Origin of the sequence: Pseudomonas sp. RIT-PI-a, from assembly GCF_001187875.1 — a bacterium.
Classification (GTDB): domain Bacteria; phylum Pseudomonadota; class Gammaproteobacteria; order Pseudomonadales; family Pseudomonadaceae; genus Aquipseudomonas; species Aquipseudomonas coleopterorum.
Window position 1 is genome coordinate 167,164 of record NZ_LGIR01000019.1, and the last position, 46,023, is coordinate 213,186.

General features: G+C 63.5%; 41 protein-coding genes and 1 pseudogene (1 of these 42 only partly in view). 24 read left to right on the forward strand and 18 right to left on the reverse strand.

Annotation, left to right across the window (positions count from 1 at the left end):
- The 12 genes from AC788_RS14485 to AC788_RS14545 all read left to right on the forward strand — a co-directional run.
- Nucleotides 1-965: the 3' portion of a methyl-accepting chemotaxis protein gene (locus AC788_RS14485; RefSeq protein WP_049861332.1), read on the forward strand. It extends 658 nt beyond the left edge of the window; only the last 965 of its 1,623 coding nucleotides appear in the window; the start codon falls outside the window, past its left edge; it ends in the stop codon at nucleotides 963-965.
- Between the two features lie 8 nt (nucleotides 966-973).
- A complete protein-coding gene (locus AC788_RS14490) occupies nucleotides 974-1,483 on the forward strand; it encodes a chemotaxis protein CheW (protein ID WP_236690529.1) in 510 nt (169 codons plus the stop codon).
- Nucleotides 1,480-2,754 carry a CheR family methyltransferase gene (locus AC788_RS14495; RefSeq protein ID WP_049861288.1) on the forward strand — a complete coding sequence of 425 codons (1,275 nt, stop codon included), beginning with the start codon at nucleotides 1,480-1,482 and terminating at the stop codon, nucleotides 2,752-2,754. The genes AC788_RS14490 and AC788_RS14495 overlap by 4 nt, the downstream gene beginning before the upstream one ends.
- Nucleotides 2,751-3,434 carry a chemotaxis protein CheW gene (locus tag AC788_RS14500; protein ID WP_049861289.1) on the forward strand — a complete coding sequence of 228 codons (684 nt, stop codon included), beginning with the start codon at nucleotides 2,751-2,753 and terminating at the stop codon, nucleotides 3,432-3,434. Before AC788_RS14495 ends, AC788_RS14500 begins: the two co-directional genes overlap by 4 nt.
- Entirely contained in the window at nucleotides 3,431-5,773 is a 2,343-nt protein-coding gene (locus AC788_RS14505; protein WP_049861290.1) for a hybrid sensor histidine kinase/response regulator, read from the forward strand. Before AC788_RS14500 ends, AC788_RS14505 begins: the two co-directional genes overlap by 4 nt.
- Nucleotides 5,770-6,780: a chemotaxis response regulator protein-glutamate methylesterase gene (locus tag AC788_RS14510; RefSeq protein WP_049861291.1), complete on the forward strand. Its 1,011-nt coding sequence runs from the start codon at nucleotides 5,770-5,772 to the stop codon at nucleotides 6,778-6,780. The genes AC788_RS14505 and AC788_RS14510 overlap by 4 nt, the downstream gene beginning before the upstream one ends.
- A gap of 39 nt (nucleotides 6,781-6,819) precedes the next feature.
- Nucleotides 6,820-7,833, forward strand: a complete 1,014-nt coding sequence (locus tag AC788_RS14515; RefSeq protein ID WP_049861292.1) for a diguanylate cyclase — start codon at nucleotides 6,820-6,822, stop codon at nucleotides 7,831-7,833.
- Between the two features lie 162 nt (nucleotides 7,834-7,995).
- Nucleotides 7,996-9,091, forward strand: a protein-coding gene (gene prfB / locus AC788_RS14525; RefSeq protein ID WP_122742474.1) for a peptide chain release factor 2 whose coding sequence is annotated in 2 segments (ribosomal slippage) — nucleotides 7,996-8,067 and nucleotides 8,069-9,091 — 1,095 coding nt in all. Because the reading frame shifts where the segments join, the coding sequence is not laid out codon by codon here.
- 111 nt (nucleotides 9,092-9,202) lie between these two features.
- Nucleotides 9,203-10,705, forward strand: coding sequence for a lysine--tRNA ligase (lysS, locus tag AC788_RS14530; RefSeq protein WP_049861293.1), 1,503 nt, complete (start codon nucleotides 9,203-9,205; stop codon nucleotides 10,703-10,705).
- Between the two features lie 299 nt (nucleotides 10,706-11,004).
- The gene (locus AC788_RS14535; protein ID WP_375143179.1) at nucleotides 11,005-11,715 is read left to right on the forward strand and encodes a TetR/AcrR family transcriptional regulator; all 711 of its coding nucleotides are present in this window, start codon (nucleotides 11,005-11,007) and stop codon (nucleotides 11,713-11,715) included.
- Nucleotides 11,716-11,772: 57 nt separating this feature from the next.
- Nucleotides 11,773-13,050: a flavohemoglobin expression-modulating QEGLA motif protein gene (locus AC788_RS14540; protein ID WP_049861294.1), complete on the forward strand. Its 1,278-nt coding sequence runs from the start codon at nucleotides 11,773-11,775 to the stop codon at nucleotides 13,048-13,050.
- Nucleotides 13,022-13,975 carry an alpha/beta hydrolase gene (locus tag AC788_RS14545; RefSeq protein WP_082223675.1) on the forward strand — a complete coding sequence of 318 codons (954 nt, stop codon included), beginning with the start codon at nucleotides 13,022-13,024 and terminating at the stop codon, nucleotides 13,973-13,975. The genes AC788_RS14540 and AC788_RS14545 overlap by 29 nt, the downstream gene beginning before the upstream one ends.
- Nucleotides 13,976-14,023: 48 nt before the next feature.
- Here AC788_RS14545 and AC788_RS14550 read toward each other — a convergent pair whose 3' ends face one another.
- From AC788_RS14550 to AC788_RS14575, 7 genes and pseudogenes are all read right to left on the reverse strand, one after another.
- On the reverse strand, nucleotides 14,024-14,806 hold the full coding sequence (locus tag AC788_RS14550) for an OmpA family protein (RefSeq protein ID WP_049861295.1): 783 nt from the start codon (nucleotides 14,804-14,806) through the stop codon (nucleotides 14,024-14,026).
- 41 nt (nucleotides 14,807-14,847) lie between these two features.
- A complete protein-coding gene (locus AC788_RS14555; RefSeq protein WP_049861296.1) occupies nucleotides 14,848-15,261 on the reverse strand; it encodes a DUF4398 domain-containing protein in 414 nt (137 codons plus the stop codon).
- A gap of 245 nt (nucleotides 15,262-15,506) precedes the next feature.
- Entirely contained in the window at nucleotides 15,507-16,061 is a 555-nt protein-coding gene (locus AC788_RS22235) for a methyl-accepting chemotaxis protein (protein ID WP_375143210.1), read from the reverse strand.
- Nucleotides 16,059-16,883, reverse strand: a pseudogene (locus AC788_RS22240) (PAS domain-containing protein); the annotation flags it as partial. The gene AC788_RS22235 and the pseudogene AC788_RS22240, both read right to left, overlap by 3 nt.
- Before the next feature lie 117 nt (nucleotides 16,884-17,000).
- Nucleotides 17,001-17,813 carry an OmpA family protein gene (locus AC788_RS14565; protein ID WP_049861298.1) on the reverse strand — a complete coding sequence of 271 codons (813 nt, stop codon included), beginning with the start codon at nucleotides 17,811-17,813 and terminating at the stop codon, nucleotides 17,001-17,003.
- Between the two features lie 41 nt (nucleotides 17,814-17,854).
- Nucleotides 17,855-18,259: a DUF4398 domain-containing protein gene (locus AC788_RS14570; protein ID WP_049861299.1), complete on the reverse strand. Its 405-nt coding sequence runs from the start codon at nucleotides 18,257-18,259 to the stop codon at nucleotides 17,855-17,857.
- Between the two features lie 242 nt (nucleotides 18,260-18,501).
- Entirely contained in the window at nucleotides 18,502-18,846 is a 345-nt protein-coding gene (locus AC788_RS14575; protein ID WP_049861300.1) for a hypothetical protein, read from the reverse strand.
- Between the two features lie 242 nt (nucleotides 18,847-19,088).
- Here AC788_RS14575 and ppc point away from each other — a divergent pair, with 242 nt between their 5' ends.
- The 6 genes from ppc (at nucleotide 19,089) to AC788_RS14605 (ending at nucleotide 25,492) form a co-directional block, all read left to right on the forward strand.
- The gene (gene ppc, locus AC788_RS14580; protein ID WP_049861301.1) at nucleotides 19,089-21,734 is read left to right on the forward strand and encodes a phosphoenolpyruvate carboxylase; all 2,646 of its coding nucleotides are present in this window, start codon (nucleotides 19,089-19,091) and stop codon (nucleotides 21,732-21,734) included.
- 273 nt (nucleotides 21,735-22,007) lie between these two features.
- A complete protein-coding gene (gene adk / locus AC788_RS14585; protein ID WP_049861302.1) occupies nucleotides 22,008-22,655 on the forward strand; it encodes an adenylate kinase in 648 nt (215 codons plus the stop codon).
- Nucleotides 22,656-22,766: 111 nt separating this feature from the next.
- Complete coding sequence (tsaB, locus tag AC788_RS14590; RefSeq protein ID WP_049861303.1) at nucleotides 22,767-23,447, forward strand: tRNA (adenosine(37)-N6)-threonylcarbamoyltransferase complex dimerization subunit type 1 TsaB; 681 nt, start codon at nucleotides 22,767-22,769, stop codon at nucleotides 23,445-23,447.
- A gap of 148 nt (nucleotides 23,448-23,595) precedes the next feature.
- Entirely contained in the window at nucleotides 23,596-23,889 is a 294-nt protein-coding gene (locus AC788_RS14595) for a hypothetical protein (protein ID WP_049861304.1), read from the forward strand.
- Nucleotides 23,886-24,755 carry a DUF72 domain-containing protein gene (locus AC788_RS14600; RefSeq protein WP_049861305.1) on the forward strand — a complete coding sequence of 290 codons (870 nt, stop codon included), beginning with the start codon at nucleotides 23,886-23,888 and terminating at the stop codon, nucleotides 24,753-24,755. The genes AC788_RS14595 and AC788_RS14600 overlap by 4 nt, the downstream gene beginning before the upstream one ends.
- A gap of 47 nt (nucleotides 24,756-24,802) precedes the next feature.
- Nucleotides 24,803-25,492, forward strand: coding sequence for an extensin-like domain-containing protein (locus tag AC788_RS14605; RefSeq protein WP_049861306.1), 690 nt, complete (start codon nucleotides 24,803-24,805; stop codon nucleotides 25,490-25,492).
- A 365-nt stretch (nucleotides 25,493-25,857) separates the two neighbouring features.
- On the opposite strand, the gene AC788_RS14610 is transcribed toward AC788_RS14605, so the two are convergent.
- A complete protein-coding gene (locus AC788_RS14610) occupies nucleotides 25,858-26,472 on the reverse strand; it encodes a hypothetical protein (RefSeq protein ID WP_049861307.1) in 615 nt (204 codons plus the stop codon).
- A 95-nt stretch (nucleotides 26,473-26,567) separates the two neighbouring features.
- Here AC788_RS14610 and AC788_RS14615 point away from each other — a divergent pair, with 95 nt between their 5' ends.
- On the forward strand, nucleotides 26,568-27,350 hold the full coding sequence (locus AC788_RS14615; RefSeq protein WP_049861308.1) for a class I SAM-dependent methyltransferase: 783 nt from the start codon (nucleotides 26,568-26,570) through the stop codon (nucleotides 27,348-27,350).
- Between the two features lie 137 nt (nucleotides 27,351-27,487).
- Nucleotides 27,488-29,677, forward strand: coding sequence for a TonB-dependent receptor (locus tag AC788_RS14620; RefSeq protein ID WP_049861309.1), 2,190 nt, complete (start codon nucleotides 27,488-27,490; stop codon nucleotides 29,675-29,677).
- Nucleotides 29,678-29,695: 18 nt separating this feature from the next.
- Here AC788_RS14620 and AC788_RS14625 read toward each other — a convergent pair whose 3' ends face one another.
- Nucleotides 29,696-30,097, reverse strand: a complete 402-nt coding sequence (locus AC788_RS14625; protein ID WP_049861310.1) for a YbaY family lipoprotein — start codon at nucleotides 30,095-30,097, stop codon at nucleotides 29,696-29,698.
- A 330-nt stretch (nucleotides 30,098-30,427) separates the two neighbouring features.
- Between AC788_RS14625 and AC788_RS14630 the strand changes: the two genes are divergently transcribed.
- Nucleotides 30,428-32,569 (forward strand): hypothetical protein, encoded by a 2,142-nt coding sequence (locus tag AC788_RS14630; RefSeq protein WP_049861311.1) that lies wholly within the window; start codon nucleotides 30,428-30,430, stop codon nucleotides 32,567-32,569.
- 21 nt (nucleotides 32,570-32,590) lie between these two features.
- Here AC788_RS14630 and plsB read toward each other — a convergent pair whose 3' ends face one another.
- From plsB to dapE, 4 genes are all read right to left on the reverse strand, one after another.
- Nucleotides 32,591-35,074: a glycerol-3-phosphate 1-O-acyltransferase PlsB gene (gene plsB / locus AC788_RS14635; RefSeq protein WP_049861312.1), complete on the reverse strand. Its 2,484-nt coding sequence runs from the start codon at nucleotides 35,072-35,074 to the stop codon at nucleotides 32,591-32,593.
- 199 nt (nucleotides 35,075-35,273) lie between these two features.
- Nucleotides 35,274-35,651 carry a hypothetical protein gene (locus AC788_RS14640; RefSeq protein WP_049861313.1) on the reverse strand — a complete coding sequence of 126 codons (378 nt, stop codon included), beginning with the start codon at nucleotides 35,649-35,651 and terminating at the stop codon, nucleotides 35,274-35,276.
- A gap of 12 nt (nucleotides 35,652-35,663) precedes the next feature.
- Nucleotides 35,664-36,476: a putative RNA methyltransferase gene (locus AC788_RS14645; protein WP_049861314.1), complete on the reverse strand. Its 813-nt coding sequence runs from the start codon at nucleotides 36,474-36,476 to the stop codon at nucleotides 35,664-35,666.
- A complete protein-coding gene (gene dapE / locus AC788_RS14650; protein ID WP_049861315.1) occupies nucleotides 36,476-37,627 on the reverse strand; it encodes a succinyl-diaminopimelate desuccinylase in 1,152 nt (383 codons plus the stop codon). The genes AC788_RS14645 and dapE overlap by 1 nt, the downstream gene beginning before the upstream one ends.
- A 240-nt stretch (nucleotides 37,628-37,867) precedes the next feature.
- On the opposite strand from dapE, the gene AC788_RS14655 reads away from it, so the two are divergent.
- Nucleotides 37,868-38,524: a DUF1120 domain-containing protein gene (locus AC788_RS14655; protein ID WP_049861316.1), complete on the forward strand. Its 657-nt coding sequence runs from the start codon at nucleotides 37,868-37,870 to the stop codon at nucleotides 38,522-38,524.
- A gap of 127 nt (nucleotides 38,525-38,651) precedes the next feature.
- Nucleotides 38,652-39,341 (forward strand): DUF1120 domain-containing protein, encoded by a 690-nt coding sequence (locus tag AC788_RS14660; RefSeq protein WP_049861317.1) that lies wholly within the window; start codon nucleotides 38,652-38,654, stop codon nucleotides 39,339-39,341.
- A gap of 27 nt (nucleotides 39,342-39,368) precedes the next feature.
- Here the strand turns inward: AC788_RS14660 and AC788_RS14665 are convergent, their stop codons facing one another.
- The 5 genes from AC788_RS14665 to AC788_RS14685 form a co-directional block, all read right to left on the reverse strand.
- Nucleotides 39,369-40,481 carry a DUF1120 domain-containing protein gene (locus AC788_RS14665; RefSeq protein WP_049861318.1) on the reverse strand — a complete coding sequence of 371 codons (1,113 nt, stop codon included), beginning with the start codon at nucleotides 40,479-40,481 and terminating at the stop codon, nucleotides 39,369-39,371.
- Entirely contained in the window at nucleotides 40,478-42,853 is a 2,376-nt protein-coding gene (locus tag AC788_RS14670) for a fimbria/pilus outer membrane usher protein (protein WP_049861319.1), read from the reverse strand. The genes AC788_RS14665 and AC788_RS14670 overlap by 4 nt, the downstream gene beginning before the upstream one ends.
- Nucleotides 42,853-43,587: a fimbria/pilus chaperone family protein gene (locus AC788_RS14675; protein WP_049861320.1), complete on the reverse strand. Its 735-nt coding sequence runs from the start codon at nucleotides 43,585-43,587 to the stop codon at nucleotides 42,853-42,855. Before AC788_RS14675 ends, AC788_RS14670 begins: the two co-directional genes overlap by 1 nt.
- 228 nt (nucleotides 43,588-43,815) lie before the next feature.
- Nucleotides 43,816-44,469 carry a DUF1120 domain-containing protein gene (locus AC788_RS14680; RefSeq protein ID WP_049861321.1) on the reverse strand — a complete coding sequence of 218 codons (654 nt, stop codon included), beginning with the start codon at nucleotides 44,467-44,469 and terminating at the stop codon, nucleotides 43,816-43,818.
- Nucleotides 44,470-44,719: 250 nt separating this feature from the next.
- On the reverse strand, nucleotides 44,720-45,400 hold the full coding sequence (locus tag AC788_RS14685; RefSeq protein WP_049861322.1) for a spermidine synthase: 681 nt from the start codon (nucleotides 45,398-45,400) through the stop codon (nucleotides 44,720-44,722).
- Between the two features lie 84 nt (nucleotides 45,401-45,484).
- Here AC788_RS14685 and AC788_RS21420 point away from each other — a divergent pair, with 84 nt between their 5' ends.
- Entirely contained in the window at nucleotides 45,485-45,763 is a 279-nt protein-coding gene (locus tag AC788_RS21420) for a hypothetical protein (protein ID WP_236690530.1), read from the forward strand.
- Nucleotides 45,764-46,023 lie beyond the last annotated feature (260 nt).

Here is a 46,023-nt window from a genome sequence, read left to right on the forward strand (position 1 = left end):
TCGTGCGGATCCTGGAGGTCATGCGCAACGGCGACCTGAGCACTCGCCTGAGCCTGGCGCGCAAGGACGAATTCAACGAGGTCGAACTGGGCTTCAACGACATGATGACCGAGCTCACCGCGCTGGTGGCCCAGGCGCAGCGATCGTCGGTGCAGGTCACCACCTCGGTGACCGAAATCGCCGCAACGTCCAAGCAGCAGCAGGCCACGGCGACCGAAACCGCTGCGACGACCACCGAAATTGGCGCGACTTCGCGAGAGATCGCAGCCACCTCGCGCGATCTGGTGCGGACCATGGGTGAGGTTACGTCGGCAGCCGACCAGGCGTCTTCCCTGGCCGGCTCCGGTCAGCAGGGGCTGGCGCGCATGGAAGAAACCATGCATCAGGTCATGGGCGCTGCGGAGCTGGTCAACGCCAAGCTGGCGATCCTCAACGAGAAGGCCGGCAACATCAACCAGGTGGTGGTGACCATCGTCAAGGTGGCGGACCAGACCAACCTGCTGTCGCTCAACGCCGCCATCGAGGCCGAGAAGGCCGGCGAGTACGGTCGCGGCTTTGCGGTGGTCGCCACCGAAGTACGCCGTCTCGCCGACCAGACCGCCGTGGCCACCTATGACATCGAACAGATGGTGCGCGAAATCCAGTCGGCCGTCTCGGCCGGGGTCATGGGCATGGACAAGTTTTCCGAGGAGGTGCGCCGCGGCATGTTCGAGGTGCAGCAGGTCGGCGATCAGCTGTCGCAGATCATCGGCCAGGTGCAGGCCTTGGCGCCGCGCGTGCTGATGGTCAACGAGGGCATGCAGGCGCAGGCCACCGGTGCCGAACAGATCAACCATGCGTTGGCGCAGTTGGGCGATGCCAGCAGTCAGACGGTGGAATCGCTGCGTCAGGCCAGCTTCGCCATCGACGAGCTGAGCCAGGTCGCCACCGGACTGCGCGGCGGCGTCTCGCGCTTCAAAGTCTGATGGGCGCGATGCCGATCGCCGCGCGTAACAAGCTGTTCCTGCTGTTCCGCATCGCACAGGAGCGCTTCGCGCTGGATGCGCTGGAAGTGGCGGAGGTTCTGCCGTTGCTGCCGCTCAAGCCGGTCCCGCAGGCGCCGGCGTGGGTGGCCGGTGTATTCGCCCATCGCGGTCGTGTGGTGCCGGTGCTGGACGTCAGCGCGTTGAGCTTCGGCGTCGCGGCGGTGCGCCGTACCAGTACGCGTCTGGTGCTGGTGCACTACCCGAATGACCAGGCCGGTCCTCAGGCTCGTCTGGGGCTGATCGTCGAATTCGCCAGCGAAACGCTGCGCTGCGATCCACGCGACTTCAAACCCAGTGGTGTGCATAACCGTGCCACGCCCTACCTGGGGCCAGTGCGCGAAGACAGTCAGGGTCTGTTGCAATGGTTGCGCGTGCAGGATCTGCTCGAACCGGCCGTGCGCGAACTGCTCTTTGCCCCGCAGTTGGCGGCCTCGGTCGTGGAGGAGGGCGCGCGATGAGCGACGACCAGCGCTTCGTGCGTTTTCTGCGTGACCGCATCGGTCTGGATGTGGCGTCGGTAGGTCCGGCGTTGATCGAACGCGCGGTCGCGCAGCGCAGCCAGGCAGCGCATGCCCCGAACCTGGATGCCTACTGGACGCTGTTGCAGGGCTCGGCAGCAGAGCAGCAGGCGTTGATCGAGGCGGTCATCGTTCCGGAAACCTGGTTCATGCGCTACCCCGAATCCTTCGCCGCGCTGTGCAAGGTCGCCAAGGCGCGCCTCGCCGAACGGCCCGGCGTGCCGCTGCGTATCCTCAGCCTGCCCTGTTCGACGGGCGAGGAGCCTTATTCGATCGCCATGGCCTTGCTCGACGCCGGGCTGGCGCCGGAGCAGTTCAGCGTGGACGGTGTGGACATCAGTCCACTCTCCGTGAGCCGGGCCACACGGGCAGTCTATGGACGCAATTCGTTTCGCGGAGCGCCGCTGACGTTTCGCGATCGACATTTTGCGCCGACGGATGAGGGTTACCTGCTCGCACCGCAAGTTCGCGCGCAGGTGCGCCTGCAGGTGGGCAACATTCTCGATCCGCTGTTGCTCGGCGGCGAGCGCGCCTATGACTTCGTGTTCTGTCGCAACCTGCTGATCTATTTCGACCTGCCGACCCAGCAGCAGGTGTTCGAAGTGCTGAAGAAACTGACTCACGAAGACGGCGCACTGTTCATCGGTCCGGCCGAGGGCAGTCTGCTGGCGCGATTGGGCATGCGCCCGATCGGCATCGCACAATCGTTCGCCTTCGTCCGCGATCGTCAGGTCGCGCCTGTGCCCACGCCCTTGGCTCCTGCGCCGACGCGGTTGCAGATGCCGATCAAGCTGCTGCCCGAACCGGGCCGACAGCCGCAGCGTACCCGAACGCGGGTGCTGGCGCTGCCGGTGGCCAACGCCGCCGAAACGGTGGCGAGCGACGGCGCAGCCTTGCTTGCGCAGATCGCCAGACTCGCCAACGAAGGTAAAAGTACCGAGGCCCAGGCGGCGTGCGATACCTACCTGCGCAGCCATGGGCCCGACCCTCAGGTGTTCTATTGGCTGGGCCTGCTCAGTGACGTCGGCGGCCAGGTGTTGCAGGCCCAAGGTTACTATCGCAAGGCGTTGTACCTCGATCCCCAGCACGCCGAGGCGCTGGCTCACCTGGCCATGCTTCTCACTGCCCAAGGCGACATCGCCGGTGCGCGGCGCCTGCAGGAGCGTGCCGCGCGCAGTGACCGGCCGCAGGCGCAGGAGCATAAACGATGACCGCCCCGGACCTGATCGACATCGACATCGACGCCCAGCAGATCGATGACTGCTGGAACCGCATCGGCATTCATGGCGACAAATCCTGCCCACTGCTGGCCGAGCACATCCATTGCCGCAACTGCGCGGTGTACGCCTCGGCAGCGGTCCGTCTGCTGGACCGCTACGCTTTGGATCGCCAGCATGCGCCTCTGCATTACAGCGAAGCGGTGGGAAGGGTCGAAAGCAAATCTCTGGTTCTGTTTCGCTTGGCCGATGAGTGGCTGGCGCTGGCCACCCGCTGCCTGGTGGAAGTGGCGCCGGTGCAGGCCGTGCATTCGCTGCCGCACCAGCGTTCGCGGGCGTTGCGAGGCGTTGCCAACGTACGCGGCGCGCTGGTGCCGTGTCTGGCGTTGGAGGAGCTGTTGGGCATCGACACCCAACACGCCACCCCAGCCGTCTCCGCGCGGGTCATGCCGCGTATGCTGATCATCGCCATAGACGGCGGCTCGGTGGTGGTGCCGGTGGAGGAAGTGGACGGTATCCATCGCATCGATCTGGTCGAGCTCGAACAAGCTTCCACGGCCACGACCCAGGCGGGCGCACGGTTCACTCAGGGCGTTCTGCCATTTCGCGGGCGCAGCGTGCGCCTGCTCGACGACACGGCGCTGCTGCAGGCCATGAACCGGAGCCTGACATGACCCCGGAGCAGATGCGCGACGCCTCGTTGCTGGAACTGTTCAGCCTGGAAGCCGAGGCCCAGACCCAGGTGCTCAATGCCGGGCTGTTGGCCCTGGAGCGCAACCCGACCCAGGCCGACCAACTGGAAGCGTGCATGCGCGCGGCCCATTCGCTCAAGGGCGCGGCGCGCATCGTCGGCCTGGACGCCGGTGTGCGCGTGGCTCACGTTATGGAAGATTGCCTGGTGGCGGCCCAGGAGAGGCGCGTGTACCTGATGGCCGAGCACATCGATGCGCTGCTGCTGGGCACCGATTTGCTGATGCGTATCGGCACGCCCGGTGCCGGCGCGCCCGGCACGCCCGGTGCCGGCGCGCCCGGCACGCACGATATCGATGCCTACGTGGCGCAGATGGCGGCGGTGATGGATCCGTTGGCCGCCGCCGCAGCGCAGCTCTCGCCCACGGTGCCACCGGCTGCACCTGCGCCGGCCGAGCTACCCATGGAGACCCCGCCCGAGGCGCCCCCCGTCGCCGAACTGGCGGACGCAACGCCCGCCTTGGACGATTTCGTGGCCGAACTCCCGGCGAACCGGGCACGCCGGGTCAGTGACACCGGCGAGCGGGTATTGCGGGTCACGGCGGAACGTTTGAACAGCCTGCTGGACCTGTCGAGCAAGTCGCTGGTGGAAACCCAACGCCTCAAGCCCTATCTGCTGACCATGCAGCGTCTCAAGCGCATGCAGGCGCAGAGCATCCGTGCGCTCGGCGGCCTTGCCGAACAATTGCAGCTCGAAGGGCAGAGCGCCGAGGTGCGCGACGCCTTGGCGCAGGCCCAGTCGCTGCTGGATCAGACCCAGCAGATGCTGCTGCAGCAGACTGCGGAACTGGATGATTTCGGCTGGCAGGCCAGCCAGCGCGCGCAGTTGTTGTACGACACGGCGCTGGCCTGTCGCATGCGCCCGTTCGCCGACATGCTGGGTGGTCAGGAACGCATGGTCCGCGACCTGGGTCGCTCGCTGGGCAAGCAGGTGCGGCTGGACATCGAAGGCGAGAAGACCCAAGTCGACCGTGACGTTCTGGAAAAACTCGAAGCGCCGCTGACCCACCTGCTGCGCAACGCCGTTGATCACGGTATCGAAACCCCCGAGCATCGCCTGCTGGCTGGCAAGCCTGCCGAAGGCCGGGTGGTGCTGCGCGCCTCCCATCAGGCAGGCTTGCTGGTGCTGGACCTGAGCGACGACGGCGGTGGGGTCGATCTGGCTGCGCTGCGCCGCAGCATTGTCCAGCGCGGCTTGTCGGCCGCCGATACGGTGGAGCAGCTCAGTGAAGAGGAGCTGCTAAGCTTTCTGTTCCTGCCTGGTTTCAGCATGCGCGACACGGTCACCGAGGTCTCGGGCCGAGGCGTCGGGCTGGATGCGGTGTTGCACCTGATTCGCCAGCTGCGCGGCTCGGTCGAGCTTATTCAGGTGCCGGGGCAGGGCAGCCGTTTTCACATCGAGGTGCCGCTGACGCTGTCGGTGGTACGCAGTCTGGCGGTGGAAGTGGGCGGCGAGGCGTACGCGTTTCCGCTGGCACACATCGAACACACCATGGACCTGCCGGCCGAGGACATCATCCAGCTCGAAGGCCGCCAGCATTTCTGGTTCCAGGACCGTCATGTCGGACTGGTGGCCGCCAGTCAGCTGTTGCAGCGGCCGCCCAGTCAGGGCAACGAAGCGACCGTCAAGGTCGTGGTGATCCGCGACCGCGAGGCGATCTACGGCGTGGCGGTGGAACGCTTCATCGGCGAGCGCACGCTGGTCGTGCTGCCGTTGGACGCGCGGCTGGGCAAGGTCCAGGATATTTCCGCCGGTGCCTTGCTCGACGACGGTTCGGTGGTGCTGATCATCGATGTCGAAGACATGTTCCGCTCGGTGGAGAAACTGCTCAATACCGGTCGCCTGGAGCGCATCGACAAACGCAGCCAGCAGGCCGAAGCGGCGCGCAAGCGGGTGCTGGTGGTGGATGACTCGCTGACCGTCCGCGAGCTGCAACGCAAGCTGCTCAGCCATCGCGGCTACGATGTGGCTGTGGCCGTCGACGGCATGGATGGCTGGAATGCCTTGCGCAGCGAAGACTTCGACCTGCTGATCACCGACATCGACATGCCGCGCATGGACGGCATCGAACTGGTGACCCTGCTGCGCCGCGACAGCCGCCTGCAGTCGTTGCCGGTCATGGTGGTTTCCTACAAGGACCGCGAAGAGGACCGTCGCCGCGGCCTCGACGCCGGTGCCGATTATTACCTGGCCAAGGCCAGTTTCCACGATGATGCCTTGCTCGATGCGGTGGTTGAGTTGATTGGAGGAGCGCGGGGATGAGGATTGCCATCGTCAATGACATGCCCATGGCCGTGGAAGCGTTGCGCCGGGCGATCGCGCTGGAGCCGTCCCACGAGGTGGTGTGGGTGGCCAGCAACGGTCGCGAAGCGGTCGAGCGCTGCCAGACCGTGACCCCGGACCTGATCCTGATGGATCTGATCATGCCCGTGATGGACGGCGTGGAAGCCACCCGGCAGATCATGGCCAACACCCCGTGCGCCATCGTCATCGTCACGGTGGACCGCCAGCAGAACGTTCACCGTGTCTTCGAGGCCATGGGTCACGGTGCCCTGGATGTGGTCGATACCCCAACCCTGGGGGTGGGCGACGCTCGCGAGGCTGCTGCGCCACTGTTGCGCAAGATCTTCAACATCGGCTGGCTGGTAGGGCAGCGCAGCCCGGCGGTGCGCAGCGAGTTGCCGCTGCCGCGCGCGAGCGGGATGCGACAGAAGCTGGTGGCCATCGGCTCGTCGGCCGGCGGCCCCGCCGCGCTGGAAATCCTGCTCAAGGGATTGCCCCGCGATTACCCGGCGGCCATCGTTCTGGTTCAGCATGTGGACCAGGTGTTCGCCGCCGGAATGGCCGAATGGCTGAGCAGTGCCTCGGGCCTGCCAGTGCGCCTGGCAAGGGACGGCGAGGCCCCTCAGGCTGGCACTGTGCTACTTGCTGGCACCAATCATCATATTCGTCTGCTGAAAAATGGTACCTTAACCTACACGGCAGAACCGGTGGACGAGATCTACCGGCCTTCCATAGATGTTTTTTTCCGTAGTGTGGCGCAATTCTGGAACGGCGACGCCGTGGGCGTGTTGCTCACCGGCATGGGCCGCGACGGCGCGCAGGGCTTGAAGTCGATGCGTCAGCGCGGTTACCTGACAATCGCCCAGGACCAGCTCAGTAGCGCCGTCTATGGAATGCCGAAAGCGGCGGCGGCCATTGATGCAGCTGTTGAAATTCGTCCGCTCGAGCGGATCGCACCCCGACTGATGGACGTATTTTCACGATGAACTCGAGCCACGGCGCAGGCAGTATCCAGGTGACAACCCATGATTGATCTACAGATCGAAGCCTTCAGATCCAACGACAACAACAAGTCGATGGTACTTCTGGTGGACGACCAGGCCATGATTGGTGAAGCCATCCGTCGCAGTCTCAGCGACGAAGCCAATATCGACTTTCACTTTTGTGCCGATCCGCAGCAGGCCATCAATCAGGCCATGCGAATCAAGCCGACCGTCATCCTTCAGGACCTGATCATGCCGGGCCTGGATGGCCTGTCGCTGGTGCGCGACTATCGCAATCATCCGGCGACCCAGGACATCCCGATCATCGTCCTGTCGACTAAAGAGGACCCTCTGATCAAGAGCGCCGCCTTTGCCGCAGGCGCCAATGATTACCTGGTCAAGCTGCCCGACACCATCGAGCTGGTAGCGCGCATTCGCTACCACTCCAAGTCGTACCTGACGCTCCTGCAACGCGACGAGGCCTACCGCGCACTGCGCGTGAGCCAGCAGCAGTTGCTGGACACCAATCTGGTCCTGCAGCGGCTGATGAACTCCGACGGCCTGACCGCGCTGTCGAACCGCCGTCACTTCGACGAGTACCTGGAGCTGGAATGGCGTCGCGCGATGCGCGACAAGACCCAGCTGTCGCTGCTGATGATCGACGTCGACTACTTCAAGTCCTACAACGACAACTTCGGCCATCTGGCGGGCGACGAAGCCCTGCGCCGCGTGGCCGATGCCATCCGCCACTCCAGCAACCGCTCCAGCGACTTGCCGGCGCGCTACGGCGGCGAAGAATTCGCCCTGGTGCTGCCGGGCACCTCGCCTGGCGGTGCCCGGCTGGTCGCCGAGAAGCTGCGCCAGACCATCGCCGCCCTGAACATCCCGCACATCGCGCCCCAGGCCGATGCCTGCCTGACGGTGAGCATCGGCCTGGCGACCATGACGCCGCAGCAGTCCAGCCATTGCCGCGAACTGATCCTGGCTGCGGACAAAGGGCTGTATACCGCCAAGCACAATGGGCGCAATCAGGTGGTGGTGGGCGAGCAGGAGTAGCGCGTCGGTTTCGGTTGGCCTCTTCGCGAGCTCTCTGCCCGCGAATAGGCCGACGGGTCAACCCAAAAAAAACACCCATCCCCAGCTCGACGGGCTGCTGTCCATGGCCGGCTGCGTTATACTCTCCGGCTTTTCACACGTTACGCACGAGAGCTGCCCGCCATGGAAATCAACCCGATCCTTAACAGCATCAAGGACCTGTCCGAGCGCTCCGAAACCATTCGGGGGTATCTTTGACTACGATCAAAAGCATGAGCGTCTGACCGAAGTCAATCGCGAGCTTGAAGATCCTGCTGTCTGGAACAACCCTGCCTACGCCCAGGAACTGGGTCGCGAGCGTTCGCTGCTGGCGCAGATCGTCGACACCCTCGACGAAATGAACGCCGGCCTGAGCGACGCCAAAGACCTGCTGCAAATGGCTGCCGAAGAAGAAGACCAGGGCGCCGTCGACGACGTGTCCGCCGAGGTCGAGCGCCTGCGCGCCCAGCTCGAGAAGCTGGAATTCCGTCGCATGTTCAGCGGTGAAATGGACGCCAACAACGCCTACCTGGACATCCAGGCCGGCTCCGGCGGCACCGAAGCCCAGGACTGGGCCAACATCCTGCTGCGCATGTACCTGCGCTGGGCCGACAAGCGCGGCTTCGACACCACCATCATGGAACTGTCGGCCGGTGAAGTCGCCGGTATCAAGGGTGCGACCCTGCACATCAAGGGCGAGTACGCCTTCGGTTGGCTGCGTACCGAGATCGGCGTGCACCGCCTGGTGCGCAAAAGCCCGTTCGACTCCGGCAACCGTCGCCATACCTCTTTCTCGGCGGTGTTCGTCTCGCCGGAAATCGATGACAACATCGAGATCGACATCAACCCGGCCGATCTGCGCATCGACACCTACCGTTCCTCCGGTGCCGGTGGTCAGCACGTCAACACCACCGATTCGGCGGTGCGTATCACCCACGTGCCGACCAACACCGTGGTCAGCTGCCAGAACGAACGTTCGCAGCATGCCAACAAGGACACGGCGATGAAGATGTTGCGTGCACGCCTGTACGAACAGGAAGTGCAGAAGCGCAACGCCGCCTCGCAGGCGATGGAAGACAGCAAGTCGGACATCGGCTGGGGTCACCAGATTCGCTCCTATGTGCTCGATGCCTCGCGGATCAAGGATCTGCGCACCAACATCGAACGCAGCGACTGTGACAAGGTGCTTGACGGCGACATCGACGAATACCTCGAAGCCAGCTTGAAACAAGGGCTGTAACACCGCCGGGCAGGCCGATGCATCATCCGCATCGGCCTGCCATGGCTGGCCTGCCCGCGATCCCGGCGACGTAGTCGGGAGCAACGAACCCGTGATGGAAAATCTGAAGACATGAGCGACCAACAACTCGACCCGCAAGACCTGCAACAGGAAGAAAACAACCTGATCGCCCTGCGCAAGGAAAAGCTTGCTGCCGTGCGCGCCCAGGGCCAGGCCTTCCCCAACGACTTCCGTCGCGACAACTATGCAGGCGACTTGCAGAAACAGTACGTCGACAAGACCAAGGAAGAGCTCGCCGAGGCAGCGATTCCGGTCAAGGTCGCTGGTCGCATCATGCTCAACCGTGGCTCGTTCATGGTGATCCAGGACATGACCGGACGCATCCAGGTCTACGTCAACCGCAAGACCCTGCCCGAAGAAACCCTGGCTCAGGTGAAGACCTGGGACATGGGCGACATCATTGCCGCCGAAGGCACCCTGGCCCGTTCCGGCAAGGGCGATCTGTACGTCGAAATGACCAGTGTCCGCCTGCTGACCAAGTCGCTGCGTCCGCTGCCCGACAAGCACCACGGCCTGACCGATACCGAGCAGCGCTACCGCCAGCGCTATGTCGACCTGATCGTCAACGAAGACGTGCGCGATACCTTCCGCGTGCGCTCTCAGGTCATTGCCCATATCCGCAGCTTCCTGGCCAAGCGCGACTTCCTCGAAGTCGAGACGCCGATGCTGCAGACCATTCCCGGCGGCGCCGCGGCCAAGCCGTTCGAAACCCACCACAACGCCCTGGACATGGAAATGTTCCTGCGCATCGCTCCTGAGCTGTACCTCAAGCGTCTGGTGGTCGGTGGCTTCGAAAAGGTGTTCGAGATCAACCGCAACTTCCGTAACGAAGGCGTCTCGACTCGGCACAACCCCGAGTTCACCATGCTCGAGTTCTACCAGGCGTACGCCGACTACGAAGACAACATGGACCTCACCGAAGAGCTGTTCCGCGAGTTGGCGCAGCTGGTGCTGGGTAGCACCGATGTGCCCTACGGCGACAAGGTGTTCCATTTCGGCGAGCCGTTCGTGCGCTTGTCGGTCTTCGATTCGATCCTCAAGTACAACCCCGAGTTGACCGCCGATGATCTGAACGACATCGACAAGGCGCGCGCCATCGCCAAGAAGGCCGGCGCCAAGGTGCTGGGCTTCGAAGGTCTGGGCAAGTTGCAGGTGATGATTTTCGAGGAGCTGGTCGAGCACAAGCTGGAGCAGCCGCACTTCATTACCCAGTACCCGTTCGAAGTGTCGCCCCTGGCCCGCCGCAACGACGACAATCCCAACGTCACCGACCGCTTCGAGCTGTTCATCGGCGGCCGCGAGATCGCCAACGCTTACTCCGAGCTCAACGATGCGGAAGATCAGGCCGCACGCTTCATGGCCCAGGTGGCGGACAAGGATGCCGGCGACGACGAGGCCATGCACTACGATGCCGACTTCGTTCGCGCGCTGGAATACGGCATGCCGCCAACGGCCGGCGAAGGGATCGGTATCGATCGCCTGGTCATGTTGCTGACCAACTCGCCCTCGATCCGCGACGTGATCCTGTTTCCGCACATGCGGCCGCAAGCCTGACAGTTGTCGATCAGCCGCCCCATGGGGCGGCTTTTTTATGGGCGCCAATACGGTGTGTCAATGCCGCCCCCGACGCGGCTTGCGCCGCTGCTACAGGGGATCGCGACAACCTGCCGTTGTCCCAAGGGATTACGATATCGTGTAGCAGCGACGCAAGCGCTCAAGGATCCGCGGGCCTGCGCGATCTCTGTAGCAGCGGCGCGAGCCGCGTCACAATCCACGGGCTCTCACGTACCCTGTAGCAGCGGCGCGAGCCGCGTCAGGGCCCGCACCTCCCACTTACTCAAAGGATACGAGCAGTGATTCCAGCAACACCCAGACAAGGAGCCGCCAGCGTCGCCTCGACGCTGGCCCGCAACGTCCAGTACCAAGGACGCAAGGCCAGCCGCCAGGGCAGCGAGCTGCGTCGCCAGGCGATTCTCGACGCGGCCATGCGCATCGTCGTGCGCGATGGCGTACGGGGCGTGCGCCACCGCGCCGTGGCCACCGAAGCCGGGGTGCCGCTGTCGGCGACCACTTATTACTTCAAGGACATCGATGACCTGCTCAACGATGCCTTCGCCCAGTACGTCGAGCGCAGCGCCGTGTTCATGGCCAAGCTGTGGAGCAACACGGAAGAGATGTTGCGCGCCCTGATCGCTCGCGGCGACGGCAGCCCCGAAGCCCGCGCCCAATTGGCGGACGAGATCGCTCGCCTGACCGCCGATTACGTGATGCACCAATTGCAGACCCGTCGCGATCACCTGATCGCGGAGCAGGCCTTTCGCCAGGAGGCATTGCTCAACCCGCGCCTGGCCTCGCTGGTGCTGGCCCACCAGGACATTCTTCTGCAAGGCGGTCGACAAATGCTCGAAGTACTGGGCTCGCGCGATCCCGTGCAGGACGCGCAGGTGTTGACGGCGATTATCGGGCGGATGGAATATCAGGGGCTGCTGGCCAGTACCCAAGCGGACGCCGACCGCGAAATGCTCGGCATCCTGACCCGCTTCATGCAATGGGTACTGGGCTGAGCCCACGCAGTGAAAGGCCCGCGGTTGGTGGGCCTAGCCAGAACGAGGAGCAGTACGGTGGATGAGTATCAGCAGACGATTCGAGGGCTGTCCGACCGGATCGTGCAGGCACAGACGCCGATTCGCGTGCTCGATGCAGTGAAGTGGGACGACTCCATTCGTCATGGCTTTCTGCAGGCAGGTGGCAAGCAGATGCCGGCGGTGGATCGCGACTATTACCAGAACCGAGCCCTGGGCTTCGACTCCAGCGCGGTCAAACTGGAATTCCAGAACATCGAGCGCGATATCACCCGCCAGCTCGGCCAGTTCAATCCGGTCGGGCAGATCATGCGCCGCATGTGCAAGGAGTACCGCATGGTCGTGCGCATGCTCGAAGCGCGCGGCACCGAGGACTTCGGCCTGATCTCACAGGAGCTGTACGGCGCCGCTTCCGATGCCTTCCATGCCGGCGACCCGACCTTGGCCGATCTGGGACTGATGCTTTCGGACTATTTGAACAACATCGCCGGACGCGGAGACCTCAAGGACGAAGCCAAGACCCTGACGGCCAAGGATGCGGTGAACCTGTTGCAGGGGCGCCTGAACCGGGTGTTCGGTGAAACCGAGGGCACCATTCGCGTGTTCGAGTCCGACGGCATCGTTGCCGACGCCGCGGCCGGCGCGGATTACATCAAGATTCGCAGCGATGCGATGTTCAACGAGCGCGACGTGCGCGCCCTCGAAGTCCACGAAGGCCTGGTCCACGTCGCCACGACGCTGAACGGCCAGAACCAGCCGATCTGCACCTTCCTCTCCAAGGGGCCGCCCTCGTCGACGGTCACCCAGGAAGGCCTGGCCATCTTGATGGAAGTGATCACCTTCGCGTCCTATCCCAGCCGTTTGCGCAAGTTGACCAATCGCACCCGTGCGATCCACATGGTCGAGGAGGGTGCCGACTTCCTCCAGGTGTTCGACTTCTTCCGCGACGAAGGCTTCGAGATGCCTGAAGCCTACGGCAATGCCAGTCGGGTGTTCCGCGGCTCGACCCCGACCGGTCTGCCGTTCACCAAGGATTTGTCGTACCTCAAGGGCTTCATCATGGTCTACAACTACATCCAGTTGGCCGTGCGCAAAGGCAAGCTTGAACAGGTGCCGCTGTTGTTCTGCGGCAAGACCACCCTGGAAGACATGCGCACGTTGCGCCAGCTGGTCGACGAAGGGCTGGTGACGCCGCCCAAATACCTGCCCGAACAGTTTCGCGACATGAACGCGCTGTCCGCCTGGATGTGCTTCTCGAACTTCCTCAACCACCTGAGCCTGGACCGAATTGAAGCCGACTACTCGAACATCCTCTGAGCGGCCGCCGCAGCGACGGTGGCGTACTGCCCTGGCCCTGGCAGTGGCGGTCAGCCTGGCCGGCTGCAGTTCGCTGCTGTTCTACCCGGAGCCCGGGCTGCCGTTCACGCCCGCCAAGGCGGGCCTGGCCTACGAAGACGTTACGCTGACGGCCGCCGATGGTACGCGCCTGCACGGCTGGTGGTTGCCGGCCAAGCCCGGTGTCGAGGTCAAGGGCACGGTGCTGCACTTGCATGGCAACGGCGGCAACCTGGCTTGGCACCTGGGCGGCAGTTGGTGGTTACCCGAGCAGGGTTATCAGGTGCTGATGCTCGACTACCGCGGCTATGGATTGTCCGAAGGCTCGCCGCGGCTGCCACAGATCTATCAGGATATCGACAGCGCCTTTGCCTGGCTGCAGGCGCGTACGCAGGTGCGCGACAAACCGTTGGTGCTGCTTGGGCAAAGCCTGGGTGGAGCGATGGCCGTGCATTACCTGGCCGAGCATCCGCAGCAGCGCGAGCGCCTCAAGGCCTTGGTGCTCGACGGTGTCCCGGCCAGCTACCGGGCTGTAGGTCGTTATGCCTTGAGCACCTCCTGGGTAACCTGGCCATTGCAGGTGCCATTGTCCTGGTGGGTGCCTGACGGCGACAGTGCCATCGCCTCCATCGAACAACTGAAAGGTACGCCCATGCTGCTCTTCCAGAGCATCGACGATCCGATCGTACCTCTGGACAACGCGCTGCAATTGTACCGAAAGGCGCCATTGCCGAGGGTGTTGCAACTGACCCGCGGCGGCCATGTGCAAACCTTCGCCGACCCCACATGGCGTCAGGTCATGCTGCGCTACCTGGACGACCCGCAGCATTTCAACGGCCTTCGCCGTCTCGGCGAGATACCTAACTATCCCACGCCTGCCGAATCGGTGACCGCAGCGCACAAATGAAAACGCCCCGGTGATCACTCACCGGGGCGTTTATTTACAGCGGGTGGATCAACGCATGGACGAGCGCGGGGCCACTGGCTGGTTGTCGTTGGAAATGGTCACTTCCACACGACGGTTCTGGGCGCGGCCCGAGTTGCTGGTGTTGTCGGCAACTGGGTATTCCTTGCCATAGCCTTGAGCGACGATGCGCGAAGGCTCGACGCCGGCGCGGACCAGGGCGGCCATCACGGAGTTGGCGCGGCGCTCGGACAGGCTCTGGTTGTAGGCAGCCGAACCGGTGCTGTCGGTGTAGCCTTCGACGATGACCTTGCGATCGGCGTTTTCCTGAAGGAACTGGGCCAGCTTGGCAATGTTGGGGAACGCGGACGACTTCAGCTCAGCCTTGTTAAGGTCGAACAATACATCACCGAAGGTCACCAGGGTACCGCGGTCAGTCTGCTTGGCGTTCAGGCTGTCCTGAAGCTTCTTGATCTGAGCGTCGCGGGCATCCAGGCGAGCCTGAGCGCGCTGGGCAGCAGCACCTTTGAGGGTTTCCTCGGCGCTGCGCAGAGCGATGGTCTGCTTGGCCACTTCAACGCGCTGGTTGGTCAGGTAGGCCAGTTGGTCGACTTTGGCGCGGTCGGCGTCGTCGCGGTAGGCCTTATCAGCCTTGTCCAGCCATTCCGAAGCGTCTTTGGTTTCCAGAGCAGCCAACTGTACCGACTTGGGGTTGGTCTGCAAGGAAGAGAAGTTCGTCCGCGCCTGTTCCAGGTTAGGGTTCGGCGGGGTGGAGCAAGCTGCCAGGCCAACGCTGAGAGCCAACAGGGCAGGAACCATCAATTGTTTACGCATAGTCTTCATCCTTTATTCGAGTTCAAGTCGCGATGGGCAGCTTACTGAGCGCTGCGCATGCCTTCTTCACGCAGGTCCTGTACACCCTGCTTGGCGTCTTGTACGGCCTTGGCCGCTTTGCCAGCCTGCGCCTTGCGCTCGGCCAGACGTGCGTCCCACTCGGCCTGTTCGGCGAGGACCTTGGCTTTCTCGTAGTTCTTGTCGTGCATGGCGATTTCAGCCTGCTTGAACTTGTCCTGCGCAGCTTTCATTTCCACAGCGGCGTATTCGGTACCGCCAGCGCTCACGGCGCTGTTCACGGCCGATTGAGTCACGGCGTACTGCTCGGTTGGAGGCTTGCCGGCGCAGCCAGCCAGGATGAAGGTAGTGCCCAGGGCGAGGGCAGCCAGTTTCAGCCCGCGCAGAGGGTTGGACGAGGTTTTGGCAGTACGGGTATTCATGGCTTTCAACTCCATTGGATAGCTCCTGAAAAACATCAAAATCCATGACAGTCGAACGTTTCACGCGCCTGGGTAAAGCCCGGCGACTAGCACACGCCGCTGGCTGTAATGGTTAAACGTTGGGACACAAGGCAATTTTGAATAGTTCAGAAATTTGTCCGAATGGGCGAGTTTTTTCTGACGCCGCTGGTTTGTCACGCAGATGCGCCGGTCGGCGAGCTGAGAAGGCGCATCAGGTAGCGACTGGTGACACACAGACCCTAGGACTCGGTGGCCAGCTGCGTTGTAAAGCTGGCCACCGCACCTACCACGCGCTTCGCGCCGTCCTGAATCTCGGTGATGACGGTACCTGCCTGATTGGCCAGTTGCAGGCCGGATTCGGCTTTGTGCCTGCCGGCGCCGATGGTTTCCACCGCGTCGGTGGCAAGCTTCTGGTTCTGCCTGACGACGCCCTCGATCTCGGCGGTGGCTTGGGTCGTACGTGAAGCCAGTTGGCGAACCTCATCGGCTACCACAGCAAAACCGCGGCCCTGTTCACCCGCGCGTGCGGCCTCGATGGCGGCGTTCAGCGCCAGCAGATTGGTTTGTGCGGCGATACCGCTGATGGTCTTGATGATGTTGGAAATCACCTGGCTCTGCTCGTCCAGCGCCTCGATGCCTTCGGCCGCACTTTGCATGTGATGGGCGAGGTCCGTCATCACCTTGACCGTGTCTCGCACGACCTCGGCCCCGCGCAGGGCGGTTTCATCGGTGCGCACCGACGTGTCGTACGCCACCGTCGCGGCTTCGGCGATGGCGATCTCGCGTTCCACCATCTCGGTGATGACGGTCGCGACCTTCACGACCTTGTAGACATTGGCGTTGCCATCGCGCACCGGGTTGTAGGAAGCCTCGAGCCACACCGTACGACCGCGGCTGTCCACACGCTCGAAGCGCTCGGCAACGAACTCGCCGCGGCGCAGGCGCTCCCAGAACGCTTGATAATCCCGCGAATTGGCGATTTCGCCGCTGCAGAACATGCGGTGATGCTTGCCCTTGATCTGCTCCAGGCCGTAGCCCATCGCCTGCAGAAACAGGTCGTTGGCGGTCAGCACATGGCCGTCGAGGTCGAACTCGATGACCGCGGTGGAGCGCAACAGCGCTTGGATGAAGTTCTCGTGGGCCCGAGAGGTTTCGATGGTGTTGGTCAGGTCGCTGGCATAGCACGAGAACTTGACCAGCCGGCCATCGGTGGCGTGTACCGGGTGCATGATGACCCGCAGCCAGGTCTCGCCGCCGTCCTTGCGCAACAACCGCCAGGCCCCGCAGAAGTGTTCCCCCTGGCGTATGGCGGTACGCACGCGTGCGTGGTGCTTGTCCTTCTGCACATGCTCGGCGACCAGGCTTTCCAGAGGTTTGCCCACCAGCTCGTCGTTGCGATACTGAAGCACGGCCTCGAAGTTGGCGTTTACCCCCAGAATGCATCCCTGGGGGTCGAGCCTGAGGTGGATGGTTTCCTCGTCCAGGCCTTGGCGGATCTGTCGCACGATCGCCACCTCCTCACGCAGGGCGGCCATTTCGTTTTTCAGGCGTTTGAAGAAGAACATGGCACAGGCCTCGAGAAGGGAAGGGCATGTAAAAGTATCGACAGCCTCCATGGTTACTTAAGGCCGCAACCTCCCAGCGGTAGGTTGAAACGATTAAGCGCAAATAAGCGCAAAAACCCGGCGCGCTGGCCGGGTTTTTTCTGGTTTTTTTTTCCCAGGGTTCGGAAATCAACGCATCGACGCGCGCGACCTGACCGGCTGGTTGTCATTGGAAATGGTCACTTCGACCCGACGGTTCTGGGCACGACCCGAAGCGTCGCCGTTACTGGCTACCGGATAGGACATGCCCAGGCCTTGCGCGACGATGCGCTCGGGGCTCACGCCGGCGCGCACCAATTGCACCAGGACCGCATTGGCGCGGCGGTGCGAGAGGGTCTGGTTGAAGGACGCGGAGCCGGTACTGTCGGTGTGTCCTTCGACGATCACCTTGCGGTCCGGGTTGTCGCGCAGAAATTGCGCCAGACGGGCGATGTTGTCGTAGGCGCCAGGGCGCAGTTCGGCCTGGCCGGTTTCGAACAGTACATCGCCGAAGGTGACGAGGCTGCCGCGCTCGGTCTGTTGCACGGCCATCGCTTGGGCTGCGGGTTGTTTGGCGTTGAGGCTCTCCTGAAGCTTTTTGATCTGCGCATCGCGCGCTTCCAGGCGGGCCTGGGCTCGCAACGCGGCGACACCTTGGATCGCCTGTTCGGCCGTACGCAGTTCGATGGTCTGCCGGGCCAACTCGATACGCTGACGGGCCAGATAAGCCAGGTGATCCACCTGATCATCGGCCTCTTTCGCCCGCGCCGCTTTTTCGGCACGTTCCAGCCACTGTGCGGCGTCCTTGGTTTCCAGGGCAGCCAGCTGGACCGACTTGGGATTGCCTTGCAGGTCGGCAAAACTCGCCTGGGCCTGCACCAGTTGCGGGTTAGGGGCTTTGGAACAGGCAGCCAGCAGCACGACCAGCGCCGACAGCGCGGGGAATTTGAATTTATTGTTCACGGTAATTTCCTGAATCTTGAAAGAAGAACGCGAGGTTTGGCTCAGGAAGCAGCGCGCAAGCCTTCCTCGCGCAGGTCCTGGACACCTTGGCGGGCGTCTTCAACAGCGCGGCGGGCCTTGGCGGCCTGAGCCTTGCGCTCGGCAACCCGGGCGTCCCATTCGGCCTGCTCGGCCAAGCGACGTGCCTGCTCGTAGTGTTTGCCGTGCAAGGCCAGTTCGGCGCTCTTGAGTTTGTCCTGGGCGGACTTCATTTCGACGGCTGCGAACTCGGTACCGCCGGCGCTGACCGCAGCATTGACCGCCGACTGGCTGACGGCATATTGCTCGACCGGCGCGATGCCAGCACAGCCGGTCAGGACGACACCGGTGGCAAGGCCCAGAAGGGCCGTTTTCAGAAGGCCGAAAGACGACCGTACGCGGGATGTGTTCACGCGATAGTGCTCCATTGAACAGCGATTGAATGCTTCGTCCACTGTGCGCGGCACGCCGACTCGGGCCTGCTGCCGCGGCGAACGGCGGACAGATCGGTGGCCATGTCCTGGCTCTTTTTTGCCCGAGTCTACAATCGCCTCTGAGTACTATCCTATTGATTTGTAAGAATTTTATCCGAAGTCACAGGTTTTTTTTCAGGCCATTTGACTGGGTCGGCCCTGCGCGTAGGAGTTTTCCGAAACTCGCTGGTCCAGGGTCAATTTCCGCTGTCATCCGCAGCGCTTTTCAAACGCTGCAGGTGTTCACGTGACAGCGCCAGGAAACGCGGCGTCGGGCCGACGTCTTCATACATAGGGTCGCCTTCTTCGTCAGTGGCGATGACCTTGGGTCCCTTGACGTAGGGAAAGCTGCCTTCGAGTTCTTCGAGAGCGGCCCCGATCAACTCGCCGAGCAGTTCCTGAGCATGGTGCTTGGGGTACATCTGGGTCAGGGCGGCCAAGCGCGCCGCCGACTCCATGTCCAGGTGAATGTTGATACCGGTGTCGGTCAGGCGACCCTTGGCGTTCTGTTCCCAATGCTCGGCCAGCTCGTGAATCTTCATAAACACCTCTCGCGCAGGTTGTTCGAGCCCCGTTTGACCACGCTTGTCAGCGTTGGCTTGGCTGGGGCACTCTCTATCTATAGCAAAGATGCTGTGGCACAGAGGCTATGGCCCAGATCGTTTGCATAGATGAGTTGTAGAGCCATTTTTCCCGTGCTTGTTCAGTAACCCAGGCGATCCAATCACACGCCGCGCCGGGCTGGCTGGACGGGCAAACCGTTTCCAAGCCACGGAGAATGCCGATGTCCGATATCGATCTGCGCCTGCGCGAAGACGTGCACCTGCTCGGTGAATTGCTGGGCAATACCATTCGCGAGCAGTATGGCGATGCCTTCCTGGAAAAGATCGAGCGCATTCGTCGTGGCGCCAAGGCGGACCGTCGACGCGATCCGACCGGTGATGCGGTCAGTGCTGAACTGAGGTCCAGCCTGGACGACCTCGGCGAGGAAGAACTGCTGCCCGTGGCCCGCGCGTTCAACCAGTTCCTCAACCTCGCCAACATCTGCGAACAATACCAACTCATCCGTCGCCGCGACGAAGGCCAGCCCGAGCCCTTCGAAAACCTGGCACTAAGTGAGCTGCTGGGAAGGCTCACGGCCGCCGGTCATCGTCCCGAAGCACTGGCGCGGCAATTGGCGGCGCTGGATATCGAACTGGTGTTGACCGCACATCCAACCGAAGTCGCGCGTCGTACCCTGATCCAGAAATACGACGCGATCGCCGCACAGCTGGCCTTGCACGACCACCGCGACCTGACCACTGTCGAGCGCAAGGCGGTGCGCGAGCGACTGCAACGGTTGATCGCCGAGGCCTGGCATACAGAGGAAATCCGCCGCACCCGACCGACCCCGGTGGATGAGGCCAAGTGGGGCTTCGCGGTCATCGAAAACTCGCTCTGGCAGGCGGTGCCCAATCATCTGCGCAGGGTCGACGCCGCGTTGCTGGCCGCCACCGGGCAGCGTCTGCCTTTGAGAGCTGCACCGATCCGCTTCGCCTCGTGGATGGGCGGCGACCGCGATGGCAATCCCAATGTCACGGCCAAGGTCACTCGCGAAGTGCTGTTGTTGGCGCGCTGGATGGCGGCCGATCTGTTTCTGCGCGATGTCGACCAGTTGGCTGCCGATCTGTCCATGCAACACGCCAGTGCGCCGCTCATGGCGCAGGCGCCCGACAGCAGCGAGCCTTACCGCGCAGTGCTCAAGCAACTGCGCGAGCGCCTGCGTGCCACGCGCCACTGGGCCCAGGCATCGCTGCCGAACACTCAGCCGACCGACGACCAGGTGCTGCAGGACAACCGCGAGCTGATCGAACCGTTGCAGCTGTGTTTCGACTCGCTGCATGAATGCGGCATGGGCGTGATCGCCGATGGCCCCTTGCTCGATTGCCTGCGCCGCGCGGTGACCTTCGGTCTGTTTCTGGTGCGTCTCGATGTGCGTCAGGATTCGACTCGTCATCGCGGTGCCTTGAGCGAAATCACCGAGTACCTGGGGCTGGGTCGCTATGACGACTGGGACGAGGATGCGCGAATCGAATTCCTCGTGCGTGAGCTGGTCAATCGCAGACCGCTGCTGCCCACCTGTTTCGAACCCAGCGAGGACACTGCCGAAGTGCTGGCCACGTGCCGGGAAGTCGCGGCAGCCCCGGCCGCATCGCTGGGTTCCTACGTGATTTCCATGGCTGGCGCAGCTTCTGACGTGCTGGCGGTGCAGCTTCTGCTCAAGGAGTCCGGGCTGCGCCGGGCGATGCGCGTGGTGCCGCTGTTCGAAACCCTGGCCGACCTCGACAATGCCGGGCCGGTGCTCGAACGCCTGCTGCAGCTGCCGGACTACCGCAGCCGTCTGCAAGGCCCGCAGGAAGTGATGATCGGCTACTCCGATTCGGCCAAGGACGCCGGGACCACGGCGGCCGCCTGGGCGCAGTATCGGGCGCAGGAAACCCTGGTGAATATCTGCCAGACCCATGGTGTCGAGCTGTTGCTGTTCCACGGTCGCGGGGGCACCGTGGGCCGGGGCGGCGGCCCGGCCCATGCGGCCATCCTGTCGCAGCCACCGGGGTCGGTGGCCGGGCGCTTCCGCACCACCGAGCAGGGTGAAATGATCCGTTTCAAATTTGGCCTGCCGGACATCGCCGAGCAGAACCTCAACCTCTATGTAGCCGCGGTGCTGGAAGCCACCTTGCTGCCGCCGCCTTTGCCCGAGCCGGCCTGGCGCACAGTGATGGACCAGCTGGCGGGGCAGGGCGTCAAGGCGTACCGGCAGGTGGTGCGCGAGCATCCGCACTTCGTCGAGTACTTCCGCCAGGCCACGCCCGAACAGGAACTGGGTCGGCTGCCATTGGGCAGCCGGCCGGCCAAGCGTCGGCAGGGCGGGATCGAGAGCCTGCGGGCCATCCCGTGGATCTTCGGCTGGACCCAGACACGGCTGATGCTGCCCGCCTGGTTGGGATGGGAAGCGGCTTTAGGCGCAGCGCTGAAACAGGGTGAAGGCGAGCGACTGGCTTCGATGCGCGCGCAGTGGCCGTTCTTCCGCACGCGCATCGACATGCTCGAAATGGTGCTGGCCAAGGCCGATGCTGAAATTGCCGCGTTGTATGACCTGCGTCTGGTCGAGCCTGACCTGCAACCACTGGGGGTCGAGCTGCGCGACCTATTGTCGCAGTGTTGTGCGGCCGTACTGACACTGACCGGCCAAACGCACCTGCTCGCCCACAGCCCGACGACGCTGGAGTTCTTCCGTCTGCGCAACACCTATCTGGATCCGCTGCACCTGCTGCAGGCCGAATTGCTGGCTCGTTCGCGCACGCGAGAAGCGGCGCTCGACAGCCCTCTGGAACAGGCGTTGCTGGTGACCGTGGCCGGTATCGCCGCCGGGTTGCGCAATACCGGCTGAGCCTGGCGGTCGGCGGGTACGACCCCCGTGCCTGGGCAGCTGTGACCCAGGGTGCAACCGATTGGCGGTGGCACCCGGTGCAACCCCTGCCAGGCAGCCTCTGCGGGGGCGGGTGCCTGCGACTTTCGGTGGCTTGTGTGCCCCGTGCACGCTGTGTATCTTGATCAGCCTTTGGCCGTTCTGCGGCCATCATTTTTTTGGGAAGGGCTTCTGCCGTCAGCGCGGTAGAAGCAGATCTGACGACTATCTATAAAAATCGAGAGGAGCACATCGATGCGCGTGATTCTGCTGGGAGCTCCCGGGGCCGGTAAAGGTACTCAGGCAAAATTCATCACCGAAAAATTCGGTATCCCGCAAATTTCCACTGGCGACATGCTTCGCGCTGCCGTCAAGGCCGGTACCGAATTGGGCGTCATGGCCAAGAGCGTCATGGACAGCGGCGGCCTGGTGTCCGACGACCTGATCATTGCCCTGGTGAAGGAGCGCATTGCCCAGCCCGACTGCGCCAACGGCTTCCTGTTCGATGGTTTCCCGCGCACCATTCCCCAGGCCGAAGCCCTGGTCACCAACGGCGTGGAGCTCGATCACGTGCTCGAGATCGCCGTCGATGACGAAGAGATCGTCCAGCGTATCGCGGGTCGGCGTGTCCACGAAGCTTCGGGCCGCGTCTACCACACCGTCTACAATCCGCCGCGCGAAGAGGGCAAGGATGACGTGACCGGTGACGCGCTGGTGCAGCGCAAGGACGACACCGAAGAAACCGTGCGCCATCGCCTCTCGGTCTACCACTCGCAGACCAAGCCGTTGGTGGCCTTCTACCGCGAGCTGTCGGCCGCGCAGGGCAAGCCCAAGTGCAGCCACGTCGAAGGCGTGGGCTCGGTGAACGACATCACCGCCAAGGTGCTTGCTGCACTGAGCTGAAAGGCGTCGACACCTCTTGTGTCGGCCACTGCCTTGCCATGAACGGCCCGCTTGCGGGCCGTAGTTGTCTATAATCGCTTCCTTCCCACACACATTGCCTGGACCCTTTCGATGACCACCCTGCTGGCCCTGGACACTGCCACTGAAGCCTGCTCCGTCGCCTTGCTGCATGACGGCAAGGTGTCGAGCCACTATGAAGTGATCCCGCGCCTGCACGCGCAGAAGCTGCTGCCCATGATCAAGACCCTCCTGGCCGAGGCAGGCGTGGCGCTGACGGCGGTCGATGCGATCGCGTTTGGCCGCGGGCCGGGCGCGTTCACCGGTGTACGCATTGCGGTAGGGGTGGTGCAGGGCCTGGCGTTCGGCCTGGATCGGCCGGTCCTGCCGGTGTCCAACCTGGCCTTGCTGGCTCAACGTGCCTGGCGCGAGCACGGTGTGAGTCAGGTTGCGGCTGCCATCGATGCACGCATGGACGAGGTGTACTGGGGTTGCTATCAGGAGCACGCTGGGGAAATGCGCCTGCAGGGCGAGGAAGGGGTGTTTGCGCCCGAGCGGGCCCAGCTACCGGCCCAGGCCACGGGAGAGTGGTTCGGTGCGGGCACCGGCTGGACCTATGCCGAGCGGATCGCCGTAGCCACTGTGGGGCGCGACGCCGACTTGCTGCCCCATGCCCAGGACCTGCTGGAGCTGGCCCGCTTCGCCTGGGCGCGCGGCGAAGGACTGCCCGTCGATGGCGCACAGCCGGTTTACCTGCGCGACAACGTCGCCACTCCGAAAAAGTCGCTTTTGTAGTACGCTTCGTCGGCGTTCACGCCTGTAGTGCGCATTTCATCGGCAGAATCTGCCATTGAGATAAAACTTTGTCGCAATTTGTGGTCTAGTGATCACCTGAGTCGCAGCCTGACCGGCGCCGGCTTCTTTCGACGATCGAGTGAACCTGATGCGTATCGATGGTGTTTCCTCCCAGCCTTACCCGATCAAGCGCAAGCCGCTTGCGGATAAAGCGCGGGTGCAGGATGCCGTTGACGATATCGAGGGCGAATTCGAAGTCCCTGCGCAACCCACCCCCCAGCGCTCCCGCGCTCGGGGCGCCAGTGTTCCTGCACGCCAGCAGGACATGATCTTCCCTCGTTCGATGAGCCGCCGCGCCGCTGACGCCTTGGGCATGTACCTGAGCACTCAGGGCTTCGTCGAGTGGGATAACGAGGTGCTGGGCCTGGACGTGCATATCTGACTGTGTCCAGCCTGCCTTATTTCATCGGTTGTCCTTCGTGGAGTGAAAACGCCTGGCGCGGTGATTTCTACCCGCACGATGCGCGTCCGCCCGATTTCCTCTCCCTGTACGCCCAACTGTTCAATGCCGTGGAGGGCAACACCACCTTCTACGCACGCCCTGCGCCCAGTACCGTTGAACGCTGGGCCGCGAGCATGCCGTCGGACTTCCGCTTCACCGCAAAACTACCCCGCGACATCAGCCACGACGGTGACCTGCGCGAGCAGTTGGGCGCCGCCGAGGACTTCTGCCGCTTGCTCGATCCATTGGGTGAACGAGTGGCGCCGCTGTGGTTGCAATTGCCGGCTTCATTCGCGCCTTGGCGACTGCCGGAGCTGATGGGCTTCATCGACATTCTGCAACGGCCGATTGCCGTGGAAGTGCGCCACGGCGCATTTTTCGCCCGTGGCGACGAGGAGCGTCTGCTCAACAACCTGCTGCGCGAGCGCAATGTCGAGCGTATCTGCCTGGACCCCAGGGCCTTGTTCAGCTGCACCTCGGACGCACCCGCCGTGCTTCATGCCCAATCCAAGAAGCCCCGTGTGCCGCCACGTCCGACGGCTTTCAGCAACAGCCCGCAGGTACGCTTCATCGGTCATCCGCAGGTGCAGGCCAACGAGCCGTTCCTGACGCCCTGGGTCGAGAAGATCGCCGGCTGGATCGAGGAGGGGCGCACCCCCTACATCTTTCTGCACACGGCCGACAATCTGTTCGCCCCAGCCCTGGCCCGGCGTTTCCACGAGCGCCTGATGGAACGTTTGCCGGGGCTGCCGGCCTTAAGGGAACTGCCTCCGGAGCCCCAGACGGCGCAGCTCGGCCTGCTCTGATCCGGTACTGCAGTGGTTTCTTTCAGCCATGCCGAACCGAGGCCGATGTGTCGAGATTGCTGATCATTCTGTTGCTACTGGCCGCAGCCCCGGTTGCCGTATGGCGAGGCTGGATAGAAGTGCCCGACCGGTGGAATCCGTGGGCGCCGCTGGATATCGCCGAGCCAGTGAATTTTCTGACGCGCTACAAGCTCAGCCGGTTGCAGAGTGATCCCCAGCTTTGTGTGCAGGCCCTGGCCACGTCTACCGTGCGCTACAGCCAGCAGGCCGACAGTCCGGCCGATGCCAAGTGTCCGTTGGTGAATGTGCTGCGCGTGCAGGGCAGCGAGGTCAGGTTGAGCAGCAGCTTCCTGGCGACCTGTCCGGTCGCCGTGGCGTTCGCGATGTTCGAGCGTCAGGCCCTGCAGCCGGCTGCGCAAGCCGCGTTCGGCCCGGCGGGGACCCAGGGGGATCATCTGGGCAGCTTCGCCTGCCGCAATGTCTACGGTCGCAGCGAAGGACGCCTGAGCCAGCACGCCAGCGCCAACGCGCTGGACATCGCCGGTTTTCGCCTGGCCGATGGCCGGCGCATAAACGTCCTCAAGGACTGGCCCGGCGACAGCGCCAACGCGCGCTTCCTGCGTGAGGTGCGCGACGGGGCCTGCAAGCATTTCAATACCGTTTTGGGTCCCGATTACAACGCCGCCCACCGCAACCATTTTCACCTTGATATGGGACGCTGGAGCGTGTGTCGTTGATCGTGTTCGTTCCCGGCTGTTGCGGTGCACCCGGACGCGGCTCGCGCCGCTGCTACGGGGGGTGGGTGCCGCGGGGCGGCAATTGTGGGGCTTCTGTAGCGGCGGCGCGAGCCGCGTCGGCGGTGCATGCGGTGTAACTGGATGAACCCGGCGTCGGTCAAACCGCTTGAAGCGTGTTGTTCAGCACAACCGGGCTTCTGTAGCAGCGGCGCGAGCCGCGTCGGCGGTGCATGCGGTGTAACTGGAGGAACCCGGCGTCGATCAAACCGCTCGACGCGTGTTGTTCAACACAACAGTACTTCTGTAGCAGCGGCGCGAGCCGCGTCGGCGGTGCATGCGGTGTAACTGGATGAACCCGGCGTCGGTCAAACCGCTTGACGGGTATTGTTCAGCACAACCGGGCGCATCCAGCTCAGGTCCAGCGCCAATGCATGGCATTGCTCGTCGAGGGTCGCCTGCGCAAGCGGCTCCGACGTCTGGGCCAATTGCCAATCCAGTTCGGCGATCGGCAGGTGCAGCGCACGTGGGGCTGGTGCCGGGCCTGGGTTGGATGCCTCGGTCCCAAGGCTCAGCACCAGCGGCCGAACCCAACGGCTGTCGAACGCCAGGTGAGCCTGCTGCGCCAGCACGTCTTCTTCGGGCAATGGCTCAGCGGCCTTGTCCAGCAGGGTCAGGTCCAGCTCGGCCTTGGGCAGGAACAGCGGCTCGGGCGGTTTGACTTCGGTCTCGCGGACATCGCACAAGCGTTGCATGAGAATGTGCGCCAGAATCTCGCTCCCGGCGCTGGGTTCGTTCGCCGATTCGCTTGCGCTGACTGCAGACGCCTGTCCCTGCGGTTGCCCTTCGCCATGCTCGGTCAATGCCTGGGCGAAGAAGTCCTGCCACAGCGCGCTCGCAGCACCCAGGGTCTGGATGTTGTGCTGGCTGAAGTCGCCGGTGGGCGAAATGTAACCTGGCGCTGTGGAATTGATGACGGACATGGCACTCGGCACGCTTGGGCTCTGGCAAAATGCCTGGCAAAGTTCTTATCGGCGGCATACGCCGATCTTTTAGCCTTTCGATACAGGAATCTTCAGTGGAGCAGCAAGCAGGTGGTCGCATCCAGGTTCAGGCACAGAACGAGGCCTGCGAATCGCAAGCCGAACGGTGGGCAAAACGCCTGGAGCTGCCTCGCCAGTTGGCCGACGCCGATTTCACCCTGGAGGTCGGCGAAAGCGGCCTGCAATTGCAGCAACTGGGCGCGGACGCACCAGGCCCCGTGCGGGTCGATTTCGCCGAAGGCGCCGTGGCCCATCGGCGACTGTACGGCGGCGGCAGTGGCCAGATGATTGCCAAGGCCGTGGGCGTGCAGCCCGGTGTGCGGCCGCGGGTACTGGATGCGACGGCGGGCCTGGGCAAGGATGCCTTCGTGCTGGCCAGCCTGGGCTGCGACATGAGCCTGGTGGAGCGCCAGCCGATCATCGCCGCGTTGCTCGAAGACGGTTTGGACCGCGCCCAGAATGACCCGGAGGTGGGTGCCATCGTCGCACGGATGCGGCTGCTCAAGGGTAACTCGATCGAGGTCATGCAGCAGTGGCAGGGTGATGCCCCCCAGGTGATCTACCTGGATCCGATGTTTCCCCATCGGGAAAAAAGCGCGCTGGTAAAGAAGGAAATGCGCCTGTTCCGTCCGCTGGTGGGCGATGACATGGATGCACCGGCTCTGCTGGCCGCCGCCTTGGAGCTGGCCACCCACCGAGTGGTGGTCAAGCGACCGCGCAAGGCACCGTGCATCGAGGGCAGCAAACCCAGTCATGCCCTGGAAGGCAAGTCCAGTCGCTACGATATCTACCCGAAGAAAGCGCTCAAGCCAGCATGAGAATTAGCCTTGTGCTGTAGGCATCGGCGAGCTTCCGTACCCATGGGTGCGTAGGAACGGTCCTGATTTTTTCCGTGCCGGTTTTAGCCCGGCACGCTCAAATAGAATCAAGTCTCATTTGTAATGAGGCTGTATACATGTACCGTTCTACAGGAGTTTGCACGTTGCCCCGCCGTTCGGCGCTGGGCTTGGCGTTGATCGGTTGCGCCGCCGGTGCCAATGCCCATGAGGGGCATGAAGTGATGGAGCTGGACAAGCTGAGCGTGACGGGCAAGCAGGCTGCGCCGCCCTACCAGGTCCAGCGTTCGGCCTCGGCCAAGTACGCCGTGCCGTTGCTCGACGTGCCGCAAACGGTGACCGTGGTCCCGCGTCAGATTCTGCGCGAACAGAACGCCCTGGGCCTGCGCCGGGCGCTGTCCAACATCTCCGGGATTTCCTTCAACGCAGGCGAGGGCGGCGGGGGCTCGGGCGACAGCATCAATATTCGAGGCTTCAGCGCCAACGCCAATCTGCAGATCGACGGCCTGCGCGATTCTGCCCAGACCAGCCGCAGCGACCTGTTCAACCTGGAACAGGTCGAGGTCATCAAGGGGCCCAGCTCGGTGTTCGGCGGCGCCGGCACTACCGGTGGCGCCATCAACCTGATCACCAAGCTGCCGCTCGCCGACAGCTTCACCGAACTGGGCGCAGGTGTCGGCACCGATCGCTATCGCCGCCTGACCCTCGATACCAACCAGCAACTGCACGACCTCGGCGACGGTACCCTGTTTCGCCTGAACCTCATGGCCCACGAGAACCAGGTGCCGGGCCGCGACCGTATCGAACAGCAACGCTGGGGCCTGGCGCCTTCGCTGACGTTCGGGCACGGCAGCGATACACGCCTGACCCTCAGCTATTTCCACCAGAGCGATGACAACCTGCCCGACTACGGCGTGCCTGCCCGCGATGGCAAGCGTCCGTCCGGGGTCAAGACCAGCCACTATTACGGCTGGCGCAACCTGGACCAGGAACGTGCCGACACCGACAGCCTGACGGTCAAGTACGAGCACGACATCAACCCGGACTGGACCGTGCAGAACCTGACGCGACTTAGCCAGGTCGACCGCGATACCACCGTGTCCGCTTCCCACGTCAAGCTCGCCAAGCTCCCAGCAGGCCGCTACCTGCCGGCGGGGCCGCAAGCCTACCGGCGCGATGTGCACACCCGTCTGGCCATGAACCAGACCAGCCTCACCGGGCACTTCGATACCTTCGGCCTGGGCCATACCCTGGTGGTCGGTGCCGAGCTGTCGCGCGAAACCTACGACCGCAAGGCCTCGGGTTATGCCGTGGAGTCTTTCTACCCGGCGAACGGCTACGAACTGGCCAACCCACCGGGCTATTGGAGGGGACCGAAGGTCAAGTCGCCCACCAGTGTGGCGCATAACATCATGAAGGATGGGGCACTGTACGTGTTCGACACCCTGGCCCTGAACGAGCAGTGGGACCTCAGCCTGGGCCTGCGTTACGACCACATGCGCGCAGAGGCCAATACCCGCTCCTCTAGCGGCGTTCGTGCACAGGCCGGTTCTACCGATGGCGTCTTCAGTCAACGCGCCGGCCTGGTCTACAAGCCCACCGAGAACGGCCGCTTCTATGTGGCCTACGGCACCTCGTTCAACCCCTCGGCCGAAAACCTGCTCACCTCCGGCGGCGGGTTATCCGAAAGCACCCATAGCCTGGAACCTGAAAAGGGCAAAACCTGGGAACTGGGGACCAAGTGGCAATTGTTCGATGAGCGCCTGCAACTTGAAGGCGCCTTGTTCCGGGTGGTCAAGGACAACGTTCGCGAGCGCTTGAGCGACGGCACCAACCTGCTGGCGGGCAAGCAGCGGGTGCAGGGTGTGGAGCTGGCTGCCACCGGTAAGTTGACCGAGCAGTGGCATGTGTTTGCCAACTACACCTTGCAGAACAGCGAGACGCTCAAGTCGGTAGCTTCGCCCAAGCGTGTAGGGCAGGCGCTGAGCAATACCGCCCCGCGTTCGTTCAACCTGTGGACTGCCTATCAGCTTCCCGGCGACATCACCCTGGCCTACGGTGTGCGCCATGTCGGCAAGCGCAACCTGACATCCCAGGATCAAGCCAAGCTCGAGGCCTACTGGGTGCACGATGCCATGCTGGGTTACCAGGCCTCGGACAACCTCGAACTGCAGCTGAACCTGAGCAACCTGACCAACAAGCATTATGTCGAGCGGGTGCGTACGGTTATCGGCAGCGACACCCGCTCTTCGGCCGTGGAGTACGGAGACGGTCGCGCGGCGGTGTTGAGCAGCGTCTATCGATTCTGACCACCGGCGCGTTCCGGATCACCGCGAAGCGGCGTCCATGCGGATGCGCAGCGGCTGTTCATCCTTGCCATCCAGCGTCACTCCGTGATGCTGGGTGCTGATGAACAACAGGTGCCCATCGGCTTCGACGCGGGCACTCACGGCATAACGATGACCTGGTTTGACTTGAGCCGGGTCGTATTCCAGCTTGAACGGCAGTGGCACCTGGCCGGTGATTGGGTCGCTTTGGCGGGCCAGGGCCACGGCAGGTGCATCGGCCAGCGACACGTCCTGCAGGCTCACGGTCAAGACCGCCGAAGGTGGCAAGGCGATGCGCTGCAGATAGAACGCTTCCCCTTCCAGGGTGGCTTTGCTGGCAGGCTGCAGGCTGCTGCAGGCGCCGATGAGGGCACTGAGTACGATCAGTGAAAGGCGTTTCATGGATTTCTTTCCTCTTTCATATATAGGTATGTCTACAACGTACATCCCCGACCAGTCGCGTCACGCTGACTTACAAGGTGACCAGAGCCACCTTTAAGTCATCATTGTACAGGGTCAAGAATAAGGTGCGCCATGATGTGTCAAGTCCTCGTGTAGGACTGCGCTGAAGTGAATACGATTTTTCACATAATGGCTTAATGAATACTTTTGTTTTTATCAGGGATGTTTTGGCAGTGGTTCAGGTTGGCTGCTATGTTGGTTTAATAAATCATGAAATCAAAATCTTTCTCTTTGGTTACTTCGCTGTCTTAAATGGTCGAGGACAGGTATATGAATGCGCTCACTAAATTGCTCAATGTTCACAGCCTTCCCGAACGCCCCAAGGCAACGGCAACACACAAGCCATCGGTTGTCGAGGAAGTGCTTCTGGATGTAGAAGGCGCCCATCACGGTCAAACGTTCAATTTTCGCTATGGGGAGGTCACCGCTGATCATCTCAAGCGCGGAATCTCGATCATTGTTCCTCCGCTGACCGGTCATCCCTTCCTGCCAAAAGAGGGGATAATTATATTGGCCCTGAGCTTTGATAGTGAACAGTGGCAATTTTCCACTGAGTTTGTCGACGGTATTTATGAAGGCGAAAAATTGTTCATTGCTCCTGAGCAACTAGCGCCTTTTGCAGGGCAGGTCATGGCGGCCGACTTGTACGCGTTCGAACTCGGTTCATGGGTCCCTTGGATATGGATAACCACATTTTTCGAATTGGCACTTCCCAATCATATGGCCCGTATGGCGGGTGCTATAAATAGCGTCATAGATGCACAGGTTGCGGCCCGTGGCAGCGTATTGCTCATTCCTCCTTATGACGGCATGAAGTACGGCGACGACGTCATGATTTATCTGCTCGGGCAGCAGTCGGAAGGCAGCCATGTCTTCCGAGTGACGGTTGAGCAGAGCGCTGTTGGTCAGGCCATCAGCGTACCCGTGCCTGCGAAGTTCCTGCAACCGAGCGGCAACAGTACGATTACCGTTTTTTACAGAGTTGTAGCGGCAGACGGCACTACACAGGGGCCGCTCGGTACGTTTTTCGTAGAACGCGATAGTGGTGCCCTCGTTGTTGCCGATGCAGTTTTTACCGGCCCTCGTCTTTTCAGCGAGTTGAGCGAAGAAACCAGAGTGCTGTTTACAGTACCTCAATCCGTAGGGCAGCAGGCGGGTGCCGACCAAACACTCTTTCTCTGGGAAGAACTGGGCTCACCTAGAAGAGACTACCTGCTGGAGACCCGATCTCTCGATGGGCCTACCAAATGGAGTTCAGCCTTTTTGCCCAAATTCTCCGGAAACTCGGTGTTCACTACAACGTGGATAACCGCGGGTGCGGATGCGGTCTGGGCTGCTGAAGTTGACCAGGTGACGGTCATAAGAATGAATTCGCCTCTGCGTGGATCATTGCCCGATCAACCTCCGGCCTTGGTGGAGCCTGGGTCGCTTGAGGCACCCACCGTGCTGGAAGCCATCGAGGGTGGGGTTAGCGAGGAGGCCATCTCTGCCGGCCTTACTGTATCGGCTCCCCGGCCTGCACACTTGCCAAATGGTAGCTATCTGTCCTTACTGCTGAAGGGTTACACCGCGGCAACCCAGGGCGTGGGAGCACTGACCACCGACGACGCCATGGTGACCTGGAAAGTGCCGGGAGAGATGGCCAGTCGGCTGCTCAATCAGGTGGTCTCGCTGTACTACGTCGTGCAAGACGGTTCAGACATGAGATCGGAATACACCGTACTCGATTTCGCAGTCAAGAGACCGCCACTTCAGGTTCTGGAGGCCGAGTACAACAGCGGTGACTTTCCCCTCATCTCCGTGGAGGCGGCGACGGTCGGGGTTTCGGTTTTTCTTGCGCCAGCACCTGGGCTCAACCCCGGCGACGTGGTCACGTTTTATTGGGGCGGCAGTGCAGGGAAAGGACATCGGGTCACTTCCATTCCCTGGACCTATGAGCATCAGGCGAACGGTCTGACCGTTCAAATACCGCCTCGAGACGTGATCGCCCACCTGGGAGGCCAAGTCGTCGCCAGTTATACCGTTCTTGCACTGGGTCGAGTCCTGGACGGCCCGGTGAGCCGTTTCGATGTTCAGCCCACGGTAGAATCAGTAGATGTGATGCCACTTACTCACGTGGAATCTGCCGTGTGGTGGGTCAGAGGTCAGGCATTGATCACTCTGTCGAAACCGTGGAGTCTCGGGATTGGCGACAGGGTCATCTGGTTTGCCGATACCTCTCCCGAAACGGCACTGAGCATCGTGGCATGGCGTGTCGAGCAGGTTGTATCCGACCCCTCCCAACCCGTTCGGGTGGTGATTCCCGCCAGCCTGGTCAACTACCGGCAACCGGTCGAGGTACGCGCCTTCGTCGTCCGGGCTAGGGATCAAGAGGCCTCGTTCACGTCGACTCGTTTAGTGAGACTGGAATGATGTACAGCGGCCCGCCGACGATCACAGCCCGTCGGCGGCTTCCTCGCTGCGGTGCAGCGCGACTTGACGGATCGACAAGCGAATCTCCGCCGGCAGCACCCGTTTGGCGGCCCCCTCGGCCAGTTCGTCGAGCAGCGGGTGGTGGCTCAACTTGCCTTGGGCATCACGGCGCAACACTTCCTGATCGAGCAGGGTCTGGATGAAGTGGCGGAACAGGCTCTTATCGAAAAACTCCGGTGCGTTCAGGCCATGCAGGATCGACAGGCGCTGGGCCATGGTCGTGCACAGGTCTTCCAGCTCCTCGGCGCTGAGGGTGTTCTGGCCGGCGTTGAGCAACAAGGCGATCGCCATGTAGAAGCGTTGCAAGGTCTGGGCGATGGCGCGCGACAACAGGGTCAGCAGCACGAACTGGCGCGAGCTGGGCGCGGGACGCAGGTACACGCCGTTCTCCAGGCGCAGCAAGCCCTGCTCGACCAACGCCTGCAGCCATTGGTCGATCACCTCATCGAGCTGCTCGGCGTTCCAGCGGATGAACAGTTCGGCCTGCAGATAGGGGTACAGCGCATGGGCGTAACGCAGGATCTGTTCGCGGGTCATGCGCGAGGTGCTCTGGAAGAAGCTGGCCAGCAGCGCGGGCAGGGCGAAGATATGCAGCACGTTGTTGCGGTAATAGGTCATCAGCACCGCATGCTGTTCATCCAGGTACAGAATCCTGCCCAGGGCATCGCGCTGTTCGGACAGCAACTTCATGTCCTGGACATGGGCGATCAGGCTGCGGGCGTCGCCTTCGGGCACGGTGGTGTGAGGCGAGTAGGGCACTTTGCGCAGGAGCGTCAGGTACAGGTCGAGTACCCGCTCCATGGCGCCCTCGTCCAGCGCCAGCTTGCTGGTCGACAGCAATGCCAGTGCTACCAGGTTCACCGGGTTGATCGCCGCCGCCTCGTTCATGTGACGGGCCACGCGGATGCCCAGGCGGTGCGTGGTCTCGTTCAGCCAGTCGGGCTTGAACTGCGGTGCCAATTCCTGCTCGCGCCAGCCAGGCTGCTGCTCGTCGAGAAAGGCGTGGAGTTTGATCGGCTCGCCAAAATTGACCGCCACCTGGCCAAAACGCTGCTTGAGGGCGCCGATGACCTTGAACACGTCCAGAATGGACTCTTTCTTCTTGGTCGCTCCACGCAGCTCGCCCAGATAGGTGCGGCCTTCCAGCACCCGCTCGTAGCCGATGTAGACCGGCACGAAGACGATCGGCGTACGCGAGGAGCGCAAGTAGCTGCGCAGGGTGATGGCGAGCATGCCGGTCTTGGGCTGCAACATGCGTCCGGTGCGTGAGCGGCCGCCCTCGACGAAGTACTCCACCGGAAAACCCTTGGTGAACAGGGTGTGCAGGTATTCGTTGAATACCGCGCTGTACAGGGGGTTGCCCTTGAAGGTACGGCGCATGAAAAACGCGCCGCCACGGCGTAGCAGGCTGCCGATCACCGGCATGTTGAGGTTTATGCCTGCAGCGATGTGGGGCGGGGTCAGGCCGTTCTTGAACAGCAGGTAGGACAGCAGCAGGTAGTCGATGTGACTGCGGTGGCAGGGTACATAGATGACCTCGTTGCCGCGCGCAACGTCCTTCACGCCATCGATGTTGTTGACCTTGATGCCGTCGTAGATCTTGTTCCAGAACCAGCTGAGCACCACCTCCAGAAAACGGATAGCCGTGTAGGTGTAGTCCGAGGCGATTTCATTGCCATAGTGCAGCGCGCGGGCCTCGGCCTTTTCCAGCGTGATGTGCTCGCGCTCGGCTTCCTCGGCGATGGCCTGGCGTACCAGGGGGTCGCGTACCAGGCCTTTGACCAGGTGGCGGCGATGGGAAATGTCGGGACCGATGACGGAGGTCTTCAGGTTGCGGAAGTGCACCCGCAGGATGCGCTGGGCCATGCGCACCGTCCGCTCGTGACCCTTGTTCTGCTGCACCAGTTCGGCCAGATGGATCGGCTCGGAAAACTGTACGCGGGTCTTGCGCCCCAGGATCAGGATGCTGACCAGCTTGCGCAAGCGCCCGGTGACCGCCCAGCTGTCGGCGAACAGCAGCTTCCAGGGGCTGGACTCGCTGGCTGGCGATTGCCCCCAGAACACGCTGACTGGAATGATCTGCGCATCTTCGCCGGCGTTCTGTGCCAGCGCCGTGACCAGCCGGGCGAGAGTGGGCGGGGCGCCCCGTTTGTCCTGACGACCGAGCCAGTCCGGGTCCGGTGTGAGGTAGAACACCGCCGTAGGCTCCATGAGGTCGCCAATGGCCACGGGCAGTACCGGACGGGGCAGGCCGGCCTTGGTGCATTCGCGGTCGACCACGGCAAGGTCGGTCAGCGAGGGCGACTGCAAGGCGTACAGTACCGGCCGGCTGCGATCCAGATTCAGGGTGAACGACGACTGGTTGATGGTTTCGGAACGAACCCACAGGTACAGCAAGCGGCGCAAGGTGCCGAACACAAGGCGGTGCAGAGGTGAGCGGGTCATAGGCCAGGGCTTGGGGGAAAACGCTACTTTACCGGGTTTTGTGGACGTAAGGGATGCAGGGTGGCAGCGAATACCTCCGTATGGCTACTGGCCCTTTCGCGGCCACTGGCCGCTCCTACAAGATTTTGCTTGGCATACCAGCAGCAATTTCGAAAGGCTTCGTAGGAGCGGTCAGTGGCCGCGAAAAAGCCACATCGTGTCAGCCGGTACGCCAGGTGATCTCTTCCTCGCCATCGTCGCTGATACGGATCCAGCGGTCAGCGTGCTCTTCGCCTTCTTCCTCCACCCAGCTGCCCGGTGCGCAACGCACCTCGACATTGAGCGCCGCGAAGGCCGCGCGGGCGCAGGCGATGTCGTCGTCCCAAGGGGTCTTGTCGCTTTCCAGGTACAGGCTGTTCCACTTGCCCACCGCCTTGGGCAGCCAGGTCACCGGCACGTTGCCTGCGCGGCACTTCCAGGTCTGGCCCTTCTGTTGCCAGTCGCTGCAAGGGCCCAGGGCTTCGCCGAGCCAGGCGGCGATGGCCTTGTGGTCGACGTCGGCGTCCTTGAGGTAAATCTCGATATCGGGTTGGCGCATGGGTAGGCTCGCTCAGTCTTGACGCACAAAATAGTCGTAGCGCATGGATACCGTGACCACCAGCGGTCGCGGCTGTTCGATCACCGCGACGCGGCGCTCGGCGCTGGCGCGCCAGCCGTGCGGGGTCATTGCCAGCAGGTTGGCGCGCGATTGCGCGTCGATCAGCTTGAGCTTGAAGGTCAGGGTTTCATGATGCGTGTGCTGCATGCCTTCGGGCACCTGCAACAGGTGCTTGTCGTCGACGTAGTCGCGTACCTCGTCATAGAGCTGCTCGCGCAGTTCCATCAAGTGGCCGCTGGTGGGCCCCACGCGCATCAGGCCGCCGCCTGTGGCGAGCAGGCGCTTGGCCTCGGTCCAGTCCAGCGGGCTGAACACGCTGGTCAGGAATTGGCAGCTGGCGTCGGCCAGCGGTACACGCGCCATGCTGGCGACCAGCCAGTGCACGGACGGCGCGCGCTTGCAGGCGCGCTTGACCGCCTCACGGGAGATGTCCAGCGCATAGCCATCGGCGCGGGGCAGCGCCTGGGCGATCTGTTCGGTGTAGTAGCCTTCGCCGCAGCCGATGTCCAACCAGCGTCGTGGCCAGCGCTCGGCGGCCAGCTCGGCCAGGCGCTGGGCCACGGGCGCATAGTGCCCCTCGTTGAGGAAGTCGCGGCGAGCCTCGACCATGGCCTGGTTGTCACCCGGGTCACGGCTGTTCTTGTGCTGCACCGGCAGCAGGTTCAGGTAGCCCTGGCGCGCGCGATCGAAGCGATGACCGCTGGGGCAGACCATGCCGTTGTCGGCGTTGGCCAGCATGGCAGTGCAGAGGGGGCAGGTGAGCATCAGGCGAGCAACTCGACGAGGGTCTGGTAGTAAATCTCGGTCAGCACATCGAGGTCGCTGGCCAGGATGCGTTCGTTGACCTGGTGGATCGTGGCATTGACCGGGCCGAGCTCGACCACCTGGGTACCCAGGGTGGCGATGAAGCGCCCATCGGATGTGCCGCCGCTGGTCGAGGCCTGGGTCTCGCGGCCGGTGACGTTCTTGATGCTGGACGCCACCGCATCCAGCAAGGCGCCGGGTTCGGTCAGGAACGGCAGGCCGGACAGCGCCCAGTCGATGTGCCAGTCCAGGCCATGCTTGTCGAGAATCGCGGCCACACGTTGCTGCAGGCCTTCGACCGTGGACTCGGTGGAGAAGCGGAAATTGAACACCGCCGTCAGGTCACCCGGAATGACGTTGGTGGCGCCGGTGCCGCTGTTGAGGTTGGACACCTGAAAGCTGGTGGGGGGGAAGAAGGCGTTGCCGTCGTCCCAGTGCTCGGCGGCCAGTTCGGCCAGGGCTGGCGCGGCCAGGTGAATCGGATTGCGGGCCAGGTGCGGATACGCCACATGGCCCTGCACGCCGCGAACGGTCAAGGTGGCGCCCAGCGAACCGCGACGGCCGTTCTTCACCACATCGCCAACCAGGGTGGTGCTCGATGGCTCCCCAACGATGCACCAGTCCAGACGTTCGTTGCGGGCAGCGAGGCGTTCGACCACCGCCTTGGTGCCATGGTGGGCCGGACCTTCTTCGTCGCTGGTGATCAGGAAGGCGACCGAACCTCGGTGATCCGGGTGATCGGCGACGAAACGCTCCGCCGCGACCAGCATGGCCGCCAGGCTGCCTTTCATGTCCGCAGCGCCTCGGCCGTGGAGCATGCCCTGCTCATCGATCACCGCGTCGAACGGGGCGATCTGCCAGGCCTGCGTCGGCCCGGTCGGCACTACATCGGTGTGGCCAGCGAAGCACAGGACCGGGCCGTCCTGAGTGCCGTGGGTTGCCCAGAAATTGTCCACGTCCTCGATACGCATCGGCTCCAGCTTGAACCCAGCCTGGCCCAGGCGCTGCATCATCAGCTTCTGGCAGTCGGCATCCAGCGGTGTGACCGAAGGGCGGCGGATCAGATCGCAGGCGAGCTGCAGCGTGGGTGAAAGGTCGGCGACGGCCGTCATGGGAACTCCGAGAACAGGGGGCGTGTAAAGGGGCGATATGGTAAAGCAAAAACACCCTCGAAGCGCAGCCATGGCGGCGTGCTCGCCAATGCTCCATTGATCGCGTGATGATTCCTACGTTGGATCTGGCTGCGACTGACAGCTCAGGCGTCGCGTCTACCCTGTGTCTGGCGCGATGCGCTGGTCAGAATCGGCGGTAGCCTGGAGGGCACTGGCGTCCTCCAGCACAGAGGATTGCACATGCACTTCGTATACCCCATGGCCGTCGGTGTGGCGTTGATCACGGCGCTGACATCCGCGCTGGCCGCTCCGTCGGTCGAGGTGATGGTGTCGGGCTCGATCATCCCCGGCGGTTGCACACCTAGCTTGAACAACCCGGGCATCGACCATGGCAAGATCGCCGCCAATGAACTCAGTGCCGACCAGCCGACTTCATTGGCCGCGCGCCCTCGGGAAGCCACCTTGCTGATAGCCTGCGAGGCGCCGACGCTGTACGGCATCCGCGCCATCGACAACCGCGGCGACTCGGTCTTCCAAAGCAGCAGCGGCACCTACTATGGATTGGGTTATACCCCGGCCGGCGAGAAGATCGGTGCCCATGTCCTGCGCATCGTTCCTGCCCGCTCCAGCATCGACGGCAAGCCCGCTTTTGTCCCCCTTGGCAGCGCCGACGCCAGCCGCTGGCTACCGGCCGAGGGCAACCCGCGAAGCCTGCGCGCCAATGGCCAGCTCGCTGGGTTCGCCGCTGAGTCGGGCGTGTCTACCGGGCCGGTTCCGATCAAGAGCGCCGTGGTGGGGTTGAGCTCATCACTGGTCATCGCGCCGACAAGCGGCCTGACGCTGACCAGCGAAGTGCCGATGGAGGGCTCCGCGACCCTGGAACTGACCTACCTTTGAACTGCCATGCTCACGACCTCCGGTCGCTGCATCTGGTTCGCAGGTCGCGATAATGGCTGTGCGTCGTGTAGGAGATGTGCTCTAGCCGTGCCGGACATTCTGCCCCATCCTGAAAGGATGTCCGGTCTTGCGAACCGGTTCGCTCATCACCATGGGGCAGCTCATCATGAACACCTTGCCACGCACACTGATCACCTCCATCGCCTTGCTGTCGACCACGCTCGCATCTGGCGCCTCGACCGTCGACGTACGGGTCAGCGGAACGCTGATTCCCAGCGCCTGCACGCCGCTCATGAGTACCGACAGCCTGCATTTCGGCACCGTGAGCAGTGCCGATCTCAACCGCGAGCAACCGACCGCGCTGGTCGAGCATGCTCCTACACTCACCATTGCCTGCGGGACACCCACTCTGTATGGCCTGCGGCTGCTGGATAACCGTGCCGGTTCGGCCTATGACACCGGCCGCGCTGCGTCACTGGGTCTGGGGCACACCCTGGCCGGCGAACAGGTGGGGGCGTACCACCTGGACGTCATTCCGGCGCGTTCGAGCATCGATGGAGGGCAAGTCTTCCTCAGCCTGGGCGACCGTACCGGTCACCATTGGCAAACCTCCACGGCCCAGCCGCAGCCCTTGCCCGTCGATGGCGGCCTATTGGGATTGGTGGACCGGCCGGGCGTACGCAGCGGCGCGGTGCCGGTGGAGTGGGCGCAACTGGGCATCCGCGCCCATGGAATCATTGCCCCGGCTCAAGGCCTCACGGTCACCGACGCGGTGCCGCTGGACGGTCACGTCACTGTGGAAGTGGTGTACCTGTGACGCCGAGTGGCGTCTGTCGAGTGGCGTCTATAGGTAAAGAATCTCCAGGGTGGCGGAGCCATCGATCGGGGTGTCCTGACGCAGGTCCAGCTCCCGCGCGGGTGCCAGGTGCAGGTCGATGGTCACGGGTATCGACAATCCCGACCAGGCCCCGGGTGTTCGCTCTCCGGTGTGGGCGTGCTGAAAGGCTGTAGGTTGGCCGTCGTGGTGCAGCCACCCTTCTGGCGCATACCGCCACACTTGGGCCGCGGCATCCCCCAGCAAGACCGACGCGCGTGCCCCGTCGCGGCCGGTGCCCGGCGCCAGCTGTGTAGTGAAGCCTCCGAGCGGCTGGCCGGCACTGGTTCGGCCAATGCCGAACAGCGTCGAGGGCAACACTCCCAGGCGTTCGCTCGCCGACCCCGCGCGGTTGTCCACCGCACGCAAGGCAAAGCGCGTGGCGGCATCGCAGCTCACCTCAAGCGTGGTCTGCCGGCTGAACGAGGTCGGCTTGTCGCGGTGCAGCTCACCCGCGCCGATCTGGCCGAAGTCGACCTGCCCGCCAGCGCTCAGCGTAGGCCGACAGGCCGCTGGCGCGAAGCCCACACGCAGGCGCAGGTCGCGCCGCTGACCGGCCACCTGCAAGCTGCCCTGAGCCTGGCCCTGCTGCGCCTGGGTCGCGCCCAGCATCGCCAGGTCCAAGGTGCCTTCAACCTCCACTTGCGCGCTCAGGCGCCTGCCGCGGACCACGGTGCCGGCGCGCATCGGCTGCAACCCGCGTTGTCTTTCCAGGCGGCCCACCTGAGCGGATGAAGAACCGCCTCCGGCAGCCCATTGCACCGGCTGGTCGTCGACTCTGGCCTGGCTGATTTGCAGCTGATAGCGGCCGGCCACACCCCCGTCGAACACCTGCCCCGAGGCGGCGTCGGCGTGGTAGGTGAGGGTCAGCTCCTGTTCGGTTTCGCACACCAGATTCAGCGCCAGCCTTCGCGGTGGCAGCGGCAACTCACCGCCAGACACCTGCAACGTGGTGCGGTTGAACTGACCGAAGTCAATGTCCGCCAGGCTCAGGGATAACGCACAGCCCTGGCCCCAGGCCGAAAAGGGTACGGCCAGGCTGGCAAGGAGGGCCAAGGCCCGGAGTATCGTGCGGGTCTTCATTGCAGGCTTCCTTCTTGCGTTCGGCACTGCGCCGTGCTCGTTTCGAAATACACGTCAGGGTCGGCGCTGGTTGGCAGCGAGAAATGCAGCTCGCACACCTGGTCATCGGCGGTGCGACTCCACAGGCGCGGGGTGGCGTAGACATTGGGCACGAACACCGCACCGTCCTGCTGCACCAGGGTCACCAATTGCCCCTGCTCGTCGGTGACCGCGGTGCCGCCCTTCAAGCCTTGTCCCGAAGGGTCCGCCACCTGCATCAGCACGCGGCGCGTCACGGTCACGGGGAAGCTGACCCGGGGCACAGCTCCCCGTGCGGCCTGGATCAGGGCCGCGCCCTGCTGCACATCGACATTGCGCGGCAACGAAGCGGTAGCCACCTGCACATTGCTGCGGCCAAACGGTGCCAGTTGCGGCAGCACCGCCTGGCCTTGACGATCGGTCCACACGGTGCCGCCGGGCGTGTCGATCTGCACCCCGGCGACGTCGCCCAGGCTCAGCAGACCGAAGGTGTCCTGCAAGGTGTACGGCGACAAGGTGAAGCCTTGATCGTGGAGCACCAGCGCTCCGCGCGCGGCCGCGCTGTAGCCTTGGCTGCCAGCGCCATAACTGGCATAACCAAAGTCCAGTTGGGCGGCGCGGGTCAGTTGGGATACTCCGCCGTTGTAACTCAGTTCACCATCACGGCTGGCGCGTTCGGCGGCCACCCGGTACTGGGTGTGCTCGCCCAAACGGCCTTGCACGCCGCTGCCCAGGCGCATGCCACGGGCGTCGTGGCGGGCCGTGGAACGCCAGTTCAAACCATCACCCAAGGGCAGACTGGCGCTCAGGTACAGGGCATTGCCGAGCACGCCGTTGCCCGCCGTTTGCCACTGCCCCGTGGCCGTCAGGGAAACCGGACCCAGCCGTCGTCCCCAATTGAGCTGCGCGCGCGCGGCTCGCTCACCGTCAAAGGCGGTGGTAGTGGACCAGGTGCCGCTGAGGCTGCCCAGCCAAGGGTGGGTCCAGGCCAGTCCCAGGGCGTACTCGTCGCGTAGCCGGCTGTCCCGTTCGTCTTCCTGTTTCCAGGTGCTGTCGAGGAGCTCTCGATAGCCTTGGGTCTGGCGTCCGGCGCTGAGCAGCGCCGACCAATGCTGATTGATGGATTGATTGAGGCTGAGGCTGCTCTGCACACCGAAGCTGCCCGGCTCGCTGGCCCGGGCGACCTGCGTCAGCCCCTGAAGGCGAGCACCTTGCCAAGGCTCCAGGCTCAACCCGGCACCGCCGGCGTTGTAGCCTTGGGCAAGCAAAGCGCCTACGCTGACACTGGCAGCCGGGGCCAGCGGGTGGCTGCCTCCGGCGCTCAGCACCCAGGGTTGCTCGGCGCCCTGGCCGCTGTCGCGCAGTTGCCCCAGGCCCACGGAGAAGCCACGCGCGGGCAGGTCCAGGCCCAGGGTGGCCGCCAGGACGGTAAAGGTGCGCCGTTCACCCGTGGCTTCGATCACCGTGACTTCCAGATCCCGGCGTCGATCCAACTGCGGGATATGCGTCAGCTCGAAAGGCCCGGCGGGGACCACCGTGGAGTAGATCAACACGCCGCCCTGACGCACATCGACCCGCGCCTGAGTGGCGGCGATACCTTGCACTCGACCACCGCTGCCGCTGTCCCCCAGCGCCGGTTCGCTCATCCATTGCGCGCCGGTCACTCGCGCGCCGGCCAGCACCGGATTGCTCAGATTGATCTGACCCAGTTGCAGCATCGCCTGCCGCTCGCTGAAGGTGCGCTGGGCATAGGCGTCCAGGTGCTGCCAGGTGCCCACGCCCTGCACCGAACTGTAGAACTGACGACTGCGCACCACCCAGTCGCCAGCATTGATGCCGGCTTCGGTGTTGGCCGAGTAGAACTGGCTGCGGCGGCCGTCGAAGGTGTTGTACAGGCCTTGCACGTCGTAGTTGAGCAGCCCGGCGATACCGCCTCGGGTGAACGCCGACAGGTCTGCGGGCGGCAGGCGCAGCGCGTGGGCCGGCACCAGCAGTTTCACTTCGCCCGATTGGGGCAGCGGCTCGACGAGGCTTTCGGGAAACCGCTGGAGGAAGTCCCCGCACTGTTCGCCACTGTCCACCAGCTCGCCCAGGTCGCGCACGGCCTGGTCGATGCACAACGCGCCATCGGTATCGAAGCGTGCATTGACGATGCCTTTGGGCTGACCATTCACGGTCAGCCGCACGGCATGCACGCCTTCGGTATAGCGTGCGGTATGTCCCAGATACTCCGCCAGGTCAGGGTCGATGCCGCGCAGGCGCAAGGTTTCGCTGTCGAAACCGGCCGCCATCGCCCATTCACCGCACAGGGCCAGGCTGAGCGCTGGCCAGGCGCAGCGGGAGATGGGTGCCATCAGGGCAGGTCCTGATGCAGGGTGGTTTCATAGGCCGCGACGGCGAAGCCGTAGACGGTGGCGGGGGTGAAACGAACCTGCCCGTCCTCTTTCGCCAGCGGGTTGCCCGCCAAGGTCAGGCGCTCGCCTGGCAATACATAACTGCGTGGCAGTTGCCACGGCGTCTGGCTGGGCAGGCTGTACAGTTCCTGGGCCAGGCGTACCACGTAAGCCGTGGGGTTGCTGACCACCAGTTGTTCGCCCTGCAACGACCAGCGCAGGCCTTTCCACGGCTCGGCGTTTCTGGCCAGGCCCTTGGGGTGCAGGATCACCGGCAGGTTCTGCCGTACGTTCACCGACACGCGCGCTTCACCGGGTTTGCCCGGCTGGCTGTTCTGCGCGAGCCCCTCGAATATCACCCGCTTCAAGCGCTGTGTGCCCAGCGGCTCGGTGTTGGACAGAATGAAACGCACCAGCTGCGACTCGCCGGCTTCGACCCGAGCGATGGGCGGGGTGACGAACAGCAGCGAAGTCTGATCTTCGGGGATGTGTTCCAGGGTCACGTGCAGCAATGCCGGGCTGGGATCGCTGTTGGTGACCTTGATCGCGGCCTCGGCCTCGCCTTCGTGGACGATCACCACCGAGGTTTCCGGGATCATGCCGTCGGCGTGCGCCGTGGGGCTCCAGGCCAGCAGGGATGTCAGGCCAGCACAAGCCAGAGCCAGGGACGTGGGGCGGGAATGCAGGCGTGTCATCGGGGTCTTCCAGGCAATACGGTCAATGTCAGGTGCGACCACGCCTTCCTCGGCACCGCAGTGCCGGGAAGATCTTGTGGTTGTAACGGGGCTGCGGCGTGGCCGCAGTACTCTAGAGGCGATGCGCCCGCGGCGGTCGCCGTGCTTTCCTATAGGCCGGTGGGAAAGGTAAGCGACCGGTGTAGGGCACCCACGCGGATGGGGCGAGGGGCCGCTGCGGGGGGTGTCTTAGAGGTACACGACCTCGATGGTGGCTGAGCCGTCCAGCGCGACTTCGTCGGTCAGTGTCAGCGTGCTTTTCGGTGCGAGGATGATGTGGGATTTGAGCCCAAGCGAAGCGTTCTCGATAAGCGCGGGCCCGGTGGTCACGCCAGACTGGTCGACGAAACCAAGTATTGGGCCATGCGACCGGATTGCCTTGGCACCGCTGCTGGACGCCCCCCAAGTCGAGCCTCCGTTGGTGCTTTCGGTGATGAACACCGGGTTGCCATCGATTTGCGAAAGGCCTGGCTGAAGGGTCAAGTAATGCGCACCCAGTTTTTCCCCAGCGGGAGTCAGACCCAGACCGTAAGGGCTCACATACCAGGTGTTGCCGACCGTGCTGGCGCGGTTGTCGATGCCGCGGATCGCGAACAGGGTCTTGCCGGTGCAGTTGATGTTCAGCGTGTGGTACTGATCCTGCTTCGGACGCGAGGGTTTGTCATCGATCAGGTCCGCTGCGGAGATCTTGCCGAAGCTTATGGTCGGACTTGTATGAGTGGGCGTGCACGCGGCAGGCACAATAGTGCCAGTCACGGTGACGTCAACTGTCGACGCGGCCATGGCGGCGGGCAGGGCGGCCAGCAATGCGACGCCGGTCAGCAGGCGGGGTAGTAGGTTCATGATGGACTCCCAGGTTGGCTAAAGGTCGTTGCACATCGCAACGTCGCCAACTCTAGGAGCGGTCAAGCAGCCGGTAAGTGAGCCGATTCAGAAGTTTGCCGTGAAACTTCCTAGCTGATTTCCACAGCCAAACAGGAATTTGCCTCTCACCGTAGGAGCGGTCATTGGCCGCGAAGCAGGCGCCGCGGTGCGTCTGGCAGACCGCAATGCGTCCTTCGCGGCCACGGACCGCTCCTACGGCGCAGTTGGGTCAGATTTTCTGCGCGATCCAGATGGTATGACGGGTGCCTTTGTTGCCGTGGGCGAATACTTGCACCTCTTCGGCCTTGAAGCCGGCCTTGCGCAGTTTGTCGCTGAACTGCCGGTCGGCGCTGGCGGACCATACGGCGAGCACGCCCTTGGGCCGCAGTGCCTTGGCGCAGGCATTGAGGCCGCCGGCCGAGTACAGCCAGCTGTTGGCCTTCTGGGTCAGGCCTTCAGGGCCGTTGTCGACGTCCAGCATGATGGCATCGAAGCCGGCCGGCTCTGCCTGCAGGACCTTGGCCACGTCCTCCATGCGGATGACGGTGCGCGGATCGGCCAGCGGGTTGCCTGCTTTCTCACCCAGCGGGCCGCGGTTCCATTCGACCACGCCCGGGACCAGTTCGGCGACCACTACCTCGGCGGTCTTGCCCAGGTGCTTGAGTGCCGACGCCAACGTGAAGCCCATGCCCAGCCCGCCGATCAGCACCCGCGAATTCGGCCGCCCGGCCACCTTGCGACAGGGGATTTCGGCCAGGGCGTCTTCGGAACCGTGCATGCGGGTGTTCATCAGTTGGCCGCCGTCGCCGCCCTGGATCTTGATGACGAAGTCTTCGCCGTACTCGAACAGGCAGAGCGCACCGCCGTTGTCGGGGATCGGTGTGGTGTCGAGCAGTACGAAACGTTTCATCGGTCAATCTCGGAGGGAGGACAAGGGGGTGCCATGGTAGTAGCCTGTGTCATCGGAACAGGCAGTCTAGCCTTGGGGTGTTCAATGAAGTTGCGCAGTGTATCGGTCTTTGCATGTGTTGCCCTGTGTGCCGGTGTGGTATCGGCCTCGTCGCTGCCGCCGGGTTCGCCGGGTACACCCACGCCAACGCCCTATCCACAGGTCACCGTGCCGCCCACCCACGGCGGCGAGGGCATGACCGGCTCACCGCCCTTGCTGCCCCCCATCCCACTGCCCGCACCACCCAAGGCCGACAACGTGCCCGAACCCGTCCGCCAGGACACCCCGCCCACCCCGGTCAAACCCAAATCCCCCGGCGGTTGATCGCGTTTTTCCTGACCGACCGCATTCACCGCCGACGCGGCTCGCGCCGCTGCTACAGGGGTTTGCGCACGCCGCATGAGGCACCGCGTTCCCGAAGGCCCGCCGCGCCCGGCCTACCACGGGCCCTGTAGGAGCGGCGCGGGCCGCGGCCGGGCCCACCGCGTTTCCTCAGGCACACCGCTTCAAGTGTGCTGCGGTGGCCCCCGGGCCTTGAGGGCGAAGGCATATTCCAACGCCACATCGCGCAGCCCCTGATAACC

Excerpts from the sequence above, each read along its gene's own strand:
- AC788_RS14490 (WP_236690529.1), top strand. The coding sequence starts at position 974 with ATGCCGATCGCCGCGCGTAACAAGCTGTTCCTGCTGTTCCGCATCGCA.
- AC788_RS14495 (WP_049861288.1), top strand. The coding sequence starts at position 1,480 with ATGAGCGACGACCAGCGCTTCGTGCGTTTTCTGCGTGACCGCATCGGT.
- AC788_RS14500 (WP_049861289.1), top strand. The coding sequence starts at position 2,751 with ATGACCGCCCCGGACCTGATCGACATCGACATCGACGCCCAGCAGATC.
- AC788_RS14505 (WP_049861290.1), top strand. The coding sequence starts at position 3,431 with ATGACCCCGGAGCAGATGCGCGACGCCTCGTTGCTGGAACTGTTCAGC.
- AC788_RS14510 (WP_049861291.1), top strand. The coding sequence starts at position 5,770 with ATGAGGATTGCCATCGTCAATGACATGCCCATGGCCGTGGAAGCGTTG.
- AC788_RS14515 (WP_049861292.1), top strand. The coding sequence starts at position 6,820 with ATGATTGATCTACAGATCGAAGCCTTCAGATCCAACGACAACAACAAG.
- lysS (WP_049861293.1), top strand. The coding sequence starts at position 9,203 with ATGAGCGACCAACAACTCGACCCGCAAGACCTGCAACAGGAAGAAAAC.
- AC788_RS14550 (WP_049861295.1), bottom strand. The coding sequence starts at position 14,806 with ATGCGTAAACAATTGATGGTTCCTGCCCTGTTGGCTCTCAGCGTTGGC.
- AC788_RS14555 (WP_049861296.1), bottom strand. The coding sequence starts at position 15,261 with ATGGAGTTGAAAGCCATGAATACCCGTACTGCCAAAACCTCGTCCAAC.
- AC788_RS22235 (WP_375143210.1), bottom strand. The coding sequence starts at position 16,061 with ATGGTGGAACGCGAGATCGCCATCGCCGAAGCCGCGACGGTGGCGTAC.
- AC788_RS14570 (WP_049861299.1), bottom strand. The coding sequence starts at position 18,259 with ATGGAGCACTATCGCGTGAACACATCCCGCGTACGGTCGTCTTTCGGC.
- AC788_RS14575 (WP_049861300.1), bottom strand. The coding sequence starts at position 18,846 with ATGAAGATTCACGAGCTGGCCGAGCATTGGGAACAGAACGCCAAGGGT.
- ppc (WP_049861301.1), top strand. The coding sequence starts at position 19,089 with ATGTCCGATATCGATCTGCGCCTGCGCGAAGACGTGCACCTGCTCGGT.
- adk (WP_049861302.1), top strand. The coding sequence starts at position 22,008 with ATGCGCGTGATTCTGCTGGGAGCTCCCGGGGCCGGTAAAGGTACTCAG.
- tsaB (WP_049861303.1), top strand. The coding sequence starts at position 22,767 with ATGACCACCCTGCTGGCCCTGGACACTGCCACTGAAGCCTGCTCCGTC.
- AC788_RS14595 (WP_049861304.1), top strand. The coding sequence starts at position 23,596 with ATGCGTATCGATGGTGTTTCCTCCCAGCCTTACCCGATCAAGCGCAAG.
- AC788_RS14610 (WP_049861307.1), bottom strand. The coding sequence starts at position 26,472 with ATGTCCGTCATCAATTCCACAGCGCCAGGTTACATTTCGCCCACCGGC.
- AC788_RS14620 (WP_049861309.1), top strand. The coding sequence starts at position 27,488 with ATGTACCGTTCTACAGGAGTTTGCACGTTGCCCCGCCGTTCGGCGCTG.
- AC788_RS14625 (WP_049861310.1), bottom strand. The coding sequence starts at position 30,097 with ATGAAACGCCTTTCACTGATCGTACTCAGTGCCCTCATCGGCGCCTGC.
- AC788_RS14630 (WP_049861311.1), top strand. The coding sequence starts at position 30,428 with ATGAATGCGCTCACTAAATTGCTCAATGTTCACAGCCTTCCCGAACGC.
- plsB (WP_049861312.1), bottom strand. The coding sequence starts at position 35,074 with ATGACCCGCTCACCTCTGCACCGCCTTGTGTTCGGCACCTTGCGCCGC.
- AC788_RS14640 (WP_049861313.1), bottom strand. The coding sequence starts at position 35,651 with ATGCGCCAACCCGATATCGAGATTTACCTCAAGGACGCCGACGTCGAC.
- AC788_RS14645 (WP_049861314.1), bottom strand. The coding sequence starts at position 36,476 with ATGCTCACCTGCCCCCTCTGCACTGCCATGCTGGCCAACGCCGACAAC.
- dapE (WP_049861315.1), bottom strand. The coding sequence starts at position 37,627 with ATGACGGCCGTCGCCGACCTTTCACCCACGCTGCAGCTCGCCTGCGAT.
- AC788_RS14655 (WP_049861316.1), top strand. The coding sequence starts at position 37,868 with ATGCACTTCGTATACCCCATGGCCGTCGGTGTGGCGTTGATCACGGCG.
- AC788_RS14665 (WP_049861318.1), bottom strand. The coding sequence starts at position 40,481 with ATGAAGACCCGCACGATACTCCGGGCCTTGGCCCTCCTTGCCAGCCTG.
- AC788_RS14670 (WP_049861319.1), bottom strand. The coding sequence starts at position 42,853 with ATGGCACCCATCTCCCGCTGCGCCTGGCCAGCGCTCAGCCTGGCCCTG.
- AC788_RS14675 (WP_049861320.1), bottom strand. The coding sequence starts at position 43,587 with ATGACACGCCTGCATTCCCGCCCCACGTCCCTGGCTCTGGCTTGTGCT.
- AC788_RS14680 (WP_049861321.1), bottom strand. The coding sequence starts at position 44,469 with ATGAACCTACTACCCCGCCTGCTGACCGGCGTCGCATTGCTGGCCGCC.
- AC788_RS14685 (WP_049861322.1), bottom strand. The coding sequence starts at position 45,400 with ATGAAACGTTTCGTACTGCTCGACACCACACCGATCCCCGACAACGGC.
- AC788_RS21420 (WP_236690530.1), top strand. The coding sequence starts at position 45,485 with ATGAAGTTGCGCAGTGTATCGGTCTTTGCATGTGTTGCCCTGTGTGCC.